This is a genomic window from Asaia lannensis NBRC 102526, from assembly GCF_024054035.1.
Lineage (GTDB): Bacteria > Pseudomonadota > Alphaproteobacteria > Acetobacterales > Acetobacteraceae > Asaia > Asaia lannensis.
In genome coordinates this window covers 1-57,671 of the sequence record NZ_JAMXQU010000013.1, presented here as the reverse complement: position 1 = coordinate 57,671, position 57,671 = coordinate 1, and the positions used below count along the sequence as shown (strand labels likewise).

At 59.3% G+C, this 57,671-nt stretch carries 49 protein-coding genes and 1 pseudogene (1 of these 50 running past the window's edge); 42 read left to right on the top strand and 8 right to left on the bottom strand.

The window, feature by feature from the left end:
- The 8 genes from NF685_RS13495 to NF685_RS13460 form a co-directional block, all read left to right on the top strand.
- Positions 1–491, top strand: partial view of a DUF7146 domain-containing protein gene (locus tag NF685_RS13495; RefSeq protein WP_252850032.1) — the end only. 535 nt of this gene lie to the left of the window's left edge; 491 of the gene's 1,026 nt are visible here — the last part of the coding sequence; the start codon falls outside the window, past its left edge; the stop codon is at positions 489–491.
- On the top strand, positions 478–2,328 hold the full coding sequence (locus NF685_RS13490) for an ATP-binding protein (RefSeq protein WP_252850031.1): 1,851 nt from the start codon (positions 478–480) through the stop codon (positions 2,326–2,328). Before NF685_RS13495 ends, NF685_RS13490 begins: the two co-directional genes overlap by 14 nt.
- Before the next feature lie 295 nt (positions 2,329–2,623).
- Positions 2,624–3,067: a DUF6362 family protein gene (locus NF685_RS13485; protein WP_252850030.1), complete on the top strand. Its 444-nt coding sequence runs from the start codon at positions 2,624–2,626 to the stop codon at positions 3,065–3,067.
- A gap of 113 nt (positions 3,068–3,180) precedes the next feature.
- The gene (locus NF685_RS13480; protein WP_252850029.1) at positions 3,181–3,507 is read left to right on the top strand and encodes an HNH endonuclease signature motif containing protein; all 327 of its coding nucleotides are present in this window, start codon (positions 3,181–3,183) and stop codon (positions 3,505–3,507) included.
- A 116-nt stretch (positions 3,508–3,623) separates the two neighbouring features.
- Positions 3,624–3,974, top strand: coding sequence for a hypothetical protein (locus tag NF685_RS13475; protein WP_252850028.1), 351 nt, complete (start codon positions 3,624–3,626; stop codon positions 3,972–3,974).
- Position 3,975: 1 nt separating this feature from the next.
- Positions 3,976–5,676 (top strand): terminase large subunit, encoded by a 1,701-nt coding sequence (locus tag NF685_RS13470; protein WP_252850027.1) that lies wholly within the window; start codon positions 3,976–3,978, stop codon positions 5,674–5,676.
- The gene (locus tag NF685_RS13465) at positions 5,673–6,998 is read left to right on the top strand and encodes a phage portal protein (protein ID WP_252850026.1); all 1,326 of its coding nucleotides are present in this window, start codon (positions 5,673–5,675) and stop codon (positions 6,996–6,998) included. Before NF685_RS13470 ends, NF685_RS13465 begins: the two co-directional genes overlap by 4 nt.
- Complete coding sequence (locus NF685_RS13460) at positions 6,991–7,599, top strand: HK97 family phage prohead protease (protein WP_252850025.1); 609 nt, start codon at positions 6,991–6,993, stop codon at positions 7,597–7,599. Before NF685_RS13465 ends, NF685_RS13460 begins: the two co-directional genes overlap by 8 nt.
- Before the next feature lie 31 nt (positions 7,600–7,630).
- On the opposite strand, the gene NF685_RS14380 is transcribed toward NF685_RS13460, so the two are convergent.
- A complete protein-coding gene (locus tag NF685_RS14380) occupies positions 7,631–7,909 on the bottom strand; it encodes a YrhB domain-containing protein (protein ID WP_353936384.1) in 279 nt (92 codons plus the stop codon).
- A gap of 74 nt (positions 7,910–7,983) precedes the next feature.
- Here NF685_RS14380 and NF685_RS13455 point away from each other — a divergent pair, with 74 nt between their 5' ends.
- From NF685_RS13455 to NF685_RS13420, 8 genes are all read left to right on the top strand, one after another.
- The gene (locus tag NF685_RS13455) at positions 7,984–9,255 is read left to right on the top strand and encodes a phage major capsid protein (protein ID WP_252850024.1); all 1,272 of its coding nucleotides are present in this window, start codon (positions 7,984–7,986) and stop codon (positions 9,253–9,255) included.
- A gap of 12 nt (positions 9,256–9,267) precedes the next feature.
- On the top strand, positions 9,268–9,927 hold the full coding sequence (locus NF685_RS13450) for a hypothetical protein (protein WP_252850023.1): 660 nt from the start codon (positions 9,268–9,270) through the stop codon (positions 9,925–9,927).
- Positions 9,924–10,247 (top strand): hypothetical protein, encoded by a 324-nt coding sequence (locus NF685_RS13445; RefSeq protein WP_252850022.1) that lies wholly within the window; start codon positions 9,924–9,926, stop codon positions 10,245–10,247. The genes NF685_RS13450 and NF685_RS13445 overlap by 4 nt, the downstream gene beginning before the upstream one ends.
- Positions 10,247–10,672 (top strand): hypothetical protein, encoded by a 426-nt coding sequence (locus NF685_RS13440; RefSeq protein ID WP_252850021.1) that lies wholly within the window; start codon positions 10,247–10,249, stop codon positions 10,670–10,672. The genes NF685_RS13445 and NF685_RS13440 overlap by 1 nt, the downstream gene beginning before the upstream one ends.
- Positions 10,673–10,736: 64 nt before the next feature.
- Positions 10,737–11,687 (top strand): phage tail tube protein, encoded by a 951-nt coding sequence (locus NF685_RS13435; RefSeq protein WP_252850020.1) that lies wholly within the window; start codon positions 10,737–10,739, stop codon positions 11,685–11,687.
- 69 nt (positions 11,688–11,756) lie between these two features.
- The gene (locus tag NF685_RS13430; RefSeq protein ID WP_252850019.1) at positions 11,757–12,194 is read left to right on the top strand and encodes a hypothetical protein; all 438 of its coding nucleotides are present in this window, start codon (positions 11,757–11,759) and stop codon (positions 12,192–12,194) included.
- A gap of 83 nt (positions 12,195–12,277) precedes the next feature.
- Positions 12,278–12,571 (top strand): hypothetical protein, encoded by a 294-nt coding sequence (locus tag NF685_RS13425; protein ID WP_252850018.1) that lies wholly within the window; start codon positions 12,278–12,280, stop codon positions 12,569–12,571.
- Positions 12,572–12,574: 3 nt separating this feature from the next.
- Positions 12,575–13,213, top strand: coding sequence for a hypothetical protein (locus NF685_RS13420; protein ID WP_252850017.1), 639 nt, complete (start codon positions 12,575–12,577; stop codon positions 13,211–13,213).
- Positions 13,214–13,231: 18 nt separating this feature from the next.
- Here NF685_RS13420 and NF685_RS13415 read toward each other — a convergent pair whose 3' ends face one another.
- Positions 13,232–13,642 carry an MliC family protein gene (locus tag NF685_RS13415; RefSeq protein WP_252850016.1) on the bottom strand — a complete coding sequence of 137 codons (411 nt, stop codon included), beginning with the start codon at positions 13,640–13,642 and terminating at the stop codon, positions 13,232–13,234.
- Between the two features lie 139 nt (positions 13,643–13,781).
- On the opposite strand from NF685_RS13415, the gene NF685_RS13410 reads away from it, so the two are divergent.
- The 9 genes from NF685_RS13410 to NF685_RS13370 all read left to right on the top strand — a co-directional run bounded on the left by NF685_RS13410 (position 13,782) and on the right by NF685_RS13370 (position 25,824).
- A complete protein-coding gene (locus NF685_RS13410; RefSeq protein ID WP_252850015.1) occupies positions 13,782–18,497 on the top strand; it encodes a phage tail length tape measure family protein in 4,716 nt (1,571 codons plus the stop codon).
- A 17-nt stretch (positions 18,498–18,514) separates the two neighbouring features.
- Positions 18,515–20,152 (top strand): hypothetical protein, encoded by a 1,638-nt coding sequence (locus NF685_RS13405; RefSeq protein ID WP_252850014.1) that lies wholly within the window; start codon positions 18,515–18,517, stop codon positions 20,150–20,152.
- A gap of 134 nt (positions 20,153–20,286) precedes the next feature.
- Entirely contained in the window at positions 20,287–20,766 is a 480-nt protein-coding gene (locus tag NF685_RS13400) for a CreA family protein (protein ID WP_252850013.1), read from the top strand.
- Positions 20,767–20,914: 148 nt separating this feature from the next.
- On the top strand, positions 20,915–22,144 hold the full coding sequence (locus NF685_RS13395) for a hypothetical protein (RefSeq protein WP_252850012.1): 1,230 nt from the start codon (positions 20,915–20,917) through the stop codon (positions 22,142–22,144).
- 3 nt (positions 22,145–22,147) lie between these two features.
- A complete protein-coding gene (locus NF685_RS13390) occupies positions 22,148–22,957 on the top strand; it encodes a hypothetical protein (protein ID WP_252850011.1) in 810 nt (269 codons plus the stop codon).
- Positions 22,957–23,682, top strand: a complete 726-nt coding sequence (locus tag NF685_RS13385; protein ID WP_252850010.1) for a hypothetical protein — start codon at positions 22,957–22,959, stop codon at positions 23,680–23,682. Before NF685_RS13390 ends, NF685_RS13385 begins: the two co-directional genes overlap by 1 nt.
- A gap of 60 nt (positions 23,683–23,742) precedes the next feature.
- Positions 23,743–24,261, top strand: coding sequence for a hypothetical protein (locus NF685_RS13380; RefSeq protein WP_252850009.1), 519 nt, complete (start codon positions 23,743–23,745; stop codon positions 24,259–24,261).
- Positions 24,258–25,517, top strand: a complete 1,260-nt coding sequence (locus NF685_RS13375; RefSeq protein ID WP_252850008.1) for a DUF2961 domain-containing protein — start codon at positions 24,258–24,260, stop codon at positions 25,515–25,517. The genes NF685_RS13380 and NF685_RS13375 overlap by 4 nt, the downstream gene beginning before the upstream one ends.
- 52 nt (positions 25,518–25,569) lie before the next feature.
- Positions 25,570–25,824, top strand: a complete 255-nt coding sequence (locus NF685_RS13370) for a hypothetical protein (RefSeq protein ID WP_222547416.1) — start codon at positions 25,570–25,572, stop codon at positions 25,822–25,824.
- An 82-nt stretch (positions 25,825–25,906) separates the two neighbouring features.
- Here the strand turns inward: NF685_RS13370 and NF685_RS13365 are convergent, their stop codons facing one another.
- Positions 25,907–26,308: a winged helix-turn-helix transcriptional regulator gene (locus NF685_RS13365; RefSeq protein WP_222547417.1), complete on the bottom strand. Its 402-nt coding sequence runs from the start codon at positions 26,306–26,308 to the stop codon at positions 25,907–25,909.
- A gap of 326 nt (positions 26,309–26,634) precedes the next feature.
- Here NF685_RS13365 and NF685_RS13360 point away from each other — a divergent pair, with 326 nt between their 5' ends.
- A complete protein-coding gene (locus NF685_RS13360; RefSeq protein ID WP_252850007.1) occupies positions 26,635–26,991 on the top strand; it encodes a hypothetical protein in 357 nt (118 codons plus the stop codon).
- Positions 26,992–27,366: 375 nt separating this feature from the next.
- On the opposite strand, the gene NF685_RS13355 is transcribed toward NF685_RS13360, so the two are convergent.
- Positions 27,367–27,894: a GNAT family N-acetyltransferase gene (locus tag NF685_RS13355; protein ID WP_252850006.1), complete on the bottom strand. Its 528-nt coding sequence runs from the start codon at positions 27,892–27,894 to the stop codon at positions 27,367–27,369.
- A 603-nt stretch (positions 27,895–28,497) separates the two neighbouring features.
- Here NF685_RS13355 and NF685_RS13350 point away from each other — a divergent pair.
- The 5 genes from NF685_RS13350 to NF685_RS13330 all read left to right on the top strand — a co-directional run bounded on the left by NF685_RS13350 (position 28,498) and on the right by NF685_RS13330 (position 32,447).
- Positions 28,498–28,701, top strand: a complete 204-nt coding sequence (locus tag NF685_RS13350; protein WP_252850005.1) for a GNAT family N-acetyltransferase — start codon at positions 28,498–28,500, stop codon at positions 28,699–28,701.
- 357 nt (positions 28,702–29,058) lie between these two features.
- On the top strand, positions 29,059–29,553 hold the full coding sequence (locus tag NF685_RS13345) for a lysozyme (protein ID WP_252850004.1): 495 nt from the start codon (positions 29,059–29,061) through the stop codon (positions 29,551–29,553).
- 371 nt (positions 29,554–29,924) lie between these two features.
- On the top strand, positions 29,925–30,959 hold the full coding sequence (locus tag NF685_RS13340; RefSeq protein ID WP_252850003.1) for a RelA/SpoT domain-containing protein: 1,035 nt from the start codon (positions 29,925–29,927) through the stop codon (positions 30,957–30,959).
- Positions 30,960–31,278: 319 nt separating this feature from the next.
- The gene (locus NF685_RS13335; RefSeq protein WP_252850002.1) at positions 31,279–31,707 is read left to right on the top strand and encodes a hypothetical protein; all 429 of its coding nucleotides are present in this window, start codon (positions 31,279–31,281) and stop codon (positions 31,705–31,707) included.
- Positions 31,704–32,447: a phage antirepressor KilAC domain-containing protein gene (locus NF685_RS13330; RefSeq protein WP_252850001.1), complete on the top strand. Its 744-nt coding sequence runs from the start codon at positions 31,704–31,706 to the stop codon at positions 32,445–32,447. Before NF685_RS13335 ends, NF685_RS13330 begins: the two co-directional genes overlap by 4 nt.
- A gap of 67 nt (positions 32,448–32,514) precedes the next feature.
- On the opposite strand, the gene NF685_RS13325 is transcribed toward NF685_RS13330, so the two are convergent.
- The 3 genes from NF685_RS13325 to dcm all read right to left on the bottom strand — a co-directional run bounded on the left by NF685_RS13325 (position 32,515) and on the right by dcm (position 35,051).
- Positions 32,515–33,210, bottom strand: coding sequence for an HNH endonuclease (locus NF685_RS13325; protein WP_252850000.1), 696 nt, complete (start codon positions 33,208–33,210; stop codon positions 32,515–32,517).
- 85 nt (positions 33,211–33,295) lie between these two features.
- Positions 33,296–33,775 carry a very short patch repair endonuclease gene (locus tag NF685_RS13320; protein ID WP_252849999.1) on the bottom strand — a complete coding sequence of 160 codons (480 nt, stop codon included), beginning with the start codon at positions 33,773–33,775 and terminating at the stop codon, positions 33,296–33,298.
- Positions 33,768–35,051, bottom strand: a complete 1,284-nt coding sequence (dcm, locus tag NF685_RS13315; protein ID WP_252849998.1) for a DNA (cytosine-5-)-methyltransferase — start codon at positions 35,049–35,051, stop codon at positions 33,768–33,770. Before dcm ends, NF685_RS13320 begins: the two co-directional genes overlap by 8 nt.
- Before the next feature lie 142 nt (positions 35,052–35,193).
- Here dcm and NF685_RS13310 point away from each other — a divergent pair, with 142 nt between their 5' ends.
- The 7 genes and pseudogenes from NF685_RS13310 to NF685_RS13280 all read left to right on the top strand — a co-directional run bounded on the left by NF685_RS13310 (position 35,194) and on the right by NF685_RS13280 (position 43,507).
- On the top strand, positions 35,194–36,426 hold the full coding sequence (locus tag NF685_RS13310) for a type II restriction endonuclease (protein ID WP_252849997.1): 1,233 nt from the start codon (positions 35,194–35,196) through the stop codon (positions 36,424–36,426).
- A 259-nt stretch (positions 36,427–36,685) separates the two neighbouring features.
- A pseudogene (locus NF685_RS14395) lies at positions 36,686–37,807 on the top strand (tyrosine-type recombinase/integrase).
- A gap of 789 nt (positions 37,808–38,596) precedes the next feature.
- On the top strand, positions 38,597–39,466 hold the full coding sequence (locus NF685_RS13300; RefSeq protein WP_252849996.1) for an isochorismate synthase: 870 nt from the start codon (positions 38,597–38,599) through the stop codon (positions 39,464–39,466).
- Positions 39,463–41,085, top strand: a complete 1,623-nt coding sequence (locus tag NF685_RS13295; protein ID WP_252849995.1) for a (2,3-dihydroxybenzoyl)adenylate synthase — start codon at positions 39,463–39,465, stop codon at positions 41,083–41,085. Before NF685_RS13300 ends, NF685_RS13295 begins: the two co-directional genes overlap by 4 nt.
- Before the next feature lie 17 nt (positions 41,086–41,102).
- Complete coding sequence (locus NF685_RS13290) at positions 41,103–42,020, top strand: isochorismatase family protein (protein ID WP_252849994.1); 918 nt, start codon at positions 41,103–41,105, stop codon at positions 42,018–42,020.
- A gap of 1 nt (position 42,021) precedes the next feature.
- Complete coding sequence (dhbA, locus tag NF685_RS13285; protein WP_252849993.1) at positions 42,022–42,774, top strand: 2,3-dihydro-2,3-dihydroxybenzoate dehydrogenase; 753 nt, start codon at positions 42,022–42,024, stop codon at positions 42,772–42,774.
- A complete protein-coding gene (locus tag NF685_RS13280) occupies positions 42,749–43,507 on the top strand; it encodes a 4'-phosphopantetheinyl transferase family protein (protein ID WP_252849992.1) in 759 nt (252 codons plus the stop codon). The genes dhbA and NF685_RS13280 overlap by 26 nt, the downstream gene beginning before the upstream one ends.
- A 94-nt stretch (positions 43,508–43,601) precedes the next feature.
- Here the strand turns inward: NF685_RS13280 and NF685_RS13275 are convergent, their stop codons facing one another.
- Positions 43,602–45,740 (bottom strand): TonB-dependent receptor, encoded by a 2,139-nt coding sequence (locus NF685_RS13275; protein WP_252849991.1) that lies wholly within the window; start codon positions 45,738–45,740, stop codon positions 43,602–43,604.
- A gap of 78 nt (positions 45,741–45,818) precedes the next feature.
- On the opposite strand from NF685_RS13275, the gene fes reads away from it, so the two are divergent.
- From fes to entS, 4 genes are all read left to right on the top strand, one after another.
- The gene (gene fes, locus NF685_RS13270; RefSeq protein WP_353936383.1) at positions 45,819–47,213 is read left to right on the top strand and encodes an enterochelin esterase; all 1,395 of its coding nucleotides are present in this window, start codon (positions 45,819–45,821) and stop codon (positions 47,211–47,213) included.
- On the top strand, positions 47,206–47,460 hold the full coding sequence (locus tag NF685_RS13265) for an MbtH family protein (RefSeq protein ID WP_252849989.1): 255 nt from the start codon (positions 47,206–47,208) through the stop codon (positions 47,458–47,460). The genes fes and NF685_RS13265 overlap by 8 nt, the downstream gene beginning before the upstream one ends.
- Entirely contained in the window at positions 47,457–56,090 is an 8,634-nt protein-coding gene (locus NF685_RS13260; protein ID WP_252849988.1) for an amino acid adenylation domain-containing protein, read from the top strand. Before NF685_RS13265 ends, NF685_RS13260 begins: the two co-directional genes overlap by 4 nt.
- Positions 56,091–56,167: 77 nt before the next feature.
- Positions 56,168–57,409 (top strand): enterobactin transporter EntS, encoded by a 1,242-nt coding sequence (entS, locus tag NF685_RS13255; protein WP_264813655.1) that lies wholly within the window; start codon positions 56,168–56,170, stop codon positions 57,407–57,409.
- The last annotated feature ends 262 nt before the right edge of the window (positions 57,410–57,671 follow it).

The following is a 57,671-nucleotide window of genomic DNA, read 5'->3' as shown; positions in this document are numbered from 1 at the left end:
TGCAGCGCAAACTGCCCGCCATGCTGGCCGCCTTCACCGATGCCACGGGCGCACATGTCGCCACGCATCAGACATGGCTTGCGCAGGATAGCGAGGGCCGGTGGGTCAAGGCGCGGCTCGATGTCGCCAAGAAAATACGCGGGGCCTATGCGGGCGCTGCCATTCGCCTGCGCAAGGGCGAGACCGGCGAGACGCTGGCCAAGGCCCGCCCGGATGAAATCGTGCTGATCGGCGAAGGTATCGAAACCTGTCTTTCGGTGGCCGTGTGCTGCCCTGAATTTCGCGTGCTCGCAGCCGGTAGCCTGAGCAACATGGCGGCCATCTGGCTGCCGGACCAGGTGCGCAGGGTCACGCTTCTTGCCGATCGGGATGAACACGAAGCCGCAAAGCGTGGTCTCGATCGGGCGATCGATTTTCACCTTTCCAGAGGTCGCGAGGTGCGGGTCGCAAAACCCCCTCGCGGGAAGGATTTCAACGATGCAATCCAATGATATCCGCGATGCGGTACTGCGCGCCGACCGGGCGTTTCAGGTCATCGACGGGGGCCGCCAGGATGGCGAGCGCAAGGGCGGCGGCGAGCCGCCAGCCGCGCCAGAAGAAAACGAGCCTTGTCCCGTTACGGCGCTGGGCCATCTCGATGGCTCCTATTTCTTTCTCGACCGCGTGGGACAGCTGCGTGTGCTGACCGCAAGACAGGTCGGGTCGCGCCATGATCTGCTTGGCCTGTTTGCCGGGAATGACGGATGGTTGCGCGCGACCTTTCCGAAAAAGGCGCAATGCAAGACAAAGGATAAGGACGGGCAGGAAGTTACCGAGGAAAAGGTGGTGGATTTCCGCATCAATTCGGTGGCCAGCTATTTACAGGCTGAGTGCGCTCAGGCCGGGCTTTTCGGGTCTCATATCATGATCCGCAAACCGGGCGTGTGGCCTGCCGAAAATGGTTTCCCGGTGGTTCATTGCGGCGACACCGTGATGATAGGCGACCGACTGGAAAAGGCAGGAACACGCACCGGGAATCAGGTATGGGCCGCTGCCCCGCCCTCACCTCGCCCCGCGCGGCCCTGCGGTCCGGAGGAAGGGCGTTACCTGCTTGAGCAGATCCGCAGGCTCTGGAATTTTCGCACGCCGGGCGGCGAGATTGCGGTGCTCGGGTTGCTTGCCTGCGCCTATTACGGGGCGTCCATCCCGTGGCGGCCTGCCGGGTTTCTGATCGGCGGGGCCGGGTCGGGCAAATCGTCGCTGTTGCGCGTGTTGCAGGCGGCGTCGCCTTTGCATGTGTTCGTCAATGACACGTCGAAAGCCGGTCTTGAACAGAGGCTCGACGGGCGCGCCATGCCCGCTTTCATCGATGAGGCGTCCGATCGCGAGGATCAGCGCGGTGCGCGTGCGCTGCTCGATCTCGTGCTCTCATCGACGGGCGGCGAGGGCACGAAAGGCGTGCGCGGCGGCAAGGATGGCGTGGCCCGGAGTATCGAGGTTGTCGGCTCGATCATCATGGCCTCGATCAACCCGCCTGACATGCAGGCGCAGCATCTGGGACGCTTCACGATTATCGACCTGGCCAAGGCCGAGGAAGGGGCCGATCATTCCACCGAGCATCGCGACCTCGCCACCTGGGCACGCGAGCACGGCGCAGCACTTTGGGGTCGTGCCCTTGCCGGTTGGGAACGCCACCGCGCCGCGCTGGCGATATTCCGGGCGGCGCTTCTCGAAAGCGGTTGTCAGCCTCGTGAAATGGACCAGCTTGGCACTATTCTTGCCGGTTGGTGGGTCATGACAGAGGATACAATTCCCGATGAACGTGGCGCGCAAATAGGAATTGGCGCTTTATCAGAATTTGTGCGTGACGCGGAGGACGTTACGACGCAAGATGCCCCGACCCGCATGATCAATCACCTGTTGACGCAGCTTGTCATGGTGCAGAGATCGACCGAGAGGAAATCTATAGCTGACCTTATCGAGCGCCTTCTCGAAAATGACAGTGGACAGAGGCCGGATCTCGATCCGCTCTCGCGCTCTGTTGCGGACGAAGTGCTCGGGCAATACGGGATCAGGGTTATCAGGCCAAACGAGATCAAGGCGCGCAACGGCGTGGCATATCCTCGCGAGGCCGATGGTGCCGGGCTCTGGTTTTCCCAAGGGAATGCCATGCTGACCCGGCTATTCGAAGATACGCCGTTCGCCGGTCAACGCTGGCTCTATGAGCTGCGACGTCTTGAATCGGCCCGCAGCCCCAAACGCAAGGTCAAGATCGGCTCGATGACTCCCGCCCGCTGCGTGTGGGTTACGGCGGCCGAACTGGGCTTCGGAGTAGGTGAAGATGCCTAACTCATTGAGAATGCTACATAATCCCGTAGCCAATGGTAGCCAGCCGGTAGCCATAAAAGAGCAATAAAAACAACGCCGTAGCTCCCGTAGCCGCCGTAGCCACTCCCTGCACCTGTATAGACGCCTTCCCCACAAAGGGAGACGTGTCTCTTGTGTCCTGAATACTGGCTACCGTGGCTACCATGGCTACCACTACTATAACCTACTGATAAATATATATAATCCTGTAGCCAATCCCGTAGCCCGGTAGCCAGACCGGTAGCCAATGGGCTCCAGCGGCCCGGAAGAGGATGAAATGACCCCGGAATACGTCCTGTTCGATCACTCCCGCGATATTGCCGATCAGGTTGCGGAGTGGCTTGCCGAGGCAGCGGACACGCTCGCGGCCCTTCCTGCCACGGGCACCAGGCCGAGCACGCATTGCGTCAAATGGCCCGACGTCGTGTTCGACCCGGAAGATCTGGACTGGTTCCGCGAGATGGAAGCCTTCATGCCGCCACCGACTGCCGAGCAGATCAGGCGCATGGATATCGCGCTGGGCTGGCTTTCCCTGATCGATGCCTCGCAGATCAGGCTGCGCCGCGTGATCAATATGCGCCTGATCGTTCATCCCATATCCGGCCGCAACCGTTGGGGATGGGAGAAGATTGCTGGTAAACTGGGTGTTGCCGAGCCCACCGCCAAAAGATGGCACCGCCTTGGATGCGAAGCCATCGGAAAGAAAATTGCGTCCCGTTGATTTTTAATGTTGCTTTTGTTGGTTTTTGCAGTATTTCAAGTGTCATTCTCGCGAGACGCTTACCCATTCGGGCAGGCGTCTTTTTTTGTGCCTGATTTCTGGAGTGATGGTCCATGGCAGTCCGCAAACTGCAATGCGTCCTGCCAGCGGTTCGTAGCGTCAAGACCGGTATTGCAACGGCGCTGCCCAAGCAGACAAAAACCATCTACCTCTCACCTGAATGGCGCGGCCTCATGTCCCGCCTACTCGCCCGACGTGGCCAAGGCTGCGAGGCCTGCGGTCGTACCGGCTGCCGGATCTTCGGCGATCATATCCATGAACTGAAAGACGGCGGCGCACCGCTCGATCCGGGCAATATCCGGCTGCTTTGTGGCTCCTGCCACAGCACCAAGACCGCCCGCGTCCGGGCCATCCGCACCCGCGAAACCCCAACCCGCTGACCCCGAGGGGGCAGGTCGAAAGTCCGGCCGGATCCTACCCCCGCAACCGCGCAAGGCTCAGCGGCAGATTTTCCGGTCTATCAAGGAAATCAAGTTATCAAGGAAAGGGAGCAGAAATGGCTCATGGTGGCGCACGTCCTGGCGCCGGACGCAAAAAGGGCAGCCGCAACAGGAAGCAGGTGGACTGGAATGGCCCCCTCGTGGTCGATCCCTCCGCACTCGCACCCGGCCTCGATGCCCTGAGCGGCATGAGCCCGCAGGATCTCGCGACCTGCTCGCCGCTGGCCTTCCTCACGCATATCTATCGTAATCGCAGTCTGGCCGCCGCCATACGCGCCGACGCCGCCAAAGCCGCCCTTCCCTACGCTCATGCCCGCCTCGCGGCCCCGCGCGAGGATCAGCCCGCCCTGCCCGGCCTCGATAACGGCTGGGGCAACGACCTGCCCCCGATGAACAGAAGGAACTGACATGCTGGATCTGAGCCGGAAGGACTGGGAGGCGCGTTTGCGTGCCAGCCAGTCCCTCCTGCCGGATCTGGACCCGGTCAATCCCGATCTCGCCGCGCGGGCCGTGCGCTGCTTCGACCGGCTGCGCATTCCTGACGTGCCCGGCACGCCTACCATGGCGCAAGCCTGCGGCAACTGGTTCCGCGAGATCGTCTCGGCCCTGTTCGGCGCGCTCGATCCCGAAACGGGCGTGCGCGCCATCCAGGAGCTTTTCCTCCTGGTGCCGAAGAAGAACAGCAAGACCACGAACGGCGCAGGGCTGATGCTGACGGCCGTAATCGTGAATAAACGTCCCAACGCCGAATTCCTGATCGTCGCACCCACCAAGGAAATCGCCGATCTCGCCTTCAGCCAGGCGCTCGGCATGGTGCAGAACGACCGCACGCTGATGCGGTGCTTCCAGGTGCAGCAGCATCTCAAGCGCCTCAGGTTTCACGCGACAGGCGCAACCCTGCAGGTCAAGGCGTTCAGCCCTGACGTCATGACCGGCGTAAAGCCCGCAGGCGTGCTGGTGGACGAGCAGCACGTCATTGCCATGCGCAACGATGCGGGCAGCGTCATGCGCCAGATACGCGGCGGCATGATTTCGCAGCCCGAGGCGTTCCTGGCCATCATCACCACCCAGAGCGACGGGCCGCCTCGGGGCGTGTTCGCGCAGGACCTGATCCGCGCCCGCGAGATCCGCGACGGCAAACGCTTCCAGCCGGTTCTGCCGGTCCTGTACGAATTGCCGCCCGATATCCAGCAACCCGCGAAACTGCCCGGCGAGGCCGCGCCCTGGGAAGATCCCGCCTACTGGCCGATGGTTCTGCCCAATCTGGGCCGGTCGATCACGCTGGACCGCCTGAAGCGCGAATATGACGACGCACGCGAGAAAGGCGTGGGCGAGCTGGCCAGCTGGGCTTCGCAGCATCTCAATGTCGAGATCGGCCTCGCCCTGCGCTCCGATCGCTGGGTCGGTGCCGATTACTGGCAGGGCGCAGGCGATGACACGCTGACCCTCGACGCCCTGATCGAACGCTGCGAGGTGATCGTGGCAGGCATCGACGGCGGCGGGCTCGACGATCTGCTGTCGCTCGCGGTTCTCGGGCGTGACGCCATTACGGGCCAGTGGCTGCACTGGCAGAAAAGCTGGGTGTTCGAGGGCGTACTGGCGCTTCGCAAGCGCGAGGCCAGCCAGCTGCGTGACTTCGAGGCGCAGGGCGATCTGGTCATCACGGCCGAGCCCGGCACCGATATCGACCAGCTGGTGGCGGTGCTCGGCACAATCGACCGGAGCAACAAGCTCGCGATCGTGGGGCTCGACCCGATGGGCGTGGGCGCCATTGTCGATGCGCTGGCCCAGATCGGCATTGCGCATGAGCGTGTGGTGGGCATCTCTCAGGGCTGGACGCTCTCGGGTGCCATCAAGACCGCCGAGCGCAAGCTGGCGGATGGCACGCTCTGCCACGGTGCGCGGCCGATCATGGGCTGGGCCGTCTCGAACGCGAAGGTCGAGCCTCGGGGCAATGCCATCATCATCACCAAACAGGCGGCGGGCTTTCTCAAGATCGACCCGCTGATGGCGCTGCTCAATGCCGTCACGCTGATGAGCCGCAACCCCGAGCCGCCCGGTGGCGGCCGAATGGATGATTTTCTTTCAACCGGGATCATTGCCGTATGAGCATCGCCACAAGACTGCGCGGCATGGCCTGGAAGACCGCAAGCGCGGCGTTCCAGTCCGTCACGGGCGTATCCCTCACCGATCTGCGCCTCGGGGCTTTCATGGCGGGCGGGCCGAGCATTGCGGGCCAGAGCGTCTCGGTCGATACCGCGCTGCAGCTCGATACGGTCTGGGCCTGCATACGGCTCCTGTCCGAAACCATCGGCTCCATGCCGCTCAAGCTGCATGAGCAGCAGGGCGACGGGCAATCGTCTCTGGCGCGCGATCACCCGCTTTATCGCGTGCTGGCCCGCGCGCCCAACGCCGATATGACGCCCATCGAGTTCTGGTCGTGCATGGCCGCGTGCTGCCTCGCCTGGGGCAATGGCTTCGCGCAGATCATGCGTCGCGGTGACATGCAGATTGCGGCCCTCAATCCGCTGCGACCCGATCGCATGACCGTGCAGCGTGATCCCGTTACCGGGGCGCTGGTCTATCGCTACAGCTATCAGGGCAGGACACTGGTGCTCGATGAGGGCGACGTGTTCCACATCAAGGGCTTCTGTTTCGACGGGCTCATGGGCATCTCGCCCATCACGGCGGGTCGGCAATCCATAGGGGCCGCGCTCGCCGCCGAGGAAACGGCGGGGCGCATGTTCCGCAACGGGCTGCTCTCGCAGACCTATATCTCTGCGCCCACCTATCTGACCGGCCCGCAGAAGGAACAGGCCAAGGCGATCCTCGGCGAGTATTCGGGCGCAATCAATGCAGGCAAGACGCCTCTGCTCGAGGGCGGGTGGAAGGTCGAGAGCATCGGGCTCAGGGCCGAGGATCTGCAACTCCTGCAAACCCGTCAGCTGGGCGTTGCGACACTTTGCCGGTGGTTCGGGGTGCAGCCGGTCATGATCGGAGCCATGGAGAAATCCACGGCCTGGGGCACCGGGCTGGAACAGATGAATCTCTGGTTCCTGCAATACGGTCTCATGCCCTGGCTGCAACGCATCGAACAGGCTGTTTCGCGCTGCCTGCTCTCGCCTGCCGAGCGTGACCGGTATTTCGCCCGGTTCAATGTCGATGCGCTGTTGCGTGGCGATAGCACGGCGCGGGCGGGCTACATGCAAACCGCGCTGCGCTCGGGCTGGATGACCGTCAACGAGGCCCGCGCCAATGACAACCTGGCCCCCATGCCGGGCGGCGATGTGCTGATGGTGCAGGCGCAGATGATCCCGCTTGCCGATATCGGCAAGCCCCGCAGCCTGACCGGCACTGGGGGGCAGGATCCGCCTGCCAGTAACCGACCGCCCGGCACGCAATCCGGCATCACGGGAGATGACAATGAGTAACTATCTGGCCGCTGCCTTCGAGTGGAAGTTTGCACCCGACGCGAAAGAAGGCAGTTTCGAGGGCTATGGCAGCGTGTTCGGCCATCAGGACGCGCATGGCGATATCGTCCTGCCCGGTGCCTTTGCCGAGACCTTGGCCGAGCGCAAGGCGCAGGGGCGCAGCATCCCGATGCACGTCATGCACGGCATCCTTGGCGGCGACGGCCTGCCGGTCGGCGTCTGGGACGATGCCAGCGAGGACAGCCACGGCCTGCATCTGCGCGGGCGTCTGTCCGGCATGGATACCGATTACGGGCGCAGGCTTTACGGCCTGGTGAAAGACGGGGCACTCGGTGGCCTCTCCATCGGCTTTTCCGTGCGCAAGGACGGTGCAACCTTCGGCACCGCTCCAGGCGGCCCGCGCCGCCAGATCAGGGCCGCGAACCTGCACGAAGTCAGCCTTGTCGATGACCCGTCCAACGCGCTCGCCCGCGTGACTGAAATGCGCAGGCGATTTTATCCCGTGGGGCCGCAGCTGCCCGATCTGGCGGCAGAGCTACGCGCCGCCAGCCGTAGTCTCGTTGAAGCGGTCAGATCGCAGTCGCATATGGGTTCCCGCTGATCCGGTTAGGGTTGCTCGGCTACGAAGCGCGTCATTTGCGAAGGAACGACCCGGTTCGCACGTAATCAGCAAGGCATTCTTCCAGCGGCCTGTCGGTTGGACAGGCACGAATTTTACCTGTTTTGCGGTCAACGATGAGAGGGACGCTTCCAGCGAGCCGATCACCGGGATCGTGTGTCTCCAGAAAGCGTTTTGACTGGTAACGAAAACACCACCCGCTCTCGAATTCCTGTTCGAAAACAATCTGGAGCGGTTGGTCGGCTCTGCTCAAATACAATTCTACTGACGCTCTCGCATCTTCAAATGTCATTACTGTTTCTTCCATAAAAGTCTGGGAGTTCCAGGCTTTCGGAGACGCTACACGATTTAATTGGGAGCGTCGAAGTGAACATTCATCATCACTCCTTCAAGGGCGCTTCGGGCGCCCTTTTTCATGAGGAAAACCCCATGTCCGATTACGAACAGGCCGCCCGCGATCTCAAGGCCGCAACCGATGAGGTCAAGCGTTTTGCCGAAGCCTCGACCACAGAACTGCGCAACCTCGGCAAGGTGACGGAAGAAACCAGGGCCAGCGCCGACAAGGCCCTGGCTGAAATGAACGGGCTATCCGCCCGCTTGGCCGATATCGAGCAGAAGGCCGCCCGTCATAGCGGCAACCCTATGAATGCTGTGCAGAGTCTTGGCGAAGAATTCATGGCCAGCGATGCGGCTCGCGAACTGAAATCGTCGTTTCAGGGGCGTGTCAGGTCGGAAATGGAGCGCAAGGCACTTACTACTGGCCCTGCAACAATGGGCACGACAACCTCCGCTGGCACGTCCCTGATTCCGACGATGCGTTTGCCCGGTATCGATCTGGTACGCTTGCCGAAGCCAACCCTGCGCAGTCTTATCCCTTCGGGCGCAACATCTTCGCCGATTATCGAATTCGTCAGACAGAAGAGCTTTACGAACAAGGCAGCGACGGTCGCTGAAGGAGCTAAGAAGCCTTACTCGGATATGACTTTCGAGCTGGACCGCGCGAATGTTGCTGTCATCGCTCATTTGTTCAAGGTCTCCAAACAGGCCTTGGACGATGCTCCGGAACTCACTTCGATCATCAACTCCCAGGGTGTGGCCGGGCTCGAGCAGGTCGAAGAATATCAGTTCATGTACGGTGACGGAGTTGGTGCCAATATTCTTGGCCTCATGGAGCAGGCAACTGATTTTGCTGCACCCGCAGGGCTGACGCCTCCTGATAGCGCACTGGATACGATCCGCATGGCCATGCTTCAGGCATCGCTGTCGCTGTATCCCGCCACTGGCATCGTTCTCAACGAAATCGACTGGTTCCGCATCACGTCGGTCAAGGATGAGATCGGACGCTACGTTCTGGGCGATCCGCAATCCGTTGCAACGCATACTCTATGGGGATTGCCCGTCGTAATCAGTAATACGATCCGGCAGGGCGACTTCCTGGTGGGGGCCTTTGCCACAGGTGCCCAGATTTTTGATCGTCAGTCGGTCGCAATCGAGGTCGCGGTAAACAACGGCACCGACTTCGAAGACAATATGGCGTCGATCCGCATCGAGGAACGCACCGGCCTCGTCGTTTATCGTCAGCAATCCTTCATCACCGGCACCCTGCCGCCCGATGCGACCGCTGCAAAGAAATCCTGATCGGGGGGCACCATGACGCTCACCATTCTCGAAGCGCCAGACAAGAATCTCCCTCTGGTCTCGCTCGATGCCCTGCGCGATCAGCTGGCGGGCGAGCCGGGCGGGCAGAGCAATGACCCGGCCCTGAGCGAGTATCTGGCCCAGGCCACGGCCCTCGTGCAGGCCACGCTGGGCCGTCCGGTTCTGGCGGGTCTGTATCGCCAGACCCTGCGCGTTGGGGATGGCGAGCGCAGGTTGTCGCTCACTCTCACCGCCTCGCCTGTGGTCGAGATCGTGACCGTCACGCAGGACGGTTTCACCCTCGACCCCGGCCCCGAGGGCTGGGAGTGCGCGGCCTGGTCCGGCCTGCTCTACCCTTCCCGGCTGCAAGGCGGCTGGTGGTGGCCGGGGCGCTATCGTGTGACCTATCGCGGCGGCTGGATCCTGCCGGGCATGAAAGACGACCAGGGCGAGCCTCTGGCCCCGACCGTGCCCGCCGATATACGCGCTGCCACGCTCTCGACCGCCCGGGCCCTGTTCTTCACCGCCCAGCGCGGCGACCCGCTCCTGCGTTCAGAGAGCGAGCAAGGCGTGGGCGCAAGCAGCTGGGCCACGCCCGATGCAAGCCTCGGCGGCCTGCCACCCGATGCGGCGTCCATCCTCGCCCGCTATGCGCTGGCGGGTCTGTCATGAGCGTGGGCGCGAGCCGACGCAGGCGGCAAATCCTGCGTGCCGGGCGTCTCATGGTCCTGTCGCGCCCGCGCATGGAAGGCAGCCTGGCCGTGACCGGCTATGCCCCGCCCCCGCAGGCCGCGCAGCTGGCGGAAGGTGTGGGGAAAGCCACGCTGCTCGTGCAGATCACCGCCGATGAAACGGGCCGAACCGGCTATGAGCCGCGCAAGGGCGACACCCTGCGCGACGGGCCGAAAACCTACACCCTGACAGACGCCAGCCCGGTTTTCGACCGGGGCACGCTGTGCGGCTGGACCCTGATCGCTTCGGGAGGTTCCTAATGCTGTCCGATATTGTCTGGAATGACGCCTATACCCGCGCCCAGCTGGTCGCGAAACAACAGGGCCTCGCCCTGGTCGATGCGCTCGAACAGCAGAGCGAGGATCGGCCCGCTCTGTTCTGGCGCATGGAAGCCCAGGCGAGCCAGTCGGACCGCTTCGGCACCGGTGAGGAAGCGATGGAGGAAGATGGCGAATTTGCCTTTCATCTGACTATCCGGGCTGGGTCGATCCTCACCCCTGACGCATTGAGCCTGTGCAAGGGCATGAGCGTCATGTTCCGCGCCCAATTGGAAGGCGTGCAACGCCTGCCCGATGGGCTGCACTATGACGGGCAGAGCCTCTTTCCGCCCGATCCCGATACGGGCGGGAACTGGTTCACCATGACCCTGATCGTTCACTACCGCTTTCAGGATCGCATGATCTGACAGTCGCAAGGCCGCCCCATCCGGGCGGCTTTTTTCTTGCCTGCAACCTCAAGGGGAAAACCTCATGGCCTATACCGGCGCAACAGCCAATTACGCGGCGGCAGCGCAATCCAATGCCTCGACCGTCTCTTATGCCAAGGAAGAAACCTATGCCGTCAAACCGGGCGGGGCCTTCCAGCGCACGCGCTTTACCGGCGAGAGCTTCCGTATCAACGACACGCGCCAGAGCCCGGAGGAAATCAACCTGCTGGCCGAGGTCTCGCAATCTGTCACCACGCAGCTGAGTGTGTCGGGCACCCTGTCCGGTGCGCTCTCGGTCGGCACCTATGACGACCTGCTTGCGGGCATCATGGGAGCGGACTGGGCCAATGACGGCTCAATCGTCAATAACAACCTGGTCAAGACCTGGTGTCTCAATCAGGCAATCGGTGACGGGTTTTTCCTTCGCCCCGGCGCGTTCTGCACGCGGGCGCAGCTGAGTTTCCCGCAGGGCAATTTCGCGACCGCCGCTTTCGATTTCACCTGTGCGCGGCAGGAAAAGAGCCTGACCGATCCCGCCGCCAGCTACATCCCCGCCCCCACAGGCACGGTGCTCGACACGGTAGGTAATTTCGGCTCGTTCAGGCTGGGCGGTCAGGTGCCGGTCGGCGTGCTGCGACAGGTCGATATCACACTCACGCGCGAGGGGGCCGATAGCGATTACGGCATCGGTCAGGCCTATGCGTGCGGCATCCGCCCCGGCCAGTTCAAGGCCGCAGGCCAGCTGCAGATCTTCTTCAAGGACTGGAGCCTGTACGACCGTTACGTCGCAGGCTGGTCGGGCGCGATCGATATCGAGGTGATGGACGCGACCGGCAACGGCTATCGCTTCACCTTCCTCAATGGTCGCCTGCAAAGCCCGCAGATCAATGCCGGAAGCCGCAATACCTCCATCGTTGCGACCTTCGACCTCGAAGGCAACCCGCAGACAGGCGGCGGCACGTTCCGGATCACCCGCATCAAGCCTGCCTCCTGAGCGCAGCCCGACGCAGCGCGTCAGTTTGCCCCTGTCACCCCCGCTCATTCCATCAGGAAACAGACAATAATGGCAAAACTCTCCGATTTCTCGCGCAACGCCGACCGTATGCGCGAAGGCGAAACGATCGAGGTCGGTCCGATCGGCAACACGTTTCACATCACGACACGCGGTTTCACCCCGCGTTATCGCGATGCCCTTTACGACCTCAAACTGGCAGCCGCCCGCAAGCTCAACCGCTCGCAAAAGCCGGGCGCATCGAGCTACGGCCCCGAAAGCCTGCCGCCGACAGAGGATGACCGCGCCCAGGGTCAGGCCATTGCCGATCATTGCGTCATCGGTGTGAGCGGCCTGCAGCACGATGACGGCCAGGAGGTCACGATCGACGAGTTCCGCGCCATGCTCGCAAGCGGCGAGCAGCCCTTGCTGATCGCGCTTGCCATTTCGGCAGCGGCTCGCGTCGGTGATGACCGCGCCCGCGAGCATGAGGAAGCGGTGGGAAACTGACGCAAGCCCTCGCCTGGGAACTGGAGTTCGGTCAGTTCACCGGCGAGGGCGACATTGCCGAACAGCGTAAAGCCTTTCTCGCGATGAAACCACGGCTTGCTCCCGCCCACGAACGCTCCTGGCGATGCTGGCATGAGCTGCAGCACGACCGCGCCTGGACGCTCGATCTGATCGGCGTGGGTATGGGCAAGATCCGTGGCGTGTCACGTCCGGGTGCGATCACCTGGGCCGCGCTCGCGCTCTGGTGCCAGACCAACGCCGTGACGCAGGAAGATGCACCCTGGCTTATCGCCCAGGTGCGGGCGCTCGATGCCGTCTTTCTTGAGCACAGAAATGAGCGGATCACCGCAAGCATTGCGCAATTCATGAAAGGGTGAGCCATGGCACAAGCCGCAACCTTCAGCCGGTCGCTGCGCCTTTTTGTCGATCGCAACCTCTCCCCCGATGCCCTGCGGGCCGAGATGGCAAGACGGGCCATTGCGGCGCGTGACGATCTGATCGCACGCGGCGAGGCCCCGCCCAGCTGGCGGCGCTATGTGGATGGCAAAGCCGATGCACCGGAAACCAGCGTGCGGCTAGATGGGGCCATTCTCTATCGCTTCAATCTCACGAGCGAAGCGGCAGAGGCTGCGCTCGCTCTGTGCCGGTCAACATCGCCCGTGCGCAGCGGACGCTTTCGCGATGCCTGGGTGCTAATCTGCGACGGAAAGCCATGGAAAAAGCCGCTCAAGGATCTGCCTGCTGATGGCACGATCCTGATCGTCAATCCGATGCCCTATGCCCGCAAGATCGAGACCGGGGCACTGGAGCCACGCATACGACGCAACCAGATCGAGCGCGTGCGACAAACCCTCATGCGGCGCTGTCCAACGCTCTCTTTCGGAAAGATATTCGTGCGCCTGAGCAGCGGTATTGCATCGTCTGCCCCCTACATCCTGCGCGGTGCTTCGGGCGAGCGCAGGACACGGGCCGGTACGATCATGACTTATCCGGCGTTGCAGATCACCCTTCGGTCATGAAAACTGGACTGTAAACAATCAGTCCTTGATTTCGTGACAGGTGAGCATGGCACTGGCATCCATCTCGCTCGAGAACATGGCATCGTCGCCCTTGCTCCACCAGACATATTCGGCCGCGGCATATTTGGCGCCGCTTGCGGCAATCACGTCGGTAAATATCTGCGTTTTTCCGTCGACCGGAAGCACAGCGAGGCTGATATCGCCCGCGTTGATATAGCTTACCTTGACGATTTTCTCGGGCAGGACAGCACGCAGCCTAGCTGAACTCGCGCCCTTTTTTGCCTTGCAGTTGTAGGACACAATCTGACGCTGGATGTCGGTCGACGACGACAGTGGAATCGAGAGTGAATCGCCAGTCTCTGCGTGCGCGGATGCAACAGCGGTCATGGCTGTCAAAGCAATCGCGGCTCCCGTCAATTTACGAATCATAGTCCTGCTCCACTTCCTGTTGCGCTTGCCTGCGCGTCTCGCGGCATGCGCGCACCTTCCTATCAAATGACGGCAACATTTCGGCTCATCCGCATTTCACAAATGCGCGGTCCGATGCTGCTACGCATGGAGCGTAACGATGCCCACCACGATCTCCGAGCTTTACATTGCTTTTGCGAGCAATCTGGCCAAGGCGCAGGAAGATGCGCAATCCCTGACCAGGCTTGGCGATGCAGCAGAGGTGGCCGATACGAAAGTGACCAGGCTGGGCCGCTCCGGTGCGTCGGTCGCGCGGCAATTCGATGAAACGACGCGGGCCGAGGCCAAGCTAAGCAGCGAAATCCGCCAGCGCACGGCCAATATCGAGGCGCTGCAGAAATCGCTCGCTGCCGGCGAGATCACACAGGAGCAATATGCGGGGTCGCTGGCTGGCATCGCCAGATCAGCCGCAGCACAGAAAGAGAAATTCGACGCGGCTACGGGTGCCAGCAAGCAACACGCTGTCGCCCTGGCCGAGGGCACGGCCGCAGCCAAACTATCCAGCTATCAGCTCGGCATCCTGGCGGGCGAAGCCCACAAATTCGCCGATCAGGTGCTGGCCGGTGGCGGGGCCATGAAGGCCGCATTTTACCAGGTGCCGAACATGGTCACGGTCATGGGCGGCTTTGGCAAGGCCACGCAGATCGTGACCGGCCTGCTCATGGGCCCTGCCGGTCTGGCGCTCGCAGCCGTCGCTGCCGGTGCAGCCATCTACAAGATGGGCAGCGCTGCCGAGACCGAGGAATCGCACCTTGCGGCCCTCGGCCAGACCCTTCGCGCCACGCGCAGCGATTACGCGGCCATGGCCGGTGCTGCCGAAGACGCGGCACGGCGCATTGCTGGCAAGACTGGCCTGTCACTGACTGACAGCCGCGCCGTCACCACCACCTTTGCCGCCATGCCCTCGACCAGTGGCAGCAGCCTCGATGCGCTGACCACGACAGCGCGCAACCTCGCCACCGTGCTCGGCAAGGACGTGCCGGACGCAGCAAAAGACATGGCCGCTGCCTTCGATGACCCGACAAAAGCCGCCGAGGATTTCGCGCAGAAAGGCCTGCTTGGTGTCCATGAAGGCCTGGTGCAGCATATACGCGATCTGCAGAACAGCGGCGATCGCATGGGGGCCTGGTCCCTGCTCATGGGGCAGGTCAGCAAGGCCACGGCCAACGCTGCCGATCAGGGCGTGACGCCGCTGCATCGCGCCCTGCACGACATGAGCACATCCCTGCATGAGGGGTTGGCCCCGCTCGGGCAGTTCGTGGACACGATCGGCAATGGTATCATGGCCGGTGCTCTCAAGGGCGTGCAGGGCATCCAGTATCTTCTGGACAAGGCCAAGGAGGTGCGCGACTGGGAATGGGCGCAGCTGGACAGGATCCCGGCCGTTCACAATTACCTGCAGCAACGCGAGGTCGCGGCCTCCGATGTCGCAGGTGTGGGCAAGACCATCGACAAGGTGGGGGCCGGTCTCGGCGCAAGCTCGGACGTGCTCGCACTTGCCCATCGCATCCAGCCGATCGAAAGCGCAACGGGCCAATACGATGCGCAGGGTCGCGTGGTGCAATCCTCTGCCGGTGCGCTGGGCGCGATGCAGGTCATGCCGGGCAGCGCCAATGGCAATGATCTGCGCACGACCACGGGCAACGTCACGGCAGGCGTGCAGCTGCTCATGCGGCTCTACACCAAATATGACGGCAATCAGGCGCTTGTCGCTATGGCCTATAACTGGGGTGAAGGGAACGTCGATCAGTACCTGTCAGGCAAGATTGCAAGCCCGCCTGCCAGTGTCGCGGCCTATGCCCAAAAGGCCACGGGCGGCGAAATCTATGGTGCCCAGGCAATCGCATCGCGTCAGGGCCGGGTCGATGATCAGCTGCGCGGCAGTGACGGCAGCACGGCGGCGCAGATCCGCGAGCATGAGCAGGCCATCACGGCTCTGACCACGGCGCAAAAGGCACTGAATGACCTGCACACCGCAGGCAAGGTGTCGGACGCCGATTACGCCGCGCAAACCGGCGTGCTGACGGACAAGATCAACGTGCAGCGCGGCGCGCTCAACGAATTGCGCGACCCGATCGAGACCATCGCGCATCAGCAAAAGCTGGCCGCGCAAAGTGCTGAGACCTATTCAGCCGCCGAGGCCGCAATGGTGCAGGTGCATCAACAGGTTGAGGAAGCGGCACGGCATATGGGCCAGGCGCACGCGAACGCCACGCAGCTGGCGGAAGCTGAGGCCAGGCAACAGGCCATTCTGACGGGGCAGTTTAATCAGTCCGTTGCGGCCATCAACGAGCACACCCAGGCCGAGCAGGATATGCTGGCGGGCTATGACGCCTCGAAAGGCTCGCTGACACAGTATCAACAGGCAATGGAGGCCGCCGAGAAAGTGCGGGCGACCGCGATCGACGGCACAGCCGAACAGGCCCGCCAGCTCGATGTCCTGACGGGTGCCATGAAATCCGCCGCCGCCTCGCAGGTCGATATGGCCAATGCGGGCAAGCTGTATGGGCAGTCGCAGGATCTGGACATCATCAAGGCACAGACGGCGGCGATCGGGCAGAATAGCGATGCCGTATCGGTACAGATTGCGGTGATGAAAGAGCGTAACCGCATTCTCGAAGCGGGCGGCGATATCAACTCGAAAACAAGCCAGGCCTATCTCGACAATGTGGCGGCCATCCAGACGGCAACCAACGCCTATCAGCATCAGAAATCGGCGCTCGATGATCTGACAGGAAGCCTGAGCGGCATGTTTGACACGCTGACGAACAGCGTCACGCAGGCTTTCGTGCAGAGCGGCAAGGGTGCGGTCGATTTCGGCTCGATCCTGTCCGGTCTGCAAACGCAGATTGTGGGGCTTGTGGCCAAGATGGCACTGGTCAACCCGGCCCTGAACGCGCTGGATGGCGGCTCACGCAACACGTTCACAAGCGTCTCTGACGCGCTGGCCTCGGGTGGCTCGGTCGGCAACAAGGCGGCCAGTGTCTCGATTAGCGGGGCCGGGACGCCCGCATCGAACGTATCGAGTTCAAGCAGCTGGCTCTCGGGCGCGATGGGAACAAAGCTGTTCGGCACGGCCACGATCGGCAACACCCTGGCCGGTATCGGTGGCGGTTTTGGAATCGGCTCGGCGCTCGGCAATATCGGCGGCGGGACGTATGGCGCGATCGGCTCGGGACTGGGCGCGGCTTTGGGTGCGGGTCTCGGCTCGATCATCCCCGGCGTGGGTACGCTGATCGGCGGCATTGCCGGTGGCGGCCTTGGCGGCCTCCTGGGCGGCCTGTTTGGGCACAAGAAAAACCCCTACACCATCGACCAGGTGGTGATGGAAGGCGACCGGCTGAGCATGGGGCAAAGCTGGAACCAGAAGCAAAACGACACCATCACGGCACAGCTCAAGGCTGACATGGCCAGCGTCAACGCCACCATGAAAAGCCTCGGGCTGAAGGCTGAAAATCTCTATCTCGGCACGGTACGCGATGACCCCAACAACAAGGACCCGTCGCAACGTTCCGTCAGCCTGACCGATTTGCTGGGCAAGCTGCAGCTGCGCAGCGATGACAGCGCCACATTCAGCCAAGCGCTTTCGCAGGGGATGCCCGCGAGTTTCGATAGCGTGGCCTCATTCCAGAGTGCGGTAACGCAGCTGAAGAGCATGGCCGACACGGTGGATGCGCTGGGTGTCGCGGTGTCGAAATTCAACAGTGACGGCACCGTGACCGTCTCGGGCTTTACCGAGGCCACGGGCGATCTGCGCACGGCGCTGGATACGATGCTCAATGGCAAGACGCTCGCCACAAGCGATCTGCAAAGCCAGGTGGCGACGATTACCGAGTTTGTTTCCAACACCATGCCCAACCTCATGAAAGCCACGGTGAACGGGCATCAAAGCTGGGTCGAGCAGATGGAGGCGCTGAAGAAAACCTATGAGGCTGCCGCAACACAGGCGAGCAGCTACGGGCTGGATGGCAACGCGCTGAACGACAAGTTCGGCACGCTCTACGAACAGGGCTATGCGCAGAACATGCAAAGCCTGGCCGAGAGTGCCCAAGCGTTCCGGGTGCGGTATCTCACCGCGACCGGTGACGACCAGGGCGCGGCGCTCATGAGTTTCGACCTGTCTGCCACGCAACAGAAACGCCAGCTTGCCGAGAGCTGGCGCGACTTTCTGGGCGAGGCCTACAGTTCGAACCGGACCTATCTGCAACAGGCATCGGATCTGGAAAAGACGCTGGGGGCCGAACGTCTGGCCATCCAGAAGCAATATGCGGACAAGGCGACAGAAGCGGCGAAACAGGCCGTAGATGCCGCCGCAGCCCAGGCCAAACAGGAACACGACCAGGCGGCAGGTTCCGCCGCCTCGGTCATCGGTTCTCTGGTCGATTTCACGCGCGGCCTGAGCACCTCCAGCGCCTCTCCGCTTTCGGCGGAAGCGCAATACAGGGCCGCAAACGACAATTTCCAGAGCACGCTTGCGGCGGCGCGTGCGGGTGATTTCAACGCGCTTTCCCATGTGCAGGGCGATGCGCAAACCCTGCTTTCCACGGGTCAGGCCGTTTATGGGTCTGGTACAGAATATGCCCGTGTTTACGAGCAGGTCATGGCGGCCATGCGCGAGATCGGCACGCGCTCGCCCGAGGCCCTGACACAGGCGGCACTGAACCAGACACGCGACAACACCGCCAGTCTGGTGGATCTGCTGCGCAAGCTGGTGGCTGCGACCGAGGCCAATGGCAACACCCTGCGCGATACCGCCAACGCCACAAAGCAGAGCGTGGCCGAGCAGCGGCAGGCGGCCTTGCGCAAGGCAGGCTAGAATAAACGGGGAACCTCATGAGCGGTCAGCTATTCCACGCGGTCGATATCACCGTGACCGTGCCGGGAGAGACGACCACTCCTGAATTTTCCCGTGGCTGGGGCTCGACCCCATGGGGTGCACTGACACAGCGCCCTGCACCGGTCGAGGCTACCGAGACGCTGCGTTTCTCCGATGTGGGCTATGTCAGCGACAGTCATGGCGCGTGGCCCCCTCTGGTGCAACAGGCCTACAGCCTCGACCGCAGGCTCGATCTGCGCCCCGATGCGCAGGCGGGCGGCGAGAGCTGGGGCGCGCTCATCCTGTCGAGCCCTGACGGGCTGCTCGATAACATCATCGCCACACGCGTGGTCGATCATATGCCCGTGCGCGTGCGCTATGGCTGGCGGGGCCGCGATGCAATCCGGGGTTGTGCAATCGACCCGCCCGAGGCGGCGTTGCAACCGGCTTTTGCCGGGCTGGGGCGCAGCTGGCAGCCCGACCGGCAAAACGTCGAGATTGCGCTCACCGATGCCACCGCCTGGCTCGATGCCCCGGCGCAGGGCCTGCCCTATGACGGCAAGGGCTGGCGCAATGGCGGGGCCGATCTGGCGGGGCATTATCCCCCCAAACTGCGCGGGCGCGCCTTCAATCTCACGCCGGTTGCAATCGATACCATCAAGCTGGTTTATCAGGTGAGCGATGCGCCGGGCACCATCGAGGCGCTTTACGAAGGTGGCGCGACAGGCGGCATCGTTTTTGCCGGTCAGGTGGCGGATATATTCGCAGCCGAGCCGCCCCCCGGTCATTATGTGGTGCAGTCCGATTCCTCGGGCCTGTGGTTTCGTCTTGGCACGCGGCCTGTCTGGGCCATCACGCTCGATGCCACCGGTGCCCTGCCGGACGGCACAAAACCGGGCGGGCTTCTCACGCTTTTGCGTGGCGTGCTGCTTCAGGATTGCGTGCTGGAGGCGGACCTGTTCGATCCCTCATGGGAAACTGTAACGCAGGCCATGAACTGGCCCGGCGCGTGGTACTGGGATGGCAGCGCACGCATAACCGGGCGCGATATGGCCGACACCCTGCTTTCAGGGCTGGGCGTGCGGCTTGTGGCCTCGAGTTCCGGCACGCTGCGCCCCGTGGCGGTGCGTGCCCCCGAGGGCGAGGCCGTGGCGCATTTCGGGCCGCATAACCTGATCACCGTGGCCCCGGTCGCGCTCGATGACATGCTCGACCCGCCGCCAGCACGCTGGCGGGTGGGTTATGCCCATGCCCAGACCGTGCAGGCCGCAGGTTCGGGGCTGAGCCCGCTTGTGACACCCGAACGTCAGGCGTTCATCGGACAGGCCGACCGGCTGGCAAGCTGGGCCTCGCCGGATCTGCGCAGGCGCTACCGCGTGCCCAACGACCCGCCCGCGCTGGTCACGGCCCTAGGCGACGAACAGGACGCCGTAAAAGTGGCAACCCTGCACGCCGTCCTGTGGGCCAGCACGCGCCGCCTGCGTGCAATCACCGTGCCGGTGGATCAGGGTTACGCGGTGGATCTGGGCGATCACGTCACCCTGACGCTCCCGGAGCATCCGGAGCGCACGCTTTCCGGCCTGGTGGTGGGCGAGCAGCTCCGCCCCGGCGAGGCGACAATCACCCTGCAGGTGCTGGTGGGGGATCAGGGATAGGTCGATCGGGCTGGATGCTGTTCCAAAGTCGCGCAGCATAAAACAGGCTGTTCAAACTCTTGCCAGCCTGAGGCTGGTTGCGTTTCATGTTGTCGCACTACCTGGCCCGATCCAGCCTCTTGAACAGGAAAGTCATGACCATTCCCTCTCTCTCCGCCTTGCGCCGTTCACTTCTCGCTTTTGCCATGGCGGGTGCCGTCACAGGCGTATCGGCGGCCTGCGCCCAGAGCGCGACGACGCTGGGTGGGGTGAATACATCGTTCCATCTGTTCGGATCGCATGATGTGCAGGTGTCATCCTTTACCGATCCGGATCTTCCCGTGACGTGCTATCTTTCACGGGCCCAGACCGGCGGGATCAAGGGTGCAGTCGGGATCGCAAAAAATCCGACGCGCTTTTCCCTCTCCTGCGTGAAAAGCGGTGGGGTGCCGACCGATATCACCAAACTGCCCAAGCAGCAGAACATCACGAAACTGCGTAACTCTTTCCTGTTCACAAACCTCGTCATCACCCGGATGATCGATCAGGAACACAGCGCCGTCGTCTATCTCGTGACCAGTCAGGGCCTCATCGACGGTTCGCCTGCAAACGCGATCTCGGCCGTCTCATGGTAAAACTCCGCTGATCCCGACACGAGGCAGGCCATTCCGGGCTTGTCTCTCGATCGACCCGAGCGACAGGAAAAGCTGTTGCGTTCGTTCAGGCCGCCCAACCGGGCGGCTTTTTCTTTGCCCGCCTCCCGGCTCAACAGGACACCGAATCATGGCCAGACTAGGCGCCTATCCGCGCATCGCGACGCTCGACGGGTCGGAGGTGATCGTGGTCGAGCAGCAGGGCTGCACGCGCTCGATGCCGCTCGACAGGTTTGCACCTGCGGTGCCGGACAAGGACGCAAGCGGGGTGTTCTTTGCCGATGACGGTGCCACGGTCGGGCGGATCGGTGACCGGCTGTTCATCGGGGCGGCGGCGGATAACCGGGGCCAGCGCAACCGCGACACCACACGCAATGACTGGCTTTCGCAGATCATGGGCTCGACCTCGATCGGGGCCTGGGCCACCTGGACAAGCACATTCGCCGCCATCTCGCGCTTCGGGGCCACCGGCATCACGGGCGCGTCGCGCACATCCGACAGCCAGAAGCAGAGCAGCTATATGGGCTTTGTGCCCTCGGCAATCGGGGTTGCCGCCTGGGGTGTGGCGGACGAGACGCAGAACCCCACCACGGCGACGGCCTATGCCTATTACGGCGAGGGCTGGCGCATGGCGGGCGTCAATTATCAGCCGAGCTTCGTCATGGAGCTGGAAACGGTGAACATGGGCGGACCGGCGGCGGGTATGTCCACGCCCTACCACCCCAATTGCGGCGGCGGCACCTATGCCATCCAGATCGGATCGGGTGGCGGGCAGACGCAAGGCTCCTTCGATGCCGAGGCCGGTATCGTGTTCGTGCGCAATCCGTCGCGGCACAAGAGTGGCATTATCTTCGCCAGTGACAGCCTGACCGGCACGGATGGAACGGAGGGTTACGGCACGGCCATTGCCATGGGCGCGCATCAGGGCATCGAATGGCGCACGGGCGAGACACGCGAGAACGTGCAGGGGCTCGATTCAGGGGCCATGCTGTTCTCGACCGTAAGCCAGACGAAAAAAGGCCAGCGCCTGCAATTCTCCGATGACGGGATGCTGATCACCAATATGGCGGGTCAGCTGATCTTTTCCATCTCTCCCAATGCCTCGCCGACCAACACGCTCAACATACAGGCGGGCAGCGGACAGGCAGCGGCGGGGCTCTATGTGCAGAAGGGTGAGAACGGCTCGGCCAATCTCGGCCTCTATCCGGGACCGGGCGGTGAACTGCAGATCGCAAGCCCGGTTACGGGACAGGGTGCCCGCCTCTCGCTCAACGATCAGCCTGTGCAGTGGCTTCATATCAACGTCAACGGCCAGTCGCTGCGCCTGCCTTTGTTCACACCCGAACAGGCAGGAGGCTGATCCATGGAAGCCATACTCGATTCCGGTTTCTGTCCCATCGAGGACAGCACCGGCAGGCTCTGCGCGTTCGGGTGCGACAATGCCTTTCTCTCGGCCCGGCTGACGGCCTCGGGCTTCATGCCCGATCTGCCGGTGAGCAACCTCGCCACGCCGCAGGGCGCGCCCGCGACCGCATGGCGTGCGCCGGGGCGTGTGGCCTCGGTCACGATCGAGCCGGGCGGGATGGTGGACTGGCGGTGTTTCTCGCTGCACCGCACCAACCTGACCGCCACCGCGCAATGGTCGGTGAAGATCTGGCGCGGGGCGACACTGACCCATGACTCCGGCCTGCTGGCCGCTGACCTGCGCGACGGTCAGGCCATCATGATGCTGGACGCTGCAACACCGGGCGACCGGGTGACGATCCTGATAGCCGATGCGCAGAACCCTGACGGTTTCCTGTCCATCCCGCTGGCCTATGCCGGGCCGCTCTGGCAGCCGCAGCGCAATATGGCCTGGAGCAGTGGCGAGAGTGCCGAGAGCGGGGCCGATACGATCACCAGCCTGTCTGGCGTGGAATATGTCACCCTGCGCTGGCAGCGCCGCGTGCTGCGCATCGAGCACCAGTCTCTCGGCACCGAGGAACTGCCCCAGATACGCGCGATGCTTGCCCTCGGGCGCACGGGCGCGAACATCCTGTTTCTGCCCGATCCGGGGGCTGGCACGCGCAGTGGCGATGCCGTGTTCGGCCGCATCGAGGCGGGCGAGATCACCTCATCGGCGGGGGCGGCCAACCGCCGCGCCCTGACCCTGACGATAAGGGAGCGATTGTAATGGCCATGCTTGGCAATTTCGTGCTAGAGACTGCGAACAATCCGGGAACGAATGCTTTCATCCTGAGCGGTGCCCCCGCCGGGCGTCGCAACTGGTCGGGCGCTTTCCCGGATGGCGAGGTGTATTACTTTGCCGATGACGGCACCCAGGCCGAATGGGGCATCGGGCGTCTGACCCATGGCATACCGGCCAGCATTTCACGCGATACGGTGCTCGGCACGACGCAGGACAGAACCGCACGGCTCAACTTCACCGGGACCACATGGGTCTATTCCGCCCTGCCCGCTGAATATGCCGTACCGGTGCCGGTGGTTCAGGGGGCGAGCGTGGTGTCCGACCGCTCATGGAAGGCGCAGAGCCTTGTGCTGGGCAGTGTGGATGTGACGCTGACCGGCCCTGCCCTGCGTGCCGAGTTCAGCGCCACGCTGCGGATCAACGATAACGGGGCCAGTGACACGACGTGGCAGGTGGCGCGGGTCATCGTGGCCGTTCACACAATCGACGCCCAGGGCGCAGCCTCGGCCCAGCCCATCGCGGCGGCGGGCAGCAATGTGCGGCTCGACCGTTTCTTTTTCCTCGGCGCACGGGCCGCGATACTGGCCCATGCGAGCCCCGGCATGACGCTGCGCCTTGTGGCCAGCGTGCAGGTGCCGGGCAGTTCCAGCGGCGCAACCCTGTTCAGCATGGCGCTGCAGGACGGTGCGCTGAGCTGGCTCAACAGCTGAGCCCTTCCCCTGCCCCGATCCGGGCAGGTTTCCCGCCACGGGATTACCGGAGATCACATCATGACATGGCGACCTGTCGTCAACATCCTGCGCCCCGAGGCACTCGGGGGCGGGGCCTTTGCCAGTGCGCAGAACGCGCTTGTCTGGCCTTCTTCCTCGCTCAGGGGCGGCGGCGATTACAGCGTCGATTTCGACAGGCTGCTGTCACCGGGCGAGTTCATCACGTCCTTTCGTTTCGAGGCGGGCGGGGCCGACCTCGCCTGGACCAGTCTGTTCGGCAACATCGTCACCGCCTGGATGCGCTGGAAGGCCTCGGGCACGCAGAGCGTGACCGTCTGCGCGCTGACAAGCGAAGGCAACAGCAAGCAGGTCGAGGTGAATATCACCGTCAGCCCGCGTGAGGCCCTGTTTCCGCTCGACCTGCCCGACAGCCCCGACGCGCCCACGCAGTCGGGCGGCAAACTCTCCAGCGAAGCCATGGATAACTGGCTGCGCGCCCTGCCGACCGCGCCGCCCGAGAGCGGGTCCGGCTGGTACAACAATGCGGGTATCCCGACCCGCCTCGGAGATCTGACATGAGACATAGTGCACGCATGGCCCCTGCCCTCTTGGCCGGGCTGGTCCTGATCGGCGCGGTGGCCCACGCCGAACCGCAGTTTGCGCCACCGGGCGGTCTGTCATCGGGTACGCGGGTGGGCACGCAGGGTGCGACCCTGGCCACCATGCAGGACGGTATCGAGCGCAATGCCCGCGATATCGCGACGCTGGGTCAGGCCGGGGCCACGAAAGACGATCTGACCGCTGCCATGACCAGCCTGCTGCGCGCCGATGCCAGCGCCATGACAATCGGCAACGGTGCCCAGACCGTGCAGGAAATTGCATCGGAAAACGTGGGCACAGTCTGGCACGCCAAATGGGAGCGTCAGGACGTGGCTGCCGGGGCGTCATTCACCCTGGCCGATGTGAGCAACGGGCCGGGTTATGCGCAGACGATCAATATGGCGCTCGCCGGTGGCGGGGCCGATGTGGATCGCACCTCGATTGCCTATTACGTCGATGGAGAAACCACGCCGAGCGTGACAATCCTTTATGGGCTGATCGGCACTTACGGCGGTTATGCCTTTTCCTCGAAACACGTCACCTGTGCGGGCGGTCGCGGGCGCAGCTGGGCGGGCTGCACCTACAGTCTCAGGGTGCCTTACAAGCGATCCCTGCGCATCGTGCTAACCAATAACGGCGGCGGCAATGTCCGGCTCTGGGGTGCGGTGCAGGGTAATGCAGGCGGGCATCAGTTCCTCGACCGCTATGCGGTAGCCCACGCCGTCACGCTGGGCGACCAGTACGCGAAGCAGGTCAAGGTGAAGGCGCTTGAGGAATATACGCTGCTCGACGTGACCGGGCGTGGTGCGTTCTGGGGCATGCAGTTTTTCATGGACCGGCACAACAATGCCGCCGGGGCCGACGAGAACTGCATCGAAGGCAATTTCCGGTATTACGTCGATGGAGCGACAAAGCCCTCTTATGAATCCTCGGGCACAGAGGACTATTTCGGCTCGGCGTTCGAGTTCATGTCAGCCGGTTTTGCAGGCGCCACCGGTGCGCAGACGCCCTATGCCACCGAGAGCTTCGGGACATTCTATAACCAGTGGAGCAACGCTACCGGGCCGAACGCTATTGATGACCAGTCCTCGGCCTTCCGGTTTCATTCTGCCGATCCGGTGCATTTCAACCGCTCGCTGAAAGTGACGTGGCAGTGCGGTGAGCCCGATAACGGTCTGACCACAAACACGGCAGCCGGTATTGCGGCAACGCTCTATTACTACACCGACCGGTAACGCCTGACGCACCGGAACCGGGCGGCACCGCGCCGTCCGGCAAGGGGGAACCATGCCTGAAAACCTCACCCCGCAGCCTTGGTGGGTTGCGGTTCTCGGTGGCCTGCTTTTCACCATACGCTGGCTGATCGGCTTCGGGGCGTCGAGCGCGAAAGCGACCATCGAATCGCAGCGTCAGGATCTGGATCGGCTGAACGCCCGCGTGGACAGGCTGGAGGAACGTGAGAAGGAGTATCTCGCGTTGATTGGAGAATTGCGGGTGCAAAATGCCATGCTGCGTAAGGCTCTTGATCGTCGGGAGGCCTAAGCGCCCGGTTTGATCCGGGTTGGGGAGAACCTGAGGTTCGCTGATAACGAGGAACGTGGCGTCACGACGCATTCATATGATGTTATTCATCAACAGCGTCGGGCGCAGCAAGCCCCCTATCTGCGGCATCGCGTAGAGATTGTTCTCGATCGCGCAGGATCAGCCGTGTTCCGACCTCCACGATTGACCGGATCGCTGGCAACAGTTCCTCGCCTAGTGCTGTCAGTTCGTACTCAACCGTCGGGGGTGACGTAGCAATCACGCTGCGTGCGAGAACGCCACGTTGTTCGAGGTCACGTAACCGGCCTGTAAGGACTTTGGCTGAGATCCCCGGGATATTCCGGCGCAGTTCAGAAAACCGACGGGCCCCTGTGCTCAGCGACCAGATGATTTCAGGGCTCCACAGGCCGCTAAGCAAAGACATGCATTGCGACATGGGACAGCCGGGCAGCGCTTTGACCGTAGTGCGCATTTTCAGAACCATCGTTTTATCTCCTGCTGGTTTCCAACTGGTAACTCAAAAGCCACGATAACCAATAGATATCAGATTACCTTTGGAAACCGAATTTCTATAAAGGCGCATCCCCACTGGAAAACCGTCGTGGTCAACCACCCGGGGGCGCTGATGCAAGAATGATAAGGAGATAATTTGTGAACATTCCCCATGTTTCGCGGCTGAGGATGCGACCGGTACCTGGCCATGACAATGCGCTCCGGACCGGTTTGATTGCGGGCCTTGTCACAGGTGCTGCGGGCCTGGTTCCTGTCCTGATTCTTCAGATGGCACGTGGAGTTGGGGTGATTCCGGAAATGCAGCTTGCAGCCAGCAGCGTCATGGGGCTGGCTGCCTATAATGGCGCATCCGGATTTTTTATCGGCACCGCTTTGCATTTTCTTGTCTCGGTCATCCCGGCCATCATCTACGCGTTCGCAATTGTGCGTCTTCCGGTTCTTAACCGGATGCCGTGGCTTGCCGGGCCGGCTTTTGGCTTCGGCGTGTTTCTGGTCATGGGATTGATCATCTTGCCGCATAGCCGTTTTGCAGTACCAGCGGGCGTGACACCAATGCCCCCTCTAGCGGCCTTACTCGTTCATCTGTTTCTGTTCGGCTTGCCGATTGCCTTGATCGTACGCCATCTAAATGGAAGCGAATTTGCCCGGAGATAAACAATATAAGACGGCGGGATCACTCAACGGCATCACATGAACAGGCAGCGTCACGAACGATTTTCTCGCAGCCGTCTGGCTTTCTCAATCGGGCTGCAATGGCAGTAATGACCAAACTCTCTAGCGAACCGACAGCCCTGGTGGGTTGCGGTTCTCGGTGGCCTGCTTTTTACCATACGCTGGCTGATTGGCTTCGGGGCGTCGAGCGCGAAAGCCACCATTGAGTCGCAGCGTCAGGATCTGGACAGGCTGGAAGAACGCGAGAAGGAATATCTCGCGTTGATCGTAGAATTGCGGGCACAGAATGTGATGCTGCGGGAGGCGCTCAGAAACACTGGTGACGCCATTTCACAATAGCTCGAACCTACTATGAATCTATTCTTCGTTCTTCTGGGGCATCCAGATAAACCGGTATCTTCCGGGGCGCTGTCCCAATTCGTTGGTTCCGACAAATCCCATTTTCTCCAGAAGATGCCGCGAAGGCAGATTCTCCGGGCGGCATTCTGCAATGATCTGGCGATGAGGAAAAAGCTCGGCAAGCTGGTCAAGCAGGTTGGATACGCTCTCTTGCGCGATACCTTTCCGTTGCTGGTCCGGGCGAACCCAGTATCCAACTTCTATCTCACCCACGCCATGTAGATGTGTACCGACCACGGCAATCATATCATCGCAGTCATGGAACCACACACCGATATATCGGTCTCGTCCGTCACGATTGCCGACAATCAGCTTTTGCGAGTCATGTACGGTAAAAGGAGTCGGTAAAAAATGGACTATCTCCGTAATTCTTGGATCATCCGTCATCTTCTGCAAGTCTTCCGCATCGCCAAGATCGAGGCCTTTGAGGCGCAATCGTGATGTCTGTATTTCTGGAAATCTCTCAAGTGTATCCTGATTGATCAAGATAACCTCCACTAATAATTCGCAGTTCATGTGTCTTGATAGACAAGGCTCGCTGCTAACCCAGATTAGTTCGATAATAAAAAATATCAAATTCACCACCGCTACGAGACGCGTTCAATCGTGCTGATGAGAACATCGTTCTGCGCTGACCGTTATGAATGGCATTCCCACGGATATAACGCATGTTGAATTCTATGCTGATCGCCACGGCGCTTTTGCGTCGGGACGATTTCGAGGGGCTGCCTTGGCTTGATCGAGGAATTGAGAACGCAGAACGGACAGCCGCGAAAGACCCTTAATCACCTAATCGCCTGGGTCTCTTAGCTGCCGATTAGATGAAAACAGGAGATAAATCGTCAGGTATCGCGTCAGTTGTTGAGACATGGGCGGTGGTAGAAAACTGCCAGTAACGGGCGCGTAGTTTGCGTCCCGGACACTCAAAGCGTTAATCTTTGAGGTATGCCCGCCCGATCGCAAACACATTCTTTCTCTGTTCGCCTTGCCAGACTGGCCGAAGTTGACCAGTTGCCGGCCATAGAGATTTCAGCTGCACAATCCTTCAGGTCTGTTCCCGCGCTAGACTGGATTGCGGCTACGGACGCCATGTCGCCAGCAGTCCATCGCAAATCTGTTCAGGCTGGCACATGTTGGGTCGCCGTCGATGTGCAGGATGTGCCTGTTGGGTTTTTGACCGCTCATTTACAGGGTGAAACCTTGCATATTCTCGAAATGTCGGTCGCATCAGACTGGCAGGGCAAGGGAATAGGGCGCGCCCTGATTCAGGCTGTCAAATACTGGAGTATCTAGAGAAAGATCACGAGTATCACCCTGACTACCTTCAGAAATGTTCTGTGGAATGCGCCATTTTATTCCCGATCGGGTTTTGTGATCCTCGAGAAAGAAGCACTGGATCAACGATTGGCGTCCATTCTTCAGGCCGAAGAGAATCACGGATTTCCCGAAGGCTCCCGGTGTGCAATGCGATTGGATGTGAGTTCCCTCGCTCAGAATGCATGAAGATGGAACGCAGGCCGCATCTGCTTCCGAACATTTGACGTTGTGCCACGGTCTTCAAAATGAAGGACCAAATCGGCCGTAATCCAATTTGAATTCAATATCTCAGCCGCCCATTCGGGCGGCTTTTTTCGTTCTGGAGACTTCGTAATGAACAACGCGCTTAACATCGCCACGGCGCTTTTGCGTCGGGACGATTTCGAGGGGCTGCGTCTTGCGCCCTATGTTTGCCCTGCGGGGTATTGGACTATCGGCTATGGCAATCGTGCGCTGGCTGATGGGTCGCCGGTTACGCGGCTGACGGAGCCGATCAGCGAGGGCGAGGCCGTGGCTTTGCTGGAGCGCACGGTGGCCGGGTTGCAGCGGGTTCTGGCTGATATGGTCACCGTGCCGCTTCTGCTTTGGCAGGAAGGAGCTTTGCTGTCGTGGCAGTATAATGTCGGGAGTGCCGCTGTGCGGGGTTCGACATTGCTGCGGCTGCTCAACCAGCGGCTTTATGCGGCGGCGGGGCAGCAGCTTCTGCGGTGGGACAAGGCGACGGTGAATGGCCGTCTGGTGCCCCTGCCCGGCCTTCAGCGCCGCCGCCGTATCGAGCTTTCTGTTTATCAGGGCCGCCCTGTTTCGGGTGTGCCGTTTACGATCTGACCGACCGCCTCTTTCCTTTCCCACAATCGAATATGAGGACACACTGCCATGACACTGGACTGGCAAAGCCTTTACGCGTCCGTACTCCCGTTCATTCCGGCCGAGATTGCGGCCGACCTGACGCTGATCGGGACGTTTCTGGTCTCTCTATGCGCTGTCGTTGCACGGTTCTGGCAACGTCCAAGTGCAGGGTCGAGGTGGTTGATCCTTTATCGGATGATTAATTGTATAGGAATGAATAGCGCGCAGGCACTTAAGTACAACAATAACACAACGGAGGATGATCGAAAAAAGTAGTGGACTGAGCACGTATTTAGGTCGATCATGGCCATATACATCGTCGATTCACATTACAACTGAGTGAAAATACTTTGCATCCGGATGAAACAGGTATCCCTTCGAGAAAACGAGTAAAACGTGCTGGCGATGCCGTGCGCGTGGGGCAGGCTACTTTTGAAGATAAAGAGATTATCGATCAATGGCGTGCAGCACATCGAGCTGTCTTAAACACCTTTCAAGCGCTTTTGCGCACTCGCGCGCGCGGTCATAAGATTATCGTTGCCCAACGACATAAACGTATTGCAACAATTTTTGATAAACTTCGCCGTTTTCCGCAAATGAATCTCGCGAGAATGGACGACATCGTTGGATGTCGACTCATCTTCCAAGATCTGGATGAATTGTGGGATTTTAGGGCTAAAATGCATCAAGCTCGATTTAATCATCGCCTAAAAAACGACTATGAGAAATATGATTATATCGTCCATCCTAAGGAAACGGGATACCGCGGCATACATGACGTTTACGAATATCATGCTAACTCAGTTATGGGTGCCATTCTCAGGGGGTTATCTATAGAAATCCAATATAGAACCCGCATACAGCACGCTTGGGCAACCGCAGTCGAAGTTATAGGTCATATTGCTGATAGCCAGCCGAAATTCCAACGCGGTGATGAAAGATATCACCGTGCCATGGCCTTGGCGAGCGAAATACTCGCTAGAGCTCACGAGAATAAAACCGCGTGCTTCCCCGATAAAAGTAATAGCGATATCGTCGCTGAGTTCTTGGATATCAATCAGAGCACCTCTTTACTGAAACTATTTAAGGATCTAAATTCTCATAGCTTGCACGGGTCAAAGTTTAAGAATTTAATACTTATAATAAAACCAAATTCACCAATCGAGACTCGGTCTTTCGAAAGCGCCGTAGCAGCTTTGAAAGAGTTATTTGTCCTCGAGAAATCAATGCCAGGAGCTGATTTGGTCCTTGTACGAGCGGATTCTACGGGCGAGGTACGAGACGCATTCAGAAACTACTTCTCGGATACGACGGACTTCGTACGCTTGATCGAAGATGGGTGTGCAAAATTGTCCGGTCTCGAAATAACGCCACAGCTTTCTTAAGCCCGCCTCACGACCTGCAATCTTGTGTGTGAATTTGGAGGCCTAATTCAGTCAGCCTCCGGATAGCTTCTGATCTGGACGGGATATCAGCCTGTTGGCGACGCCATTCGTCCACCGAAGATATAAAGCTCTTCGAGGCAACTAGCTGAATACGCTGATCTTGCTTCTCATCATTCATAATCAAGCGATACCTGAAATCAGCAAACGAGCAAAGTGTGTAAGATGTGTTGCCCTTGGCTTAAAGATGTGTAAGTTAAGCGTTCGAGCTTGAGGATTGCAGCCTCAAGCTCGAACTAACCTTCAGCAGGGATGATACCCCATGCCACAGGCTGATGCCTCTCCTAGCACATCTCGACGTGCTGTTCTCTCCCAACTTGCCGTTCTGCCTCTTGTCGGCTCATTCGGCACCCTGATGCCAGATGCGCAAGCGTTTGGCGGAGCAGATGCCACGCTACTTGCCCGCATTACGCAGGCCATCGAAACGCATCGCGTCATGAATGACCGCGCGCATGAGTTTACTGATGATGAATGCCTTGCCCTCTCCGATGCCTTCGACGACCAGCTGGAGGCGCTGGCCGACATGCAGGCCGTCACGCCCGAGGGGCTGAGTGCCAAAGCGCGCCTCATCCGGCTTTATCTGCCCCCGTATTTCCGCGCGTTCGAGGTCGACCAGCGCAGCCCGGAAATCCGTCTCCTGTCCAGCTTCATCGAAGACGCCACCCTTTTCGCACAAAGGAACGCCGCATGAACGAGATGCTTATCCCCCTCAGCTTCGAGGGCAGGGAAATCCGCGTGGTGACGATCGGCGGCGAGCCGTTCTTTGTCGGCAGGGATGTGGCCGAGCGGCTGGGGTACGCCGACCCTGCCGGTGCGATAGCCAAGCACTGCAAGGGGTCGCCAAAACGGCACCCCCTTTCGACACCGGGGGGAACACAGGATGTCCGCGTTCTGTCAGAGCCTGATGTGTTGCGGCTGATCGTGCGCAGCAAGCGCCCCGAGGCCGAACGCTTCGAGCGCTGGGTGTTCGAGGAAGTGCTGCCCGCCATACGCAAGACCGGCGGCTACATGACGGCCACTCCGGAGGAAACGCCCGAGGCCCTCGCCACCCGCGCTCTGGCCGTGTTGCAGGCCACGGTGGCAAGGCAGAAAGCCGCCCTGGCGGAAACCCTGCCCAAGGCGGAGGTGTATGACCGGCTGGTGAATGCCGAGGGCAGTCTGTGCATCACCGCCGCCGCCAAGAACCTGCATATGCGCCCCAAGGCCCTGTTCGACTGGCTGGCGCATAATGGCTGGATCTACCGCCGCCCCGGCGCCGATCACTGGCTGGGCTATCAGGCCCACACCTCCAACGGCGATCTGGACCACAAGATCACCACCGTCACCCGCCCCGACGGATCGGAAAAGGTGACAGAACAGGTGCGTATTACTGCCAAGGGCCTCGCCAGACTGGAAAAGCTCATGCCCGAGCGGCTGCATAGCGTGGCGTGAGGATCAGACGCATACACTGAGAGCCCTGATAACGGTGGTCTTGAATATTAGAGCCCTATTGGAGGGGTTATGGATTTTGTCGTCTCATCTGCTGAAGCTGTTGCCTGCGCTGTGCACTGTCTATGGCGTAATGCTGCGCGCGGTGACACGTCGGGCATAGTGCGGCTGTGTTTGTCAGATTATCTGCCCCATTCTCCGAAAGCGGCGTTATGTGATGCACTTCGAGATATACGTTTCCATCTAACCCTCGGAACAGCGGTTGTGTACATCCCGGCATCTCACAGTTTGATCCGGCGCGCGCACGTGTCTGGGCGGCGATGGAAGGACTGCGCTGATACTGCATAACAGAATATATCTGTCGCGGAACCGGCGATACCGCAGCCCCATAGATTGGGTTTTGTTGTAAAGCCGTGAGATTTAGGGCGTAGAGAGTGTTCCGCAACACCCCTATCATAAGTTCGTCCCCCTCCCGTATCAAACCACTGAATGCACGACCAATCCGGGCTTCAGGTGTTCGTGCAGGATCAGCGCGAATTGAGTTGTAATAAAGCCCTGATATTATCGTATTTCCAGAGGTGGAAGGAAAAATGAAGGAAATATTTGATTGGTATTGGTTGCCACCGCCATCGTTGGGGATATGTCCAGCGTTTCGTAAAATTTCGTTTTGAGCAGCATTCAAGACATAAGCGGCTTTTTCAACGTCTGTTGAACTCACCTCTTTCGAAGCGCAATACTCAAGAGAACGAATCAGGATGTCTAACATATCAATCTCCCCCTTATAAGAGTCCTGAAATGGGAATCATATAGTTATCAACTCGCATACAAAGCAGTCAAATATCCATCAATTACTATTTTTTTATTGCGGAAGATTTATGTGGTCTCTCAGACATTTTCCCAACAGGCAGTGATGAGCGGAGCCAAACATCTATACCCTCTACGAGCTCTACAGAACTGCAGCAATAACCTCCCCTCGTGGCGCATTCCCAGACTTCGAGTACCCGCCATCCCAGGTTGATAAGCTTCTCGCGATTGCGCGCGTCACGCGCGCGATTGCCTTCAATTTTCTCGCACCAGAACTCCTGCCGGGTAGATGGCATGCGGAAGAGCGAGCAGTCGTGGCCGTGCCAGAAGCATCCCTGGACAAGAATGACGGCTTTCCATTTTGGCAGCACAATGTCCGGACGCCCCGGCAGGGTGCGATCATGAATCCGGTAGCGGAATCCCCGCGCATGCAGGGCCTTGCGCAGCACGATTTCCGGCTTCGTGTTCTTGCCCCGGATGCCTGACATCATCCGGCTGCGAACCTCCGGCGTGACGATATCAGCCAACTGGCACCTCAACACTGGCCGATGACAGCTCCCGACGACGCGCAGGATCTTCGGGGGTCTGCATGACCGTGCGTATATGGGGCGCCATGGCCTGCGCCAGATATTCCACTACCGGCACGACAACCGCATTGCCGAACTGCCTGTAGGCCTGGGTGTCAGACACACCGATGCGAAAGGGCCGCCCTTCCCGCTCGAACCCCATCAGACGGGCGCATTCCTGTGGTGTCAGGCGTCGTGGACGCTTGCCGTCCTGCCGGATCAGGATTTCTGATCCATCCTTGTGGTAACGGGCAGAGAGTGTTCTGGCGATATCCTCCGGGCCACAGAGACCGAAGCCGAAACCGTTCCCTTTGGCTTCATGCTTGGCGCGGTAGTTCTGCAGATAGGTCCAGAGATGCTCGGTCAGGGTGTATTTGGCCGGTACCAGCTCATTGGGCTCGAGGATTTCGCCCAGACGCGGGCCATTCTCCGCAGCCGGGAGTTCGAGCGCATCGAGATCAAAATCCGTTTTCTCGCGAAAGCCCACAATGAAAATCCGCTCACGCTTCTGGGGCACCCATGGGGCCGAGCTGATCACACGGCTCTGCACATGATACCCGAGCTTGTCCCGCAAGGTGGCCATGATGACCGCGAATGTCCGGCCCTTGTCATGGCTGCGCAGGTTCTTCACGTTTTCCAGAAGGAAGGCAGCGGGCCGGTGATGCGCGATGATCCGTGCCGTATCGAAAAAAAGCGTGCCCTGCATGTTGCACAGAAAGCCATGGGGACGACCAAGAGCATTCTTTTTCGAAACGCCGGCCAGAGAGAATGGCTGGCAAGGAAACCCGGCCAGCAGCACATCATGTTCCGGCACCAGTTCCGGTTTTTCCGAGAACGGTCTGATATCTCCGCTGATCTCGTGATTGTCAGGGTAGTTCAGGGCATAGGTCTCACGCGAAAACCGGTCCCATTCGGACGTGAAGACGCAGCGACCGCCAATCCCCTCAAAGCCGATGCGCAACCCCCCGATACCAGCGAACAGGTCGATAAATCGGAAACCGGGCTGAACAGCACGCTGACTGCGACGGCGCTCCGTCACCAGGGTTTCGAGCAGACGCATGACCGGCGGAGATACCTTTTGCCGCCCCTTCTCGTAGCGATTGGCTGTGCTTTCGCTGATCCTGAGTTTCCCGGCGGCTTCCTTCAGGGTAAGCCCGGCCTGCTCTCTCATGAGCGAGAAGCTGGTGCGTGCATCGGGAAAAAGCGACATTCTGGCCTCTGGGAATATTTCTGTCATTTGTACAGTTTTTCTCCCGGCAGACAATACCCTGTTCGTGACTTGTTCCTGTTTTCGCCAGACTCGACGCCCGGAACCGGTCAGATTAGGCTGGAATGATTGAGCCGGCTTGTCCGGGCATCATTCAGATCAGGCAGGGATTATGAAGCGCGGGCGGCTGGCAGATGAGTTTGTTGGCGTTGTATCCAAGGTAATCAGCGTGGTTGAGGCCTCGCCGGCGAAGTCCCATCAGCATGAGTTCAACGGTTCGCGGGCCCTGCGCGCGCTGTTCGGCGATGATGATCGATCGGATTTTCCCGCGCGCTTCATCTGGCTCAACGAAGACGAACAGCCGGTAACTGTCGACGGATCACTAAGCTGGTATGACTCCCGGCGTGCGCATCCAACCCGTACCGAGTACCGCCTGTATTACAGGGAGAATGAGGTCACTCTCCTGATGTCCCCGGGGGACCTCTTCTATCTCGCCTTGCGGCCTGACGGATCTGCGCTGGTGATCATCACGGCTGCGGAAGGCACGGTAAGAAACCAGCTTGACTGGCTGTTCGGCATAGACGGAAGCAGCCCTAAAAAAGGCTTCGTCTTTACGGATGTCGGGAAAACAAACAATCCGGAGCTCGGCTTTGCCGCGCGGTATATCCTTGATGAGCTGGGGCTCGAACAGGCAGAGCCCGAAGCAGATTATCTGGACGGCCTGATTGATCCATTCGGTCTGGTTTTCCCGAAGACGCAGGTCTTTTCGACACTCGCCCGGCAGTCACTCCCGGAAATCTCCCCTCTTGATGATCCCGATCTGGCTCTCATTTCCTGGATGGAACGCGAGGAACAGTTGTTCCGCCGTCTCGAGCGCAGGATCGTTGCGAGCCGGATTGCGGGCGGCTTCATGCAGGAGGACGGGCCGGATGTGGAGGGATTTCTGGGCTTTTCCCTGAGCGTGCAGAACAGACGCAAGGCGCGCGCAGGGATGGCTCTGGAAAACCATCTGGAGGCTATCTTCACCGCATGCAGCATCAGCCACGAACGCGGGGCGAAAACCGAAAACCGCAACCGCCCGGATTTCCTGTTTCCCGGCACGACACAGTATGCAGACCCACAGTTCCCGGAATCCCGGCTTACCATGCTTGGCGCCAAATCGACGCTGAAAGACAGATGGCGTCAGGTGCTCTCCGAGGCAGTCCGTATTCCGGGGAAACATCTGCTCACCCTCGAGCCAGGAATATCGGAAAACCAGACTGGTGAAATGCAGGCAAAAAACCTGCAGCTCGTTCTGCCGCAAAGCCTGCACACGACATTCAAGCCAGCACAGCAGCAGTGGCTCATGAACCTGAAAGAGTTCATCGCTCTGGTCAGGGAAAGGCAGGAAGAAACTCTTCTCTGAAAGAGGGCCACATGTATCCAGTGTTTTACAAATTGCCGCTAACCCATTGATTTCCGGAACTGGATTTGCACTGTTTTACGGCGTAACCTATTGAAAAGTCCCAACTGCTGAATTCCCCTATGGGACGCCATTCGATTTTCCGCAGTTTTCTGCGGGTTCCGATGGATAAACAGCAAACTCCTGATTTACCAGAATGTTGATTTTGAGCCATTCCTGAGCCAATCAGGAAAATATGGCTCTTTGGTATCAGGGGCTTCGCATGAGCGAATCAGAAAGATCAGGCATCGATCCGACCACATGTAAACCACTCCCCAAGGGTGTATGGTACCGAGGCGCGGGTCAGTATCAGGCCCGCAAGGTGGTCGATGGCAAACGCCTGAGAAAGACCTTCGCATCCTCAGCGCTGGCTCGTCGCTGGCTCACTGAAAAACGCGCTGAAGTCGATCTGCGTCAGTTCAAGGACACATCTTCCCTCGACAAGACGCCTCTCAGACGACTGGTGGAACGCTACCGCGACGAGTGCATGGCCCATCGCCAGGCGGACCGCACTGGCCACATCCCTGCCCTACTTGATGACCCAGTCATCAATGTCATGGTGAGCAAATGGCAGCCCGCTGACGTTCGGGCCTTCCGTGATCGCTTGCTTGCGGATGGCTATGCGCCAGCGACCGTGGTCAAGCGGCTCAATCTCCTCGCCAGCATCGTCCAGCATGCGATCAGTGAGTGGGATATCCACACGGTCAATCATGCATCAGGCAGGATCGTAAAACGGCCGCAAGGCGCTGACAGAAAGCGTAACAGGCGATTGGCCATGCTCGACAATGACAACTCCCACCAGAGTGAATATGACCGCCTGGTAGCGGTTGTTTCGGCCTCTGAGCATGCTGACGATGTATGGCTCGTCAAATAGTCGATCGAACAAGCCTGTCGTTTATCGGAATCCGTTTCTCTCTGCTGGAAAGATATCGATTTCGGTAGTCGCACGCTCTCGCTTGCCCGGCTGAAGAACGAGCGACACCGGGAGGAACTCGGCCCCGAGAAGCGCCCCCTGACGCCTGGCGCACGGCGCCTTCTCGTTGAGAAACTTGGGCAGATGCCGCACAGACCCGAGCCGCACGAGAAGATCTTCGATATTGGCAATGAGAAGGCGTTCTCTGTCCGCTTTGGCCGGATGACAAAACGGGCGGGTCTGACCAACCTCACCTTTCACGATCTGCGCCACGAAGCGACGTCGCGTCTCGCACGCTATCTCGCGAACCCGCTTGATCTGATGCGGGTCACCGGACATCGCGATCTGAAATCGCTCGACCGATATTACCAGCCCATCATGCAGGAACTTGCGGACAAGATTGAGGCGAATGAACCAACGCGTATAGAATAGACGCTCAATCGCTCTCCTACTTCCGATAATTTTGATTCTCAGACGCTGAGGACAGTCACGCTGTTCCACTGAACGAAATTACAGAGACAAAAGATTTACCAGGAAAGGGCGGTGGTGATGGAGGCGTACGAGACAAAGCGCTGACACCCTCCCGGTTCCTGACCACGTAGCTACGCTACCAGCGCTCCGTCTAGAGGATCACCAAACCCCCGAATACTGCTCGTGAGAGCCCTCGTACCTATATGGCTTCTTCGTCGATCTCCATTTGGTCGCCTGCGGGTATCAACCAAGGTCAAAACATCTTTTGACAGGACATAAAGAATATGCTTCGAAAAGAGAATGATTATCGTTCGCAACTAGGTGTTTATTTCCCGTGGCCTGTAGGCCGAGGAGCGACACCCTGCTTTCCGAGCCCCTCTTGGAGATCCCATGCCTGCTACACCCTTAGCGTCGGAGTGGCCGTCTCGCCTCGATGACAGCGCCCATCATGACAGGGAAGCTCTCCCTGCACTCCGGATCCTTTTCGCATCACAAACGAGTTCAATTCATGGAAATGGGTGCTTCAAACGTATTGCTTTGCCCGCCCATGACCTCACAATCGAGCCCGAAAACACGGGAAACGCGTTTTCGCGAGCGATCACAACGGCCATAGAGGATGCCCGCAGGAGTGGGATTACTAACCCTGTTGTCATGGGCGCCCTTCCCTTCGATTTAGGTCAGGGAACCGATCTCTTTATCCCGCAATCCTGCACCAGAACGCTAGGTGCGATACTGAAGGCAGGCGGTGCTATGCGCACCACAGCGTCATTGCCGCGCAGGCGCGCCGCCGTTCCAACGCCGGACCACGCGGGCTATACGGAGGCTGTGCGCCGTGCCGCCGCACTCATCCGAGGAAACGCGCTACAAAAGGTTGTCTTGGCACGGGAGTTAGCTGTCGAATTCGATACAGCCATCTGCCTTGACGCTGTTTTCAACAGACTGGTGACACTTAATCCGGGCGTCACACATTTTCAGATCCCGCTTAACCAGGGAGGTACGCTTCTAGGGGCAAGCCCCGAGCTTTTATTGCGTCGTGAGGGCCGACGCGTGATGTGCAATCCTTTAGCCGGCTCGGCGCGCCGTGTCGCGGATCCCGTCAAAGACGCCGCTATCGGGGCTGCCCTTCTGGGGTCGCCCAAAGATCGTCACGAACATTCCTTCGTCGTCGCTCAGATCAAAGAGGCTCTGGCGCCGGTTTGTGACTCGCTTCACGTTCCGCCTGAGCCGAGCCTCGTACAGACGGCGCAGATGTGGCATCTTGGGACACATATCGAGGGTATTCTTACCGATACCGGGCTCAGCGCGCTCGATCTCGCTCTACTGCTTCACCCGACCCCAGCCGTGTGCGGGACGCCGACGCAAGAAGCGCGCGCCCTCATTGGCGAACTGGAACCATTCGATCGCGGAACATTTGCGGGAGCCGTTGGCTGGTGCGATGACAAGGGAGATGGCGAATGGGCCGTCACCATTCGCTGCGGCATCGTTGAAGATCGCAAAATCCGACTTTACGCCGGAGCGGGGATCGTAGGAGATTCGGACCCTGAGATGGAGTGGGCGGAAACTGAAGCCAAGCTCGGCACGATGCTCACCGTCCTCGGTTTGGCGGACCAGCACCCATGACAATAGCGTTCACTCGATGGCCAGAAGACCTGGCACGGATTTACCGTGAGAAAGGTTATTGGAGGGGTCTTCCCCTTACCCAACTGCTTTATGAGGGACTGGCCAAAAACAGGGGTCCTGCGATTTCATGTGGTTCACGATCCTTCACCTATGAGGATCTGGACCGGTATTCCAGTAACCTCGCTGCGGCTCTCAAAGCCCGTGGTCTAAAGCCGCAAGACACCGCTATCGTCCAACTGCCGAATATCGCTGAGTTCTACATCGTCTTTTTTGCGCTCATGAAGCTTGGTGTCGTGCCGGTCAATCCTGTCTTCAGTCACAGGCAGCATGAATTGCTCTCTTATGCTGAACAGATCCGCCCGAGCCTCGTTATCGCCTGCGCTACACATCCTCTTTTCGCCGACGGCCATTTCGCGAAACAGTTGATAAACCACGTCGATATAAGACCGCTCATTCTAGTTTTGGGTGGGCAGGAAGAGTTCGAAGATCTGAACGATTTTATCCTGCAGCCAACGGCCGAAGGATTTCAACCCTCTCCCACCCTGGCTGGAGAAGTCGCATTTTTTCAGCTTTCTGGCGGCAGCACAGGCACACCCAAGCTCATTCCACGCACGCATGACGATTATGCCTATAGTGTACGCGCAAGCGCAGAAATATGTCGGCTCTCGCCCCATACACGGGCCCTTGTCGCCCTGCCAGCGGCCCATAATTATGCGTTGAGTTCTCCTGGTGCCTTGGGTGTCTTCTATGCAGGGGGCATAGTCGTTCTGGCTCCGAGCCCTGAACCAACGAGCTGTTTTACGTTGATCCGCCGTCATGCGGTCACGATGGCAAGTCTGGTGCCTAGTGCCTTGAGCCTCTGGCTGCTCCATGCCGCAGAAAACAGGGAAGACCTCGCGAGTTTGACCCTTCTACAGGTCGGAGGAGCCCGTCTGGCGGAAGCGCTTGCTCGCCGCGTCCCGAACGAGCTCGGTTGCCAGTTGCAGCAAGTCTTCGGCATGGCCGAGGGACTTGTCTGCTACACGCGTCTCGACGATCCGGATACCCGCATCTATGGCACACAGGGCCGGCCGATTAGCCCGGATGACGAGGTGCGCGTCGTCGACTCACAGGGCCGACCGGTTTGCCCCGGAACACCGGGGCGTCTCATGGTCCGCGGTCCGTATACTTTCAGAGGATACTATAAATCCGACGCGCAAAATATAGCAGCTTTCACCACTGAAGGTTTCTACTGTTCTGGCGACATCGTCACCTGTGACGAAGAAGGTGCTCTCTGCGTCGTCGGCCGTGAGAAGGACCAAATCAATCGCGGCGGCGAAAAAATTGCCGCTGAAGAGGTCGAGGTTCTTCTTTTACGTCATCCTCAAATCCTTAATGCCGCGCTGATTTCGATCGACGATGCCCAACTCGGCGAAAAAAGCTGCGCCGTCATTTCGACAGTAGAGGGGCTGACCGCGCCCTCCGCTCCCATTCTGCGTCGGTTCCTGCGTGAGCAAGGCATCGCGGACTACAAAATACCTGATCGGTTTACGACCGTTAGGCAAATGCCGCTGACACCTGTCGGCAAGACAGACAAAAACGCCTTGCGCGCGCTCTTGTCCTGCACCCATTCCTCCTGACCGAGAAAGCAGACACCATGACTATTCCTCGCTTACCCGACTATGACATGCCTATCTGGAGCAACCTTGCCGATAATCTGAAGCAGACAGCGCGCGTCGACTGGGATTTCGAGCCGGAGCGCGCTGTTCTGCTCATCCACGACATGCAGCGTTATTTCACGCAGTTCTACGGCGAGAATAGCGCCCTGATGGCAGAGTTGATCGAAAAGATCGCCAAATTGCGGGCGCATTGCCGCAGCCTGGGCATACCAATTGTCTACACGGCGCAGCCTCCCGAGCAACCCCAGAGCGATCGTGCCTTGCTCAACGACATGTGGGGTCCGGGAATCACCGCATCCGACCCAGCTCTGGCCGCCATCGTTTCCGAGCTCGCACCCGACACGCGAGATGTCGTCCTCACCAAGTGGCGCTACAGCGCCTTCACACGATCCGATCTGCGTGACCGCATGCAGAGCTGGAAGCGGGACCAACTGCTGATCTGTGGCGTGTACGCCTCGATTGGCTGCATGACGACAGCCCTAGACGCCTTCATGCAGGATATCCGGCCTTTCTTGATTGCCGATGCAGTCGCCGATTTCTCTCTGGACGATCATTTATTGGCACTCGATTATGTCGGCAGACGCTGCGGCCGTGTGCTCGGACTGGATGATATCCTGAAAACGTCATCCACATCGAACGAGACCTGTCTTGAAGAGAGTATCAAGGCTCTGCTCGACGACGAGGTCGACTCCCTTCCTCCCGATGATAATCTCCTCGATTACGGGCTAAATTCCATGCGGGTCATGGCGCTTGTCGCCCAGTGGCGCAGACAGGGCTTGGATATTAGTTTCGAGGACCTGGCGCGCAAACCCTCACTCAATGCTTGGACCGCCCTTTATACCGAGAAGAGAAACTTGTCGGCCTCGGCTTCTCTTCGCTCCGTGGAGAGAACCTGAAATGGAACAGCCTTTCAGCGGTAAGACCGCTTGGGTAACGGGGACAGCACAGGGTATCGGGGCGGAAATAGCGTCCACCCTCGCCCGGCGAGGCTGCATTGTCTTCGGCCTTGATCGGCAAGCACAAGCTGAATCAGAGGCGCTCCATCCAGTTCTGCTCGATGTCTCCGATGCGAGTAGCTGCGCGGCCGTGACGCAAGACATGGCGGAGCGCTTTGGCGTACCTGATTTTTTCGTGGGATCGGCGGGTATTTTACGGATCGGCGACTGCGACACGCTGGATCCGGCTGAGTGGGATAAAATGCTCTCAGTCAATGTGAGCGGCAATTTCTATATGCTGCATAGCCTCGTACCACATTTCAAAAAAAGGCGCGGTGGAGCGATTGTGCTGGTCAGTTCGAACGCAGCGCGCGCGCCTCGCATGGGAATGATCGGATACGCTGCGTCCAAAGCCGCGCTCTCGGCTTTAGGTCGGGGTGTGGGGCTGGAACTGGCCCCTCACGGTGTTCGCTGCAACATGGTTTCACCGGGTTCGACCGATACAGCCATGCAACGCAGTCTGTGGGCCGACGAAACCGGCGAACAGCGCATGATCGCTGGCTTCCCTGAACTTTTCAAACTCGGCATCCCTTTAGGAAAAATCGCAACACCGCTCGACATCGCAGAATTGACCGCGTTTCTCCTCTCGGACAGCGCTGGCCATCTGACAATGCAGGAAATCATGATCGATGGCGGCGCAACACTCGGTGCCTGACGACCGAACGCTACTCGACCCGAAACCTGGCAAACTCAACACGAGCGTAATTACCTCGCGTCCTCGTCTCATCCACCCTTGGGAGGCCAGTTTCCACGGCATCATAACGTCACACCTGCATTTCTCGGACGATTTGCCGGACTTCTTGCCGAAGCAGCTTGTTCCACCAGAAATGCGAGCAGCAGTAAAAAAGAGAAGAGCGGAATTTCTTGCAGGTCAGCTCTGTGCTCAAACATCTCTAAAGCGCGCTGGCTTCTCCTCAACCATGCCGACCCGCAATCCCGATCGCTCGCCTCTCTGGCCGGAGGGCAGCGCCGGATCGATCTCTCATAGCCGCAATGAGGCAATTGCCATCGTCGGTTCGACAAGACTTTGGAAGTCGCTCGGCGTTGATATCGAACACCGTGCCGCGCCAGCTCTCGCGAGCCTCCTGCGCTGTGATATCATGGGATCAGCTGAAGACAAGCTCATGACGGCTTGTTTCAGTGATATGCGCTTCGAGCGGGTGTTCTCAGTGAAAGAGGCCGCTTTCAAGGCCATCTATCCTCTCGCGCGGAAAATGTTCGAATTCCGGGATATTGAAATTATCTCTGCGCGAGCTGACGGGCAACTATCGCTGCAGCTTCTACGTGATCTCAACTGCTCATGGCGTACAGGCAGCACCATCACCGCTTATCATTCAGTGATTAATGACGTCGTCTTGAGCATTGCGGGGATACCCGCAGAGACCTGACATGTCAGGTCCTGGGGCTTAAGAACCTGTATCCCTCAATCGAGCCCGGAGCGAAGCAATCCATCGTCCCGGACCCGGTCTCTTTCCAGGAAGGTCAGAGACGACCCTCTACTGTGAAACCGAAAGCCCGAGGCTGGCCAACCTGCGCCTGCAGTCCGGCCCAGTTGGTTCGGCCGCTATAAAGAATGTGCTCATTGGTGAGGTTCTTGCTGTAGAACCGAATAGCGTAATGTCGTGTCCGATATCCAATATTGGCGTTGAGCACGTTGTAGTCCCCTCCATAGACGCCTGTTCCGCTTTCGACCTGAGAGGAGTAACTGCCGACCCGGTTGAAATTAGCACCCATGAACAGCCCGTTATGGAAGCGTTTCTCTACACCGATATTCAAGGTCGCAGACGGTGCATTGCTGAATTTTTTGCCGACAACGGACTGATATGCCGCGGGAGCATCCAGGATCTTCGTGTCCAGAAGCCCCAATCCCCCGAAGAACTCCAGGGTCTTCGTCACGTGATAGATCGCTTCGAGTTCAAGACCGAGGCTGCGGCCGTGAGGAATGTTGACGAAGGTATAATTCAGGAGATCCTGATAACCGTGATAATCGTTATAGAAGAGGTTCGTGTTAAGGCTGACCTTTCGATGCAGAAGCTCCGTATGGCCGCCTAACTCGTAGGTCGTCACGGTTTCCTTGCCATACTGGTAATACGTGCCCTTATCCCAGTCGATTGCCCCACCGCCCGGGTTGTATCCCCGTCTGACCGTGAAGCTGGCACTCGTCACCGGTGTAAATGTGTAGCTCAGCCCACCCTTTGGCAAAAACATCGTCGTTCCAGCGTTGAGAGCGACCTTACCCCAGGACAAAGCGACGTTTCGCTGCTGTTCCTCACGCTCCACGCGCGCGCCCGCAATCAGGCTCAACCCTCCAATGAGGTGCAGGGTCCCATCCACGTATCCCGCATATGTCCGTTCCGAATCAGGGCCGTTCACACCCATGTCAGAGCGAATATTCTGATCGCGGTTGAAGTAGTAGAAGCCAGCAACACCGTTGAACCGACTATGTTCTGGCGCCAGAACCAGACGATCTTCCACCGTATTGTTCTGTTCCGTCAGCTTGAGATGACCCAGGCTGTTTGCACTGCCCAGATAATCGGACTGGTTGAATGCCGCATCGTACCAGACATGGCCGTAGGTCAGCTCATTGGTCAGCGCAGGAGAAATCTTGTAACCCGCCCGCAGGCTCGCCTGATCGATGCTGGAATCAGACACGCGCGTGTTCATATCCGGGTTATCGAAGCGGAAACGAAACAGATCCGGGCCGTTTGCGATATAGAGATATTCACCATGCTGCTCGCGATGCCAGCCCATGAGCGTCACGCTCAGCTTGGGCAGAACCTTTGGCGTCCATAATAACTTGCCGCGTAAAGATGTCTGGCTGACCTCGGACGGATCGAAAGGCCATCCCTTGCCGGGATATCGGATGTAACTGTCCCCTCGCGTTCCATCGGCTGTCAGGCGAAAGGCAAGCTCGTCCTTGATGATCGGCCCTGACACCATACCCGCGAAGACGCCTTTGCTTCCCGCGCTCTCATACCCGCCGCGAACCGCAGCATCCCAGTACTGGGTCGGCGCCTTCGAGTTCAGGGTGATCGCACCGCCAATGGCGTTTCGCCCCTGTGTCGTCGCCTGTGGGCCACGCAAGACGCTTACCTGATCCATGTCCCAGGTGCCCGCATCGACATAACGCTGACCGGAGTATGTTTCGGGCAGACCGTCAATAATCGTCGCCGTGCGAGGGCGACTACCGGACATCAGGCTGAAAATGCCGCCTGCTGCGCCAGACCCCGTCATGCCACGAATTGTCGGAATGTCCGCCGCATTGCCAATCATGTTGGGAACACGGTTCACTACATCGTAAAGCGAGCGGTAGTCACTGGCGTCGAGATGCCGCAGCACAGTGACTGCAGAATTTGTATTCTGCAGTCGGTCAAGGGTCTGACCCACAACGACGATACTTTCCATAGCCTCGCCATTATTCGGCTTGGCAATCCTGGCCTTGTCAGACTTGGCTATTTTCGCCGTCGGATGTTGTTTTGTGGAATTCTCGGGGGAGACTTCCGACGGCGCTGCAAGTGCATCTGTCGTCCAGAGAGCTGCTCCTGCACTCCCTGCGAGCGATTTAAACGCGTAAAGGAAAAGACACCGCATTCCGAGTGTGGAACGTTCTGGTTGCGACATTGATAATTCTTCTCTCAATTGGCTTCGATGTTTGTATTCACCAGTTGATAATGATTATCAGTTTCATTATCAACATAAATCAGGCACTCACGCCCTCATTTCACAAACGTCACGGCATCTCTCATCATGACCCATTCTCCCGGAACGCCCGAATGGTGGCAGGAGCTTGAAAATCGGCAGGCACCGCTTTGTGAGCCAACGGAGCCAGGTTTCGTCGATGTCACGTTTTACTGGCGAGAACCGAAGCTAAACACAGCCAGTGGCTCACTTGCTCAGGTCCTGGTGGATATCAACGGCGTCACGGACCATCACAGCGAAACGCCTCAATCGCTGCGTCCTGTCCCGCAAACAGATATCTGGAGCTGGTCGATCCGCCTCCCCGACACATGGTGCGGCACTTATAGTTTCATCCCGCTGCATAAGGAGGACAGCTTCCAAGCGTGGCTGTCTAATAACACCGACAATCGTACACCTGACGAGAGAGTCCAAGCGCAGCGGCATTGGTGGGTTTCCATTCAGGATCGGGCCATTGCCGACCCTCTCAATCCATTACGGTCCTACCGTTCGGGCTGGGGCGGACAATGCTCACCCCTTATTCTTGCAAACGCACCACGACAGCCGAGCTGGGCTTCAGTCGACACGACCCGAAAGGACCGTCTGTTTGAGATCGAGAGATCTCTCGCCATCCCCGAGAGCCTCGTATGGCAGGACCACAGAGAGAAACGAAGGCGTGCCTGGCTGTTGCAAACCCAGTACTCAGATTCAAGCGAGAGTAATGTACCCCTTCCCCTCGTCGTCATTTTGGACGGCGCTACATGGATCGATCGCTTTCCCTTACGGCACGTGCTCTCAAGAGAGACCCGAGAAGGGCATCTCCCGCCCGCATTTTACGTGTTTGTCGAACAGGGGAATGGTGAGCAACGTTACGATGACCTCGCCTGCAATCCGGCTTTCTGGGGAGCGGTTCAACACAATCTTCTGCGCCAGGTGTTCTGCCTTGCTCCCTTAAGCCAGAAGCCCGAACAGCGGATTATCGTTGGGCAAAGCCTGGGCGGACTTTCCGCCCTTTATGCGGCCTTGTGTGTCTCATGGTCTGACACAACTCGTTTCGGCCGAGTACTTAGCCAGTCCGGATCCTTCTGGTGGCCAGACAGTGATGTCCTGCATGACGACAGCGAACGTCCCGCAAAAGGCGGCTGGCTCTGTCACCACCCCATCTCCGCAGCGACCGAGAAGAAAGTCACAGTGTTTTTGGAGGTCGGTAACCGCGAAGGCGCGATGATCGACGTCAATGACGCCATGGCAGACGCCCTGCGGAACGCGGGACATCCGATTATCCAAAGAAGTTTTTCGGGCGGTCACGATGCGCTCTGCTGGCGTCACGGCATCATCGATGGCCTGCGTCACCTGCTACAACAACCTGACAATCAAGCATTAGAAACCTCTGAAACAGAAGCGACACCCCATGTCTGACGAATACATCAATCCCTTTGACGATGAGCGCCTCTCCTTTCATGTGCTGCGCAACGATGCAGGCTATTACAGCCTCTGGCCGTCCATCGCCGCGATTCCGGCGGGCTGGGCGGAGCAATACGGACCGGACTCACGTCAATCGTGCCTTAGCTTCATCGAGGATAACTGGAGCGATGCACCGGGGCGCAGGACACCGCGCGCTCAGAATACTATCGGATCGACTCCCGTGCCAGGAACCAGCGCATGACGGAAATGGCGCCTCACGGACTACGCGAGAGTCCCTCTGTCACAACGCTGCCCCTTGCCGGGGCACAACCTGCGATCTGGTTCGCGGAGCTGTCAGCGCCGGCTGGCGCCGGCCTCTACTGGGTCGCACAATATTCGATCCTCTGCGGAACCGTATCGCTGAGTGCATTGTCTGACGCGATCAGGACTGTCACGGCTGAAGCCGACACGCTCCATGCTCGATTCAATGCCGATGGCGATCCGGTCGAACAGTCATGGCCCACCAAACGGAAAGCCATCGACATCCCAAAGCCAATTATCATCGATATGAGGCACCATTCGGACCCTGAAGCCGCTGCCCATGACTACATGCGTTCGGCCCTGCACGATTTGCATGAGATCACAACGGGGAGCGATCAAACCTCCTACAGCCACGCTTTGTTGCGCGTCGCCGACGAGCGGGTGTTCTGGTTTCAGCGCCATCATCATCTCTGCGTCGACGGCTACAGCATCGCCACCCTGACCCGACGCACTATAAAACTTTACTGCTCCGCGGCCGGCTCCGTACCCGACGATGGATCGCCCTTCATTTCCTTCGCTGAGGTCGTCGCTGAAAACAAGGCGTATCAGCAGCACAACGATTTTGAGCAAGACCGTCATTGGTGGTCCGAGAGCCTCAACGCGCCACACAAGACGCCAAGCCTGTCTTCCCGACAGGATAATCTTCCAGCTCCTGTGAACATCGACACCTGCCGCGCAGCTGTCTGCCTGGCCCCGGGCTTTAACGAGAGCTTATCTGACCGGAAGCAAGCTGATCCGGCCGAAACACTGATTGCAGCTATTTTCATCTACATGCACCGCTTCGCCTTGGCTCAGGCAGGCGAACCGCCTGAAAACGCGGCGACGATAGCACTCGGAATGCCCTTCATGCGACGAATGGGGTCATGTTCGATCGATAGCTCAGGTCCTATGGTCAGCGTTTTGCCGATTCTGCTTTCGCTGAGCGGCGAGGACACTCTGGACTCCGTCAAGCTAAAGCTCAGAAAGCGGCTGCGTGAGGTCCGAGCTCATGAACGCTACGGCTCTGAGCAGATACAGCGCGACCTGAAGCGCGTGGGGAAAACGCCCCCCCTCCACCGCACTCTGATCAACATGCGCGCGTATGATTCAGAGATCAGCTATTCCGACCTCACGGTTTCGACCCATCCTTTAATCACCGGGCCGGTCGAGGATCTCGATATCAACCTGACACCTGACATCAGCAAAGTCGGGGGTTTTTATATCGAACTTGCCGGACATCCCGAGTTATATTCGCAGCACTGTCTGGCACGCCATGCAGCCCGGCTTGCAGCCTTCATCTCTCAGCTTGCAGCATCCCCCGAGACTGCTATCGGCTCATTTCCTCTGACAGACCAGAAAGAACTGGAAACCATCGCTCAATGGGCATCAGGCCCTACTGTCCCCTTACCGCCCGACACCACAACGATCCTCGACATCCTGCACACTCGGCTGCCCCATAATGTGCCAGCCATTCTCTCGGACGCTCACACCAATATCGGATCAGGCGCGCTGGCTACGCGCATTTCCCAGATCGGGCGCTGGCTGATTGCACAAGGCGTCGGACCGGGGTCGATCGTTGCCATAGCTCTTCCCCGACGCATTATCGCGGTCGAAGCTCTGTTCGGCATCCTCGCCTCTGGCGCGACACTTCTGCCGCTTGACATTGCGCACCCGGCAGAGCGCCTGCGTGACATGTGCATCGATGCTCAAGCTGTAGCGCTCTTGACGCTGCTGGATAGTCTGGACGGGCTGAAGCAGGGATCCGAAGCGTTGCAATGCCCGATTTTATGTCTCGATGACCCGGCAATCGTGAGGCAAATTGCGGCACAAGATCCGCATTGGATCAACAATGTCGAGCGTCTTACCCCTCTCACCGCAGATCACGACGCCTATGTGCTCTACACATCGGGCTCGACCGGACGCCCCAAGGGTGTGCTCGTTCCCCATCGCGGTCTGCTGAACCTGCTTCTCGCTCATGATGCTGGTCTGTTCGGGACTGTGAGACGCAGCGTCGGAGAAAGGCGTGTTCGTGCTGGCCACGCGATGTCGATAGCCTTCGACACCTCATGGGAGCAACTGATCTGGCTCGCTCTGGGCCATGAGCTCCACCTCTTTGACGAGGAGACCCGTCGAGACCCGCAGGCCCTCATCACCGAGCTCACAGTTCGCAAAATCGATACACTCGACGTCTCCCCAGCCATGATGCAGCAGATGGTCGCTGCAGGTTTGCTGGAACAAGCGCACAAACTGGCCATGATCCAACTCGGAGGGGAAGCGGTTCCACCAGCTTTGTGGAGAAGGCTACAGTCGGAAACCGAGACGCTCTTTTTTAACCTCTACGGCCCGACCGAATATAGCGTCGATGCTTTGTGTGCCTCCATCACAGGTACAGCTGAACCTGAGATCGGAAGACCGATCGCCAATACGCATATCCAGATCCTGGATGACACTCTGCGTCCTGTTCCCATTGGCGTCGCAGGAGAGCTCTATCTGACAGGTCCGGGCCTGGCCTCCGGGTATCTCGGACAGCCCTCCCTCACAGCCTCGCGATTTGTCGCTGACCCGAACAGACCAGGGGAGCGCATGTACCGTAGTGGTGACCGAGCCTGCTGGACACCCGATGGCACGGTCTCTTATCTCGGGCGTGGAGATCGTCAGATCAAAATCCGCGGACACCGCGTGGAGCTCGGAGAGGTCGAGAATACTCTCGCGACGCTCCCCGGTGTTGGCGGCGCCCTTGTCGTCGCAGAGACAGAGAATGGCACCACGCGTCTCCTCGCTTGGTGCATCTCTCAACCCAGCGATCTCTCAGACCGGGCAACACCTCTGCTTGCAGCCTTGGAGCAAAAACTCCCATCCTACATGATCCCCTCGGCGCTCGCAGTGCTCGACGCCTGGCCCCAGACGATCAACGGAAAAATCGATCGTTCTCGTCTGCCTTCTCCACGACAACGGGACAAAACTCAAAAGCGTAGCCGCGAACCTAGTAGCGATAATGAGCGCCTGCTTTGCTCTCTCATGGGAAAGGCCTTGGGCAATATCACTGTCGGTCCAGAGGACGATTTCTTCATGATGGGGGGCGACAGCATCACCGCAATGTCGCTGGGTACCTCATTACGTCGCGAGGGATGGGTGCTTAGGCCACGTGACATCTTCTCACTCCGGCGCGCAGACCGTATGGCCGAAATTCTCACAGCTGTGCCAAGTGGAAGAACCAGCCATAGTGCGGGCGCGAGTCAGGAAGGCGCCCTCGGCAAACTTCCGATTGTCTCTTGGTTCGCCGAGCGCTTTGGTATGGAGCGCGCGTTCGCCCACGCTGTCCTGATGCGCGTTCCAGCAGAGCTGAATCGCTCGCATCTCATTTCCGCAGTGACCACCCTGCTCCGCGTTCACCCTGCTCTGCGCATGCAGGTCGACGGCGGCACCCTCATCATCCCGCCGCAAGATCCAAGCTATGCAGAACGCTGTGTGACTGAGAGGGTCTTTGGCTCACCTGTGGGCGACGCGCCCGACAAACAGGCTGTCGCTGAAAGTCTTCAGAAGGCCTGCTCCGATCTCAACCCGGTCACGGGGGATCTCCTTCGGATCGTCTTGTCAGCAGAAGATCATCGCCGAGGGTGGATGCTCGTTGCTATTCATCATCTCGCTGTCGATGGGGTTTCTTGGCGCGCACTGCTCCCGCAGCTTCAGGAGGCCTGTGAGGCTGCGATCGAGGGGCGTCCTCCAGTCCTGGTGCCTGAAGAAACAGGGCTTCGCGCCTGGTCTTTGGCTCTTCCACAGGAAGCCCGGAAGCGTCGAACGGAGCTGTCTTACTGGCAGAAGACCCTCGAGACGCCAGCCTGGTCCGAAGGGACGCTCGATCCTCTTCGTGACCGACAAGGCACAGCAGGGCACGCCAGGCTGGTCATGGATCCGGCCCTGACCGCAGAGGTCTTGCATTCCCTCCCCGCTCGCTGCAGGGCATCGACTGAAAGCCTGCTTTTGACCGCGGTGACACAGTCACTGCGTGCCATGTTCGGCGCGGCGCGCCTTCGCGTCGCCATGGAGTCACACGGACGTCATGTCCTGACGACGGACGAAGGCACGGCTCTCGACCCGGAACGAACCGTCGGCTGGCTCACTGCCGAGTATCCGATACTCGTCGAAAGCGCGGAAACCACGCCTCTCACCGCATTGAGGAATACGAAAGAGACACTCGGTCGCGTTCCTGATCGCGGCTTGGGCTACGGCCTTCTGCGCTATGTCGATCCTGAGACGTCTCCTCTTCTCGAAGCAGCTGAGGAACAGGCTCCCTGCTCGCTTTTGTTCAACTATCTAGGACGGTTCCAGGCTGGAACCGAAGACTTCCTGCCTCAGAGACTAGGGGAAATCTTCAAGGATTCCTTCGCTGTCCATTGTGACCCGACAAGCCCTCTGCAACATCCTCTGGAGCTCAACAGCTTTGTGGACGAAGCCGACGGGATTCCGCGTCTTGCTCTCTCATGGAGCTGGGCCTCGACCATTTACGACCGGACAACGATCGAACGCTTGCATGAAGGAGCCCAGAACTGGCTGCGCGCCCTAGCGTCGAATACTGACACGCACCCGTTCGAGGTCTTGGACACACTCGTTCCGTCTGAATGCGGCGTAAGCGCCCAAAGCCTTGAAAAGCTCCGCACCCAGATTGGCCCCTTGCTCGAGACGCTGCCTCTTCTCCCGCTCCATGAGGGCCTACTTTACCACGCCCGCCTAGACGCTGTTGGGGGCCACTACACATCTGTAACCCGGCTCTTCCTTGAGGGTCCCCTCGACCGCGCACGCCTGCAAAGAGCGCTCGACCGTGTTCTTCAGGTCCAGACACCCCTACGTGCACGCTTTCAGGACACGCTCGAAGGCCACGCCATACAGGTTGTCCCTGCACGACAGGAGACGTGGCCGTTAACCTTCGAAAACCTGGAGGGGCTCGCGGAGGAAGCACGAGATGCCGCACTCGAGACCTGTGAACAGAGTGAGCTTGCGCTCCAATTCGACCCGGCACAGGACCTCATGCTTCACGCGCGCCTTGTTCGTCTCGAGACACAGGCTCATGCCTTATTCCTGAGCACGCATCATCTGATTGCAGATGGATGGTCAACGCCGCTGATCATCAGCGCTCTGGCTCAAGCCTATGATACCGAAAGTCTCGTGGAACCTGCGCCTTCCTACGCACAGATAATTGGAGAGCTGGCCGCACGCGATCCTCTTCCAGCACGCGCTGCGTGGTCGTCCGCAATGGCAGGAGCAGCGCCCACGCTCCTGTTCCGCGACAGCACCATAAGCGAGACGGTGACCGAGCATGAGATGTTCCTCGATCCGACGCTGGATGCTGCGCTCGAGGAACGCTGCCGTGTGATGGGTTTGACGCGAAACATCCTCATGCAGGGTCTTTGGGCCGCCGCACTCTCGATCCTCACCGGTCAACAGGATATTGTCTTCGGTACTCCCGTGTCAGGCCGTTTCAGCGATATAGAGGGCCTGTCTACCCAAATCGGTCTTTTCAGCAACACGGTCCCGGTCCGCGTCAGGCTTGAGGCAGATCAGCCTTTACTCGTCCAGCTCACTACCCTCCAAGACATGCAGAGCTCGATGCTCGAGCATGACGGAATCAGCCTGGCCGAGATCCAGCGCCTCGCAGGTCAGGGCTCGCTATTCGATACGTTGCTCGTAAGCGAAAACTATCCTGATGATGAGACCCTTGAGCGACGAGAATTCGCAGGAGTGAGATTCCGCGCTCCCCGCAATCGGGGCTACACGCATTATCCGCTGACATTGATGGTGGTTCCCGGGGAACAGACACGCCTCATTCTCGAATGCCGGGTGCAGGAACTCAACGGCAGAGCCTTCGATCCTAGCGAACTTCTCCAGCGACTATCCCTGTTACTGTCACATATGGCAGATCCTGTCGACGCGCCTTGGGGACAGATCGACCCTCGTTTCGACCACGAACGAGACATCAATGAGAGAGCCAACGGCACGAGAACAGAAGTCGAAGAGGTGACGCTTCATGATCTCGTCCGACGGCAGGCCCGAAAGACACCAGACGCCGAAGCACTCTCGGATATCAACGAGACACTGACCTATTCCGAGATGCAGGACAGGGTCAGGTCGCTAGCAGCCATCCTAAACCGAGCTGGCGCCGGCCCCGGATCCCTCGTCGGGATCGCGCTGCCACGATCAGTCACTTTGACAGTCGCCCTCCTGGCGACACTTGAAGCTGGAGCGGCATGGCTGCCGCTCGACACAGGTTATCCTGATGCTCGTCTTGCGCTCATGATCGACGACGCGAGACCATGCGTCGTTCTGACAGATAGCGACCACGAAGCCCGCTTTGGCGCACTGATGCCGTCTGAAGAGGGCACATGTCCTGAGGGTAAGCTTCTTGTTCATGATGCAGAAGCTCAAGCATATTCAGGTCGGGAACACGACAACTCTGGTCTCGCCATCAAACCTGGGGCCGCCGCCTATTTGCTTTATACGTCGGGGTCTACAGGCCGTCCTAAAGGTGTCCTTGTTTCTCATCAGGCCATCGTCAATCGCCTGATCTGGATGCAAGACGCGTATCGACTGACTTCAGCGGATACCGTGCTCCAGAAAACGCCAAGCAGCTTCGATGTTTCTATCTGGGAATTTTTCTGGCCTCTGATTTCAGGCGCGCACCTGTTTATGGCTCCGCCTGAAGCGCATCGGGAGCCTGAAACTCTTCAGTCCCTCATCGAGCGGCATAAGATTTCCATCATACATTTCGTGCCTTCGATGCTTACGGCCTTTCTGGACCACCTTCAGATTTCAGGGTCCCCGGGCCAGTGTCCGAGCCTGCGTCACATTTTCTGCTCCGGAGAGGCTCTGGATACACTTTTGGCACGACGTTGCCAGACATGGCTCAAAGCCTCACTGCACAACCTTTACGGTCCGACCGAAGCAGCAGTGGACGTAACCTATTTCCCCGCAGCTCGCGTCGCCAATGAAAGAAGCGTACCGATTGGCCGCCCTGTCTGGAACACGCAGCTTCATATCCTCGATAGCTATCTCCGCCCGACGCCGATCGGTGTACCAGGCGAACTCTATCTCGCTGGTATCCAGCTCGCAGAAGGCTATTTCGACCGTCCGGACCTCACCGCCACGCGGTTTGTGGCGAACCCGGAAGGAAACGGCGCGCGGATGTATCGAACCGGAGATCTGGCTTGCTGGTCCGAAGACGGGACAGTCATGTACCTGGGACGAACCGACAATCAGATCAAACTCCGGGGTCAACGCATCGAACTTGCCGAAATCGAGCACGCGCTTCGCGAACTTCCTGGGATCGCACAGGCATCGGTTTCTGCACTGGCTCTGGGGGCGACGTCTCGAACCGATCTCGACTCAAGGCAGCTCGTCGCCCATGTCTTGCCCGACGTGGATGCCGGAGCCCTAGATCCTGCGGTATTGAAAAATCGTCTCTCCGAGACACTTCCCTCCCACATGGTTCCTGCTGCAATTGTCGTCATCTCTCATTGGCCTACGGGGCCGAGCGGTAAACTCGATCGTTCAGCCTTGCCGATGCCCAGCCTTTTTGACTCCAGCGAGGCACGGGCACCGCAAACGACCATCGAAATGATCGTCGCCGAAAGCTACGAATCTCTCCTTGTACAGGAGGTCCGTAGCGTTGACGATGATTTCTTCCTGCTTGGAGGACACTCCCTGCTGGCCATGCGTCTCGCATCCCTGCTGCGACAGAAACTAGAGAAACCTGTCTCTGTCGGTCAAATCATTGCGGCATCAACTGTTGGGCGTCTGGCACAAAGTTTGGCGTCAGACAGTCCCCCCGATCCCGATGCGTCAGGGATGGGTGAAATCCTGACGCTTCGTGCTGTCGGGACTGAGGGCGTCGTCTTCTGCATCCATCCGGCGTCAGGATATGCATGGCAATATACCGGTATTCTGTCCTACCTGCCGGCCGGAATGGGACTGATCGGGCTCCAGTCCCCGCGCCCCAATGGCGTGATCGCGAGCTGCGATACGCTGGAATCTGCGTGCGATCGTCACCTTGCGACCATCAGGCGCCTGCAGCCGCGCGGTCCTTATCGTCTCATCGGCTATTCGCTCGGTGGGACCATGGCCCATGCGATTGCCGCAACTCTACGGGCTGAAGGGGAAAGCGTGGAGCTTCTTGCGCTGTTCGACACCTACCCCCCCGAAGGACAGGACTGGACCGGACCGACGCAAGACGAGGCTGAAGCTGAGGTTGAGCGCGAACGTCTTCACTTTCTCGAACCCGACGCTGAAGAAGACACAGAGGTCGTCGCGTCGCGAGATGCGATGTTTGCGGATATCGTCGCCAATTATGCTGACGCCGTGACGCTGCTTTCGCAGGCTCGTACCACGCGTTTTGATGGCACGGTGCTTCTCTTCGCGGCACGGATCGGCATGCCCGAAGGGTGGGACCCTGTGACGGCCTGGGCGGACCAAGTCAAAACGCTGTGCTGCCATGATGTCCGCTGCGCGCATGAAGACAGCCTCTCACCACAAAGCCTCGCCGTTTCAGGCCCGATCCTACGACAGACACTCGAAAAGCTCATCACAAAGATCGTCGTTTGAAGTTCCCCATGCCCTCGATCCCTCCCTCGACGCAGGCCAAAGCCTGCCGTCGACATGCTCCTTGAAGGACGCCCCATTTGGCCCGCTTATTTTCCCTCGATTTCGGCCTTCTGCGAAGAAACGTCTTTTTCCGTCGCCTCTTCCTGGCTCGGATGATGTCAGTCTTTTCTCTCGGCGTCCTCAATGTCGCCGTCCCGGTGCAAATCCACACCCTTACAGGAGCAAGCTTCCCTGTCTCCCTCGCGCTGGCGCTTGATGGCCTTGGGACATTTCTCGGCCTTTTGACGGGTGGCGTCACGGCTGATCGTTACGATCGCAGACGCCTCATCCTGTCGGCACGTTTTTTGTGTGGTATCGGCTTTCTGGTTCTGACTCTCAATGCCTTTCTGGTTCACCCGGTTCTGCTCCTGATCTATGCCGTCGCATTCTGGGATGGTTTCTTCGGCGGTATTAGCATGACGGCCCTCATGGCGGCCTTTCCGTCACTCGTCGAAGAGAAGGATCTGGCCGTCGCGGGCGCCCTCTCTATGTTGACGACACGCATCGGAGCCATTCTTGCCCCGCTTGTTGGGGGGCTGCTGATCGCAACGCAGGGCGTTGCCGCAAACTATCTGCTTGCCGGGATCGGCACAATTGCCACGGTCATCCCTTTATTCAGTCTGCCTGTTTTGCGTCCTGACCCTGCAATGAGTGACATGGCGTCCGCCCATCCGATCGAAGCACTGGGAGATGGAATGAAGTTTCTGGTGACGCACCCTGTCATCGCAGGCGTCATCCTGATCGGCACGGTTCAGAGCATGTGCAGCGCAATCCGCGTTGTCTTCCCCGGTTTGGCGGAGGGGCTAAAAGCAGGCCCTACGGCTATAGGGGCAATGTACGCGGCTGTTCCGGCAGGCGCGATGTTGGGGGCTCTTTGTGGCTCTTCTTTCGCCAATGGTGCGACACCGATCCGAGTACTGATCACCGCAGCAGCACTGTGCTGTCTAGTCGTTTCTTCTCTGGGCATGCTGCCCCACACAGCACTTTTGCTGCCTGCGTTGCTCGTTGTCGGCGTAGCGAGCTCTATTACGGCCTTACTGCAATTCACAACGGTTCAGCGTCAAACACCGGACCATATGCGTGGCAGAGTCAGCGCCGTATGGAGCATGCAAGACGTTGTCAGTGACTCAGTTGGAACCGTAGCGTTGGGCGTTCTTGTAGCCCTCTCCGGCCTGCCCCACGCCCTTCTCATATTTGGCGTGAGTTTGACCGTGATCTTACTCGGAGCTGCCGTAGGAATGAAGAAGTCGATTTCTGAATCTCACAATAATGGACCTTGAAAAGAATACCTCGCACAGTGCTGATTAACCTAGTTTCCACTCTTTTCTGCCCTCTATCGAGGAGATTTACTCAATTTCATTGCGCTGAAATTCACGTGTTTACAACGGTTCTATGTCGTCAAATCTACACTCGATCTTTATAGCGGCGAGACCGACGAGGCTCATGAACGACTTAGAGCCTGTTTGGAAACTCACGGATGGGCATTTCTGCGGGTGAGATTGGCGCCCATGGCGACGAGGATCATGGCTTGTGAGACGTCGA

Bases quoted from the DNA above. Each gene is read 5' to 3' on its own strand.
- NF685_RS13365 (WP_222547417.1), bottom strand. From the start codon at position 26,308: ATGGTTCTGAAAATGCGCACTACGGTCAAAGCGCTGCCCGGCTGTCCC.
- NF685_RS13345 (WP_252850004.1), top strand. From the start codon at position 29,059: ATGAACAACGCGCTTAACATCGCCACGGCGCTTTTGCGTCGGGACGAT.
- NF685_RS13360 (WP_252850007.1), top strand. From the start codon at position 26,635: ATGCAGCTTGCAGCCAGCAGCGTCATGGGGCTGGCTGCCTATAATGGC.
- NF685_RS13280 (WP_252849992.1), top strand. From the start codon at position 42,749: ATGGCGGCGCAACACTCGGTGCCTGACGACCGAACGCTACTCGACCCG.
- NF685_RS13260 (WP_252849988.1), top strand. From the start codon at position 47,457: ATGACGGAAATGGCGCCTCACGGACTACGCGAGAGTCCCTCTGTCACA.
- NF685_RS13325 (WP_252850000.1), bottom strand. From the start codon at position 33,210: ATGTTAGACATCCTGATTCGTTCTCTTGAGTATTGCGCTTCGAAAGAG.
- NF685_RS13265 (WP_252849989.1), top strand. From the start codon at position 47,206: ATGTCTGACGAATACATCAATCCCTTTGACGATGAGCGCCTCTCCTTT.
- NF685_RS13425 (WP_252850018.1), top strand. From the start codon at position 12,278: ATGAAACCACGGCTTGCTCCCGCCCACGAACGCTCCTGGCGATGCTGG.
- NF685_RS13330 (WP_252850001.1), top strand. From the start codon at position 31,704: ATGAACGAGATGCTTATCCCCCTCAGCTTCGAGGGCAGGGAAATCCGC.
- NF685_RS13350 (WP_252850005.1), top strand. From the start codon at position 28,498: ATGTCGCCAGCAGTCCATCGCAAATCTGTTCAGGCTGGCACATGTTGG.
- NF685_RS13430 (WP_252850019.1), top strand. From the start codon at position 11,757: ATGGCAAAACTCTCCGATTTCTCGCGCAACGCCGACCGTATGCGCGAA.
- dcm (WP_252849998.1), bottom strand. From the start codon at position 35,051: ATGACAGAAATATTCCCAGAGGCCAGAATGTCGCTTTTTCCCGATGCA.
- NF685_RS13460 (WP_252850025.1), top strand. From the start codon at position 6,991: ATGAGTAACTATCTGGCCGCTGCCTTCGAGTGGAAGTTTGCACCCGAC.
- NF685_RS13405 (WP_252850014.1), top strand. From the start codon at position 18,515: ATGAGCGGTCAGCTATTCCACGCGGTCGATATCACCGTGACCGTGCCG.
- NF685_RS13485 (WP_252850030.1), top strand. From the start codon at position 2,624: ATGACCCCGGAATACGTCCTGTTCGATCACTCCCGCGATATTGCCGAT.
- NF685_RS13435 (WP_252850020.1), top strand. From the start codon at position 10,737: ATGGCCTATACCGGCGCAACAGCCAATTACGCGGCGGCAGCGCAATCC.
- dhbA (WP_252849993.1), top strand. From the start codon at position 42,022: ATGGAACAGCCTTTCAGCGGTAAGACCGCTTGGGTAACGGGGACAGCA.
- NF685_RS13385 (WP_252850010.1), top strand. From the start codon at position 22,957: ATGGCCATGCTTGGCAATTTCGTGCTAGAGACTGCGAACAATCCGGGA.
- NF685_RS13380 (WP_252850009.1), top strand. From the start codon at position 23,743: ATGACATGGCGACCTGTCGTCAACATCCTGCGCCCCGAGGCACTCGGG.
- NF685_RS14380 (WP_353936384.1), bottom strand. From the start codon at position 7,909: ATGACATTTGAAGATGCGAGAGCGTCAGTAGAATTGTATTTGAGCAGA.
- NF685_RS13295 (WP_252849995.1), top strand. From the start codon at position 39,463: ATGACAATAGCGTTCACTCGATGGCCAGAAGACCTGGCACGGATTTAC.
- NF685_RS13335 (WP_252850002.1), top strand. From the start codon at position 31,279: ATGCCACAGGCTGATGCCTCTCCTAGCACATCTCGACGTGCTGTTCTC.
- NF685_RS13410 (WP_252850015.1), top strand. From the start codon at position 13,782: ATGCCCACCACGATCTCCGAGCTTTACATTGCTTTTGCGAGCAATCTG.
- NF685_RS13465 (WP_252850026.1), top strand. From the start codon at position 5,673: ATGAGCATCGCCACAAGACTGCGCGGCATGGCCTGGAAGACCGCAAGC.
- NF685_RS13370 (WP_222547416.1), top strand. From the start codon at position 25,570: ATGCCTGAAAACCTCACCCCGCAGCCTTGGTGGGTTGCGGTTCTCGGT.
- NF685_RS13400 (WP_252850013.1), top strand. From the start codon at position 20,287: ATGACCATTCCCTCTCTCTCCGCCTTGCGCCGTTCACTTCTCGCTTTT.
- NF685_RS13440 (WP_252850021.1), top strand. From the start codon at position 10,247: ATGCTGTCCGATATTGTCTGGAATGACGCCTATACCCGCGCCCAGCTG.
- NF685_RS13470 (WP_252850027.1), top strand. From the start codon at position 3,976: ATGCTGGATCTGAGCCGGAAGGACTGGGAGGCGCGTTTGCGTGCCAGC.
- NF685_RS13490 (WP_252850031.1), top strand. From the start codon at position 478: ATGCAATCCAATGATATCCGCGATGCGGTACTGCGCGCCGACCGGGCG.
- NF685_RS13480 (WP_252850029.1), top strand. From the start codon at position 3,181: ATGGCAGTCCGCAAACTGCAATGCGTCCTGCCAGCGGTTCGTAGCGTC.
- NF685_RS13415 (WP_252850016.1), bottom strand. From the start codon at position 13,642: ATGATTCGTAAATTGACGGGAGCCGCGATTGCTTTGACAGCCATGACC.
- NF685_RS13275 (WP_252849991.1), bottom strand. From the start codon at position 45,740: ATGTCGCAACCAGAACGTTCCACACTCGGAATGCGGTGTCTTTTCCTT.
- NF685_RS13390 (WP_252850011.1), top strand. From the start codon at position 22,148: ATGGAAGCCATACTCGATTCCGGTTTCTGTCCCATCGAGGACAGCACC.
- NF685_RS13395 (WP_252850012.1), top strand. From the start codon at position 20,915: ATGGCCAGACTAGGCGCCTATCCGCGCATCGCGACGCTCGACGGGTCG.
- NF685_RS13300 (WP_252849996.1), top strand. From the start codon at position 38,597: ATGCGCACCACAGCGTCATTGCCGCGCAGGCGCGCCGCCGTTCCAACG.
- NF685_RS13445 (WP_252850022.1), top strand. From the start codon at position 9,924: ATGAGCGTGGGCGCGAGCCGACGCAGGCGGCAAATCCTGCGTGCCGGG.
- NF685_RS13310 (WP_252849997.1), top strand. From the start codon at position 35,194: ATGAAGCGCGGGCGGCTGGCAGATGAGTTTGTTGGCGTTGTATCCAAG.
- NF685_RS13290 (WP_252849994.1), top strand. From the start codon at position 41,103: ATGACTATTCCTCGCTTACCCGACTATGACATGCCTATCTGGAGCAAC.
- NF685_RS13450 (WP_252850023.1), top strand. From the start codon at position 9,268: ATGACGCTCACCATTCTCGAAGCGCCAGACAAGAATCTCCCTCTGGTC.
- NF685_RS13475 (WP_252850028.1), top strand. From the start codon at position 3,624: ATGGCTCATGGTGGCGCACGTCCTGGCGCCGGACGCAAAAAGGGCAGC.
- NF685_RS13375 (WP_252850008.1), top strand. From the start codon at position 24,258: ATGAGACATAGTGCACGCATGGCCCCTGCCCTCTTGGCCGGGCTGGTC.
- NF685_RS13420 (WP_252850017.1), top strand. From the start codon at position 12,575: ATGGCACAAGCCGCAACCTTCAGCCGGTCGCTGCGCCTTTTTGTCGAT.